46 protein-coding genes and 1 riboswitch (1 of these 47 only partly in view) are annotated in these 50,962 nt (G+C 60.6%); of the genes, 29 read left to right on the top strand and 17 right to left on the bottom strand.

The features are described 5' to 3' along the window. Nucleotides 1-149: 149 nt before the first annotated feature. From RYB09_RS04705 to pilG, 6 genes are read right to left on the bottom strand one after another with little or no spacing between them, the layout of a single operon-like run. Nucleotides 150-620, bottom strand: coding sequence for a chemotaxis protein CheW (locus RYB09_RS04705; RefSeq protein WP_002551743.1), 471 nt, complete (start codon nucleotides 618-620; stop codon nucleotides 150-152). Then, a complete protein-coding gene (locus RYB09_RS04700) occupies nucleotides 613-6,573 on the bottom strand; it encodes an Hpt domain-containing protein (RefSeq protein ID WP_316887594.1) in 5,961 nt (1,986 codons plus the stop codon). The genes RYB09_RS04705 and RYB09_RS04700 overlap by 8 nt, the downstream gene beginning before the upstream one ends. Before the next feature lie 47 nt (nucleotides 6,574-6,620). Then, nucleotides 6,621-8,663 (bottom strand): methyl-accepting chemotaxis protein, encoded by a 2,043-nt coding sequence (locus RYB09_RS04695; protein ID WP_058399850.1) that lies wholly within the window; start codon nucleotides 8,661-8,663, stop codon nucleotides 6,621-6,623. Nucleotides 8,664-8,711: 48 nt separating this feature from the next. Then, entirely contained in the window at nucleotides 8,712-9,251 is a 540-nt protein-coding gene (locus RYB09_RS04690) for a chemotaxis protein CheW (RefSeq protein WP_002551740.1), read from the bottom strand. A gap of 14 nt (nucleotides 9,252-9,265) precedes the next feature. Beyond that, nucleotides 9,266-9,631: a twitching motility response regulator PilH gene (pilH, locus tag RYB09_RS04685; protein ID WP_003316741.1), complete on the bottom strand. Its 366-nt coding sequence runs from the start codon at nucleotides 9,629-9,631 to the stop codon at nucleotides 9,266-9,268. A 46-nt stretch (nucleotides 9,632-9,677) separates the two neighbouring features. Then, nucleotides 9,678-10,088: a twitching motility response regulator PilG gene (gene pilG / locus RYB09_RS04680; RefSeq protein WP_002551738.1), complete on the bottom strand. Its 411-nt coding sequence runs from the start codon at nucleotides 10,086-10,088 to the stop codon at nucleotides 9,678-9,680. Between the two features lie 244 nt (nucleotides 10,089-10,332). Here pilG and gshB point away from each other — a divergent pair, with 244 nt between their 5' ends. The 7 genes from gshB (at nucleotide 10,333) to RYB09_RS04645 (ending at nucleotide 16,335) form a co-directional block, all read left to right on the top strand. Then, complete coding sequence (gene gshB / locus RYB09_RS04675) at nucleotides 10,333-11,292, top strand: glutathione synthase (protein ID WP_044322892.1); 960 nt, start codon at nucleotides 10,333-10,335, stop codon at nucleotides 11,290-11,292. 156 nt (nucleotides 11,293-11,448) lie between these two features. Continuing rightward, complete coding sequence (locus RYB09_RS04670) at nucleotides 11,449-12,351, top strand: energy transducer TonB (protein WP_058399849.1); 903 nt, start codon at nucleotides 11,449-11,451, stop codon at nucleotides 12,349-12,351. 75 nt (nucleotides 12,352-12,426) lie between these two features. After that, complete coding sequence (locus RYB09_RS04665; RefSeq protein ID WP_057422023.1) at nucleotides 12,427-12,999, top strand: YqgE/AlgH family protein; 573 nt, start codon at nucleotides 12,427-12,429, stop codon at nucleotides 12,997-12,999. Then, nucleotides 12,999-13,439: a Holliday junction resolvase RuvX gene (ruvX, locus tag RYB09_RS04660; RefSeq protein WP_002551734.1), complete on the top strand. Its 441-nt coding sequence runs from the start codon at nucleotides 12,999-13,001 to the stop codon at nucleotides 13,437-13,439. Before RYB09_RS04665 ends, ruvX begins: the two co-directional genes overlap by 1 nt. 98 nt (nucleotides 13,440-13,537) lie before the next feature. Further along, entirely contained in the window at nucleotides 13,538-14,050 is a 513-nt protein-coding gene (gene pyrR / locus RYB09_RS04655; RefSeq protein WP_316887593.1) for a bifunctional pyr operon transcriptional regulator/uracil phosphoribosyltransferase PyrR, read from the top strand. A gap of 12 nt (nucleotides 14,051-14,062) precedes the next feature. After that, nucleotides 14,063-15,067: an aspartate carbamoyltransferase catalytic subunit gene (locus tag RYB09_RS04650; protein ID WP_002551732.1), complete on the top strand. Its 1,005-nt coding sequence runs from the start codon at nucleotides 14,063-14,065 to the stop codon at nucleotides 15,065-15,067. After that, on the top strand, nucleotides 15,064-16,335 hold the full coding sequence (locus RYB09_RS04645; RefSeq protein WP_058399847.1) for a dihydroorotase: 1,272 nt from the start codon (nucleotides 15,064-15,066) through the stop codon (nucleotides 16,333-16,335). Before RYB09_RS04650 ends, RYB09_RS04645 begins: the two co-directional genes overlap by 4 nt. Nucleotides 16,336-16,561: 226 nt before the next feature. Here RYB09_RS04645 and RYB09_RS04640 read toward each other — a convergent pair whose 3' ends face one another. Continuing rightward, nucleotides 16,562-16,966, bottom strand: a complete 405-nt coding sequence (locus tag RYB09_RS04640) for an NINE protein (RefSeq protein WP_057459276.1) — start codon at nucleotides 16,964-16,966, stop codon at nucleotides 16,562-16,564. A gap of 250 nt (nucleotides 16,967-17,216) precedes the next feature. Between RYB09_RS04640 and RYB09_RS04635 the strand changes: the two genes are divergently transcribed. After that, complete coding sequence (locus RYB09_RS04635; protein WP_002551729.1) at nucleotides 17,217-17,894, top strand: C40 family peptidase; 678 nt, start codon at nucleotides 17,217-17,219, stop codon at nucleotides 17,892-17,894. A 95-nt stretch (nucleotides 17,895-17,989) separates the two neighbouring features. On the opposite strand, the gene RYB09_RS04630 is transcribed toward RYB09_RS04635, so the two are convergent. Continuing rightward, nucleotides 17,990-19,024, bottom strand: a complete 1,035-nt coding sequence (locus RYB09_RS04630; protein WP_002551728.1) for a type IV pilus twitching motility protein PilT — start codon at nucleotides 19,022-19,024, stop codon at nucleotides 17,990-17,992. Between the two features lie 55 nt (nucleotides 19,025-19,079). On the opposite strand from RYB09_RS04630, the gene RYB09_RS04625 reads away from it, so the two are divergent. The 8 genes from RYB09_RS04625 (at nucleotide 19,080) to RYB09_RS04590 (ending at nucleotide 25,494) form a co-directional block, all read left to right on the top strand. Further along, on the top strand, nucleotides 19,080-19,766 hold the full coding sequence (locus tag RYB09_RS04625) for a YggS family pyridoxal phosphate-dependent enzyme (protein WP_002551727.1): 687 nt from the start codon (nucleotides 19,080-19,082) through the stop codon (nucleotides 19,764-19,766). A 22-nt stretch (nucleotides 19,767-19,788) separates the two neighbouring features. Beyond that, complete coding sequence (gene proC / locus RYB09_RS04620; RefSeq protein ID WP_058399846.1) at nucleotides 19,789-20,607, top strand: pyrroline-5-carboxylate reductase; 819 nt, start codon at nucleotides 19,789-19,791, stop codon at nucleotides 20,605-20,607. 25 nt (nucleotides 20,608-20,632) lie between these two features. After that, nucleotides 20,633-21,223 (top strand): YggT family protein, encoded by a 591-nt coding sequence (locus RYB09_RS04615; RefSeq protein WP_002551725.1) that lies wholly within the window; start codon nucleotides 20,633-20,635, stop codon nucleotides 21,221-21,223. Between the two features lie 332 nt (nucleotides 21,224-21,555). Then, nucleotides 21,556-22,695: a homoserine O-succinyltransferase MetX gene (locus tag RYB09_RS04610; protein ID WP_003432070.1), complete on the top strand. Its 1,140-nt coding sequence runs from the start codon at nucleotides 21,556-21,558 to the stop codon at nucleotides 22,693-22,695. Nucleotides 22,696-22,702: 7 nt separating this feature from the next. Next, nucleotides 22,703-23,323, top strand: coding sequence for a methionine biosynthesis protein MetW (metW, locus tag RYB09_RS04605; protein WP_004666458.1), 621 nt, complete (start codon nucleotides 22,703-22,705; stop codon nucleotides 23,321-23,323). 33 nt (nucleotides 23,324-23,356) lie between these two features. Further along, entirely contained in the window at nucleotides 23,357-23,950 is a 594-nt protein-coding gene (gene rdgB, locus RYB09_RS04600) for an RdgB/HAM1 family non-canonical purine NTP pyrophosphatase (protein WP_058399845.1), read from the top strand. Continuing rightward, nucleotides 23,947-25,161, top strand: a complete 1,215-nt coding sequence (gene hemW, locus RYB09_RS04595; RefSeq protein ID WP_057402444.1) for a radical SAM family heme chaperone HemW — start codon at nucleotides 23,947-23,949, stop codon at nucleotides 25,159-25,161. The genes rdgB and hemW overlap by 4 nt, the downstream gene beginning before the upstream one ends. Nucleotides 25,162-25,170: 9 nt before the next feature. Then, entirely contained in the window at nucleotides 25,171-25,494 is a 324-nt protein-coding gene (locus RYB09_RS04590; RefSeq protein WP_002551720.1) for a DUF3392 domain-containing protein, read from the top strand. Between the two features lie 88 nt (nucleotides 25,495-25,582). On the opposite strand, the gene ilvD is transcribed toward RYB09_RS04590, so the two are convergent. Beyond that, nucleotides 25,583-27,430, bottom strand: a complete 1,848-nt coding sequence (ilvD, locus tag RYB09_RS04585; protein ID WP_058407736.1) for a dihydroxy-acid dehydratase — start codon at nucleotides 27,428-27,430, stop codon at nucleotides 25,583-25,585. 335 nt (nucleotides 27,431-27,765) lie between these two features. Here ilvD and alaC point away from each other — a divergent pair, with 335 nt between their 5' ends. From alaC to otnI, 7 genes are all read left to right on the top strand, one after another. After that, nucleotides 27,766-28,974: an alanine transaminase gene (alaC, locus tag RYB09_RS04580; RefSeq protein ID WP_316887592.1), complete on the top strand. Its 1,209-nt coding sequence runs from the start codon at nucleotides 27,766-27,768 to the stop codon at nucleotides 28,972-28,974. A 174-nt stretch (nucleotides 28,975-29,148) separates the two neighbouring features. Then, nucleotides 29,149-29,604: a YkgJ family cysteine cluster protein gene (locus RYB09_RS04575; RefSeq protein WP_058399842.1), complete on the top strand. Its 456-nt coding sequence runs from the start codon at nucleotides 29,149-29,151 to the stop codon at nucleotides 29,602-29,604. 227 nt (nucleotides 29,605-29,831) lie between these two features. Beyond that, complete coding sequence (ltnD, locus tag RYB09_RS04570; RefSeq protein WP_005778759.1) at nucleotides 29,832-30,737, top strand: L-threonate dehydrogenase; 906 nt, start codon at nucleotides 29,832-29,834, stop codon at nucleotides 30,735-30,737. A gap of 10 nt (nucleotides 30,738-30,747) precedes the next feature. Further along, nucleotides 30,748-32,037, top strand: coding sequence for a 3-oxo-tetronate kinase (gene otnK, locus RYB09_RS04565; protein WP_058399841.1), 1,290 nt, complete (start codon nucleotides 30,748-30,750; stop codon nucleotides 32,035-32,037). Continuing rightward, on the top strand, nucleotides 32,037-32,675 hold the full coding sequence (locus tag RYB09_RS04560; protein WP_058399840.1) for an aldolase: 639 nt from the start codon (nucleotides 32,037-32,039) through the stop codon (nucleotides 32,673-32,675). The genes otnK and RYB09_RS04560 overlap by 1 nt, the downstream gene beginning before the upstream one ends. A 135-nt stretch (nucleotides 32,676-32,810) precedes the next feature. Then, on the top strand, nucleotides 32,811-34,268 hold the full coding sequence (locus tag RYB09_RS04555; RefSeq protein ID WP_058407738.1) for an SLC13 family permease: 1,458 nt from the start codon (nucleotides 32,811-32,813) through the stop codon (nucleotides 34,266-34,268). 22 nt (nucleotides 34,269-34,290) lie between these two features. Next, nucleotides 34,291-35,076 carry a 2-oxo-tetronate isomerase gene (otnI, locus tag RYB09_RS04550; protein ID WP_058399838.1) on the top strand — a complete coding sequence of 262 codons (786 nt, stop codon included), beginning with the start codon at nucleotides 34,291-34,293 and terminating at the stop codon, nucleotides 35,074-35,076. Between the two features lie 159 nt (nucleotides 35,077-35,235). Here otnI and RYB09_RS04545 read toward each other — a convergent pair whose 3' ends face one another. Beyond that, entirely contained in the window at nucleotides 35,236-35,631 is a 396-nt protein-coding gene (locus RYB09_RS04545) for an acyl-CoA thioesterase (protein ID WP_004409331.1), read from the bottom strand. 220 nt (nucleotides 35,632-35,851) lie between these two features. Beyond that, a riboswitch (S-adenosyl-L-homocysteine riboswitch) is annotated at nucleotides 35,852-35,962 on the top strand. A gap of 23 nt (nucleotides 35,963-35,985) precedes the next feature. Here RYB09_RS04545 and ahcY point away from each other — a divergent pair. From ahcY to RYB09_RS04530, 3 genes are all read left to right on the top strand, one after another. Further along, a complete protein-coding gene (gene ahcY / locus RYB09_RS04540) occupies nucleotides 35,986-37,395 on the top strand; it encodes an adenosylhomocysteinase (protein WP_002551710.1) in 1,410 nt (469 codons plus the stop codon). Nucleotides 37,396-37,545: 150 nt separating this feature from the next. Further along, nucleotides 37,546-38,391 (top strand): methylenetetrahydrofolate reductase [NAD(P)H], encoded by an 846-nt coding sequence (metF, locus tag RYB09_RS04535; protein WP_057423479.1) that lies wholly within the window; start codon nucleotides 37,546-37,548, stop codon nucleotides 38,389-38,391. Nucleotides 38,392-38,701: 310 nt separating this feature from the next. Further along, nucleotides 38,702-40,579 (top strand): DEAD/DEAH box helicase, encoded by a 1,878-nt coding sequence (locus tag RYB09_RS04530; protein ID WP_316887591.1) that lies wholly within the window; start codon nucleotides 38,702-38,704, stop codon nucleotides 40,577-40,579. Between the two features lie 646 nt (nucleotides 40,580-41,225). Here RYB09_RS04530 and RYB09_RS04525 read toward each other — a convergent pair. From RYB09_RS04525 to RYB09_RS04515, 3 genes are all read right to left on the bottom strand, one after another. Beyond that, complete coding sequence (locus tag RYB09_RS04525) at nucleotides 41,226-41,804, bottom strand: YceI family protein (protein ID WP_054988389.1); 579 nt, start codon at nucleotides 41,802-41,804, stop codon at nucleotides 41,226-41,228. 27 nt (nucleotides 41,805-41,831) lie between these two features. Continuing rightward, nucleotides 41,832-42,380 (bottom strand): cytochrome b, encoded by a 549-nt coding sequence (locus RYB09_RS04520; protein ID WP_002551706.1) that lies wholly within the window; start codon nucleotides 42,378-42,380, stop codon nucleotides 41,832-41,834. Nucleotides 42,381-42,736: 356 nt separating this feature from the next. Further along, nucleotides 42,737-44,617 carry a flavin monoamine oxidase family protein gene (locus tag RYB09_RS04515; protein WP_316887590.1) on the bottom strand — a complete coding sequence of 627 codons (1,881 nt, stop codon included), beginning with the start codon at nucleotides 44,615-44,617 and terminating at the stop codon, nucleotides 42,737-42,739. Nucleotides 44,618-44,826: 209 nt separating this feature from the next. Here RYB09_RS04515 and RYB09_RS04510 point away from each other — a divergent pair, with 209 nt between their 5' ends. Both RYB09_RS04510 and RYB09_RS04505 read left to right on the top strand, forming a co-directional pair. After that, entirely contained in the window at nucleotides 44,827-46,233 is a 1,407-nt protein-coding gene (locus tag RYB09_RS04510) for an adenosylmethionine--8-amino-7-oxononanoate transaminase (protein WP_058399834.1), read from the top strand. Between the two features lie 134 nt (nucleotides 46,234-46,367). Beyond that, nucleotides 46,368-47,087, top strand: a complete 720-nt coding sequence (locus RYB09_RS04505; protein WP_004654353.1) for a 16S rRNA (uracil(1498)-N(3))-methyltransferase — start codon at nucleotides 46,368-46,370, stop codon at nucleotides 47,085-47,087. 106 nt (nucleotides 47,088-47,193) lie between these two features. On the opposite strand, the gene trhA is transcribed toward RYB09_RS04505, so the two are convergent. Continuing rightward, a complete protein-coding gene (gene trhA / locus RYB09_RS04500) occupies nucleotides 47,194-47,808 on the bottom strand; it encodes a PAQR family membrane homeostasis protein TrhA (RefSeq protein ID WP_044317446.1) in 615 nt (204 codons plus the stop codon). Between the two features lie 154 nt (nucleotides 47,809-47,962). Between trhA and RYB09_RS04495 the strand changes: the two genes are divergently transcribed. Continuing rightward, nucleotides 47,963-48,889 (top strand): LysR substrate-binding domain-containing protein, encoded by a 927-nt coding sequence (locus tag RYB09_RS04495; RefSeq protein ID WP_057402746.1) that lies wholly within the window; start codon nucleotides 47,963-47,965, stop codon nucleotides 48,887-48,889. A 9-nt stretch (nucleotides 48,890-48,898) separates the two neighbouring features. Here the strand turns inward: RYB09_RS04495 and madM are convergent, their stop codons facing one another. From madM to mdcH, 3 genes are all read right to left on the bottom strand, one after another. Beyond that, nucleotides 48,899-49,663, bottom strand: coding sequence for a malonate transporter subunit MadM (gene madM, locus RYB09_RS04490; RefSeq protein WP_058399833.1), 765 nt, complete (start codon nucleotides 49,661-49,663; stop codon nucleotides 48,899-48,901). A gap of 1 nt (nucleotide 49,664) precedes the next feature. Further along, on the bottom strand, nucleotides 49,665-50,093 hold the full coding sequence (gene madL, locus RYB09_RS04485) for a malonate transporter subunit MadL (protein ID WP_058399832.1): 429 nt from the start codon (nucleotides 50,091-50,093) through the stop codon (nucleotides 49,665-49,667). 69 nt (nucleotides 50,094-50,162) lie between these two features. Further along, nucleotides 50,163-50,962, bottom strand: partial view of a malonate decarboxylase subunit epsilon gene (gene mdcH / locus RYB09_RS04480; RefSeq protein WP_316887589.1) — the 3' portion only. 136 nt of this gene lie beyond the right edge of the window; 800 of the gene's 936 nt are visible here — the last part of the coding sequence; the start codon falls outside the window, past its right edge; the stop codon is at nucleotides 50,163-50,165.

The following is a 50,962-nucleotide window of genomic DNA, read 5'->3' as shown; positions in this document are numbered from 1 at the left end:
GTCCTATCCGGAATGTGCGGCGCGGCACAGATCTGTGACGCGGAGCGTCACGCACGGCATTCCCACGCTGGAGCGTGCGGAACGATAACCGGACTATCGTGCGACGCTCCGCGTCGCATGCCGTTCTGGACGCTCTGCGTCCTCTTTACCTATGACAGCCCTGCATCCACCAGCCATTGCTCCAGGCCTTCGAGGTCGGGAATGCGGGCTACGGTTTCGCCGATCTGTACGGCGGCCAGCTCCAGTTCGGCCAGCGGAACGTCGACGTAGCTCAACTGGCTGTCGACTTTGCACGAGCGCGGAATGCCTTGGGTGAGCAACGCTATGAACCTGACGTCGTTACGCCCGCCCAGTGCGTTGAGCACTACAATCCGGGCCCGGCCCCCCACACGGGTGCGGCCTCCGCAGGCGGCTTCGAAACTGAGCAGCGGCAATGTCAGCTCACGCCAGCTGATCGGTCCCAGATACCACTCAGGAGCGCCCGGCTCTGCGCTGCAGTCCTGGTAGTCGATCAACTCGGCGACCGCGACGTTGGGCAGCAGCAAATGCCGGTCACTCAACGGCAGCAGCAGGCCGGTCAGGCTGGTCAGGCGACTGGTCTGGAACGTACCTTCAGACATGGATCTGGCTCCAGTAAGCAATACTCTCCAGCAACACGGTTTCCTGATAAGGCTTGCTCAGGTACTCGTTGACGCCCACCGCCATGGCCCGATCCCGGTGCTTCTGGCCCGAGCGGGAAGTGATCATGATGATGGGCAGTTCCTTGAGCTGTTCGTCCTGGCGGATCTGGCTGGCTACTTCAAAGCCGTCCATGCGCGGCATTTCGATATCCAGCAGCATGATGTCAGGCGTGTGCTCCTGCAACAGGGTCATGGCGTCAATCCCGTCCTTGGCGGTCAGCACATGCATGCCGTGGCGCTCAAGCAACCGACTGGTGACTTTGCGTACCGTCACCGAATCGTCCACCACCATCACCAGCAACGGTCTGGCGTGCTCGGCTTCGTGGTAGACAGGCGCCAACCCTCTGAAAGGCAAGCCCTGCAAGGTACGAATCTGCGCCATCAAGTCGAGAATCAGCACCACACGCCCATCACCCAGAATGGTCGCACCGGAAATGCCCTGCACCCTTGAGAACTGCGCACCAAGGCTCTTGACCACAATTTCGCGTGAACCTGCCAGCGCATCGACCTGCACCGCCACCCACTGATCCTGCAAATGCACCAGCAACACCGGCAGCGGCTGCAATTGCCCGGCGAGCCTGGGTGGACTGCTGCCCAGCAACTCGCCCAGATAACGCAGCTCGTAACTGCGTCCGCCATATTGATAGCGCGGCGGGGTGGTCTGGTAATAGCCATCCAGCTCATTGGCCATGACGCGCACGATGCCATCGACGGTGTTGAGCGGCACGGCGTATTGCTCTTCGCCGCAGGTCACCATCAGCGCACGGTTGACCGACACCGAAATAGGCAGGCGAATACGGAAGCGCGTGCCCTTGCCAGGCACCGAGTCGATGACCATCGAGCCGCCCAGTTGTTTGACCTCGGCATGCACCACATCCATGCCGACGCCACGTCCGGAAATCTGGGTGATGATCTCGCTGGTGGAAAACCCCGCCTGCAGAATGAACGGCAAAACCTCATGGTCGGACAGATCGGCATCCGGATGGATCATGCCGCGCTTGATGGCCTTGCGGCGCACGGCTGCCAGGTCGACACCCGAGCCGTCATCGCTCAACTCGATCACCATATCGCCGCCTTCGTACATCAGCTCAAGGCTGATATGGCCCTGCTCCGGCTTACCGGCAGCGATGCGTTTTTCAGTGCTTTCCAAGCCATGATCAACCGCGTTGCGCAGCATGTGTTCCAGCGGCGCGACCATCCTTTCCAACACATTGCGGTCCATTTCACCGTCGGCATTACCGACCTCGAAATGGACCTTCTTGTGCAGCTCCGAGGCAACCTGGCGTACCACGCGACGCAAACGCGGCACCAGGCGCTCGAACGGCACCATGCGCGTACGCATCAGGCCTTCCTGCAACTGGGTGTTGACCCTGGCCTGTTGCGACAGCAGCGTTTCAGCGTCGCGGGCTCGAGCACCGAGGGTTTCCTTGAGGTCCATCAGGTCGGAGGCAGACTCGAAAAGCGCACGCGACAACTGTTGCAACTGCGAGTGACGGTCCATTTCCAGCGGGTCGAATTCCTCATAACCCAGCCGCTCGGCCTGAACCTGTTCACGACTGAGAATGCGGCCCTGGGTTTCCATATCCAGGCGACGCAATTGATCGCGCATCCGCTCGATAGTGGTTTCCACTTCCAGCAGCGCGACCTGTGAATCAAGAATCTGCTGTTCGATCCGCCCACGGAAAATGGACGTTTCACCGGCCAGGTTGACCAGGTCTTCCAGTTGCTCGGCGGGCACCTTGACCATTTCCGGCCCACTGCGCTCAACCTCGCCGTCAGCAGCAGGCGCGACGGCCACCACCGATTCAGGACCGGTTTCAAAAGCTTGCGCAACCACCGGCTCGCCCACCGGTTGATCGCTGGCCAGTCTGCGGATGCTTTCAATCAGCAGCGAGGCATCAGGCAGCGGCTTTTCGTTACGCACTGCGTCGAGCATGTCAGCCAGCACATCGTGACCACTTTGCAACAGGCTGATCATCAATGGCGCAGGTTGCAGGTTGCCGGCAGAAAGCCCTTCGTAAAGCGTTTCCAGCTCGTGGGCGAGGTCGCCTATCGGGGCGATTTCGACCATCCGCGCACCGCCCTTGAGGGTGTGCAGGTCGCGCAACAGGTTTTCGACTTCCAGCAGGTTGTGCGGATCGGCCTGCCAGCGGGCCAGCGCAGCGCCCGAGCTTTCGATGATATCGAAACCCTCCTCAAGGAAGACGTCACGCAGCTCGGTGTCATGTTCGGGAAGATCTTCGCTGGCCGCTGGCGGTGCCTGCACATCAGACCCTGAGCTCTCGAGCGTACGACAACGGCCCAGCGCTTCGATCAAGGCCGAGGGATCACTGAGCGCTTCCTGCCGATACAACTGCTCCAGCAGAATCGCCAGATGGTCGTGACTCTCATGCAGCAGCTCGGCCAGCGCTGGCGAATGGTTGAAGCGCCGGTCAATCAAGCCTTCGTAGAGGTTTTCCAGTTCGTGGGCAAGGTCGCCCACCTCGGCCACCTCGGCCATCCGCGCGCCGCCCTTGAGGGTGTGCAGGTCACGCTGCAGTGAGGCCAGCGGCGCGGAGTTTTCCGGATCAGCCAGCCAGCGCTGTAAGGCCTGACCGGCGCTGTCGAGGATATCGACGGCCTCTTCCAGAAATATCTCGACGATCTCGTCGTCCGGGCCGGCAGTTTCAGTGTGCTCGGCCTCACTGGCCAATTGCTCGGTGGCCGCGTTTAGTTCGGTAACGCTCAGGGTCCGGTGGCCATCGCTCTTGACCAGACCGGTCGCCGAAGGGTCCAGCGCCTGATCCAGCAACTGGTTCAAGGCACGCACGCATTCGGGACGCGGTTCGACATCCTGACCGGCAGCCACCTGATCAAGCATATTGATCAACGCTTCGTGGGCGCTCTCTGCCGCATCGAAAAAGCGTTCGCTGACCGCCAGGCTGCTTTCCTCGACCGCGCCGTAAAGGTCGAGCAAGGCTTCGCAGAGTTCATCGACCTGCGGCAGATCGGCCAGATGCGCGCCATGCCCCAGCGTGGTCAGTTCATCGAGCAACGCGCTCAGTTCCTGACGTTCGCCGGGGTGCTGACGCCAGCGCCGCAACAGGTTTTCCGCATCCAGGACGATGTCCATGCCTTCGGCCAGAAAGCCGGCAAGCAGCGTGGGATTGCGCTTGATCCGCAGGCCACTGTCCGACTCGCGCAGCACCACGGTGAGGCGCTCGTTGAGCAGCGCCAGAGCCGCTTCGATCAGCTGCGCAGCACCCGCAATGGCTGCCAGCGGGGTTGTGTCGAGTTGCTTGAGCCCGCTGTGCAACAACGGTTCTGCGCTGCGCAGCAGGGCGAGTTCGGGCGCGCCGATGTCGATAAGGTTGGCTTTGTATTCACGCACCAACTGGTCGAGCGGGCTAGCCAGCTCGGCAATCGGCAACACGCCGGCCATGTGCGCGCTACCTTTGAGCGTGTGCAGTGCACGCAGCACAGCGTCGCTGATCGAAGGCGATGCCGATTGTTCCGCATTGTCGAGGAAACGACCCAGGGTATTCAGATGCCCGAGCGCTTCCTGACGGAAAATTTCCAGCAATTGTGGATCAAGCGCTTCGCCTGGCACTGGGTCAGGGGCTGCAGGCAGTACCGGCAGCTCAAGCCCATTGGCCAGCGCATGGGCACGGGCCGCCAGCAGGTCGACATCGTTACGCTGGCGCTGTGCATCCTCGGCGAAATCGCGAATCACCGACGGCAGCAGCGTCAGCACTTCGCTCATCAATTGCTGAACTTCAAGGCCCGGCAGCACATCGCCTTCCAGCACCCGGTTGAGCAGGTTCTCCACCGACCAGGCCAGTTCGCTGAGAATCAGCGCACGCACCATCCGGCCGCTGCCCTTGAGGGTATGAAACGCCCGGCGCACTTCGGTCAGTGCAGTGCTGTCCCAATGGCCGCCGCTGCCCAGCGAGGCAAACCAGCGCGGCAGATACTCGCGCAATGCGTCGAGCACCTCGTCTGCCTCTTCCAGAAAGACTTCGCGCAACTCGTCGTCCACCGCCTCTTCGTCTGCCGAGGGCGGCAACAGGCTGGTGGGTACGTTGCGGGCAGGCGGATTGACTGCCGACACCGGGCTGGCGAGGACCTGGGCAATGGTTTGCGCAGGGCTGACCAGCGCCTTGCGATCATCCAGTTCCAGCAACTCATCCTGGGTGATGATTTCTTCCAGCAGCGGCACTTCAAGGGTGTCGACAGCGGGCGTATAGCCCAGCCGCGCCAGGCTTTGCTGGGCCATGTCGAGGACCTGATCACCCGGCGCTTCATGGTCTTCGAGCATGCGCTCCAGGTAATACTCGATGCCAGTAATTGTATCGGCCAGGCAATCGAGCTGAACCCAGCCGGGACGGGCTTCGTCCACCAGCAGGTGTTCCTGAATGTATTCGTTGCAGGCGGCCAACAGGCTGGCAGCACGGGCCAGCGGGATCATCGCCAGCGCACCGCGAACCTGCACAATCAGCGCGCAAAGCGGGTCGAGCCGCTGGCGATCCCACTCGCCGTCGATGTAATCGAGGATCACGTCCTTGGCCTGCTGCAATACCGTGCGGGCCTCGCGAATCACCAGCTGATGAATCTGCGTCAGGTCAGTGGTCGGCAGGCGGCTTTCTTCGCGGCTGGTCTGTTCGTTGCTCCCGGCCATGCCAGCCAGGGTCGATTCGACATAGAGCAAGGCGCCTGCAACATCCATCAGCGCGCCGTCGCTGGGCTCGCGCTGCCCCTGCGCCAGCCCCAGAACGACAGAAAGCTGATCGATGATCACCTTGCGCGGCTGACCGAAGCCAAGCACCGCCAGGGTATCGGCGATCTGCCGCAACGGCGGCAGCAGCGCGTTGAGCTCACTGACATGCTGGCGGTCACCGCGCACGAACACGTCAAGCCGTTCCTTGACCCGGACCAGCCCTTCGCACAAGGCTACGATTACCGAGCGCATGGCGTCGCGGTCCGGCCCGGCCATACGTGCGCGCTCTTCGTTGACCACATCGTTGCCGGGCAAGGCATCGGCCAGCGCGTACTGGTCTTTGAGATCGAGCATCTTCGGTGCCAGGCTGTCGGACTTGGCGATGTAGAACAGCAGGCTTTTCAGCAGCTCTTCGGGAGCCGGCTGATTGATGCCGGTCACGCCCTGCTCGGCCAGCCGTTTGAGTTCCTTGTCGGCATCTTTCAGCAGGCTGCGCAGGGCCGGGCTGTTGGTGAAGTTGCCGTTGAGCATGGTTTCGACCAGCGCCGAGGCGATTCGCCAGAGCGGCCCGAGCGGCGCGTCCTCACATAACTGCTCCAGCCGGGCAAACACCTTGGCCATGTAACCGAGCTGGGTCTGAACCCCCTGCTCGCGCATCAGGCCCGCCAGCGCCGCCTGCAAGGTCTGACGCAGCTTGCGCAGCAGGTTGGGCAATTCCGGGGTATTGCGCCGCGCCAGTTCCTGGTCATCGAGCGCAGGAACGACGACCAGTTGCGGGGCGAACAGGCTGGTTTCCGAGAGCAGACTTTCGCCCCGCGCACTGCGCAGGTCATTGAGCAGCGGCAACACCACCAGCGGCAGGTCGCGGCGCGCGGAGTGGATACGCTCCAGATAAACCGGCAACTGACTCATGGCCTGAATCAGCAGTTGCTCGGACTCCACCGGATGGCTGACACGGTTCTGCTGGACCGCCAGCGCCAGTTGCTCGATTTCCTCGGCCAGCAACGCCGCGCCGTAAAACTCGATCATCTGCAGACTGCCGTGAACCTGATGCACCAGGTTCAGACACTCGGCCATCGCCGCGCTGTTGGCCGGGTCTTCGATGAAGGCATCCAGCTCGTTGCGGGCCTGGCGCAGCGTTTCGGCGATTTCGCCCTTAAGCCATTCAAGGGCCACGTAATCGTGACGATCAGCCATGACGAGCACCGCCTGTTACCCAATCAAGGTTGTTCATTGGTTGTACATCATCCGGCTTTCTTCGATGACGGCAGGGCAAAACCCGATACCGAACGACGCATTTCGCTGGCCATTTTTGCCAGATTGCCGATGCTTTCGGCGGTGGCCGAGGTGCCCGAGGTGGTCTGCGAGGTGGTCTGCTGAATGACAGTCATGATCTGTGAAATCTGACCGGCCGACTCGGCCTGCTGGTGAGCGGCATCGGTGATACTTTCGATCAGTTCGGCCAGCACTCGGGAAACCCCTTCGATTTCCCCCAACGCGACCCCGGCGTCCTGCGCCAGTCGTGCGCCGCGTACCACTTCGCTGGTGGTCTGCTCCATGGAGATAACCGCCTCGTTGGTGTCGTTCTGAATAGCCCGCACCAGCGTTTCGATCTGCTTGGTGGCAGACGACGAGCGCTCGGCCAGCCGCTGTACTTCGTCAGCCACCACGGCAAAGCCACGTCCGGCGTCACCGGCCATAGAAGCCTGAATGGCCGCGTTGAGGGCCAGAATATTGGTCTGATCGGCAATGTCGTCGATCAGGCTGACAATATCGCCGATTTCCTGAGAAGACTCACCCAAGCGCTTAATACGCTTGGAAGTGTCCTGAATCTGTTCGCGAATGTTATCCATGCCGTGAATAGTGTTGTGCACGACCTCGTTGCCCTTGTTGGCAATCGCCACGGAGCGCTCTGCCACCGCCGAGGACTCCGATGCATTGGTCGACACCTGATCGATGGACGCTGCCATGTCGTTGATTGCCGTCGAAGCCGCGCTGATCTGCAGCGCCTGATGCTCGGAGGCGGCAGACAACTGCATGGCCGTGGCCTGAGTTTCGGTAACGGCAGCAGCAACCTGTTCGGCCGTCAGGTTGATGGTCACCACCAGCTCGCGCAACTGGTCGATGGAGTAATTGATGGAATCGGCAATCGCGCCGGTGAAATCTTCGGTCACCGAGGCCGTCACCGTCAGATCACCGTCAGCGAGGTTTTCGATCTCGTCCAGCAGACGCATGATCGCCGTCTGGTTACGCTCGCTCTTCTGCGCGGTTTCGCGCAACTGGCGGTTGGTTTCGCGGACCATGACCAGACCGATAAGGATGATCGACATCAGCGCCAGCAAACCCAGCACATAACCACCGACGGTATTCACAGTACGGCGCTTGGCCATGTTTTCCAGGCTGTTGGTGAGTACCGAGGTTTCATCCAGCAGGGTCTGTGAGGTGTTGAAAATGTTGCCGGACGCCTCACGCACCTGATACAGCTCGGGCGAGGTTTCAAGAATCTCGTCCACCGAGCCGGACACGAACTCGAACAGCTCGGCAATTTCCGCCAGCCGTGCACGGGCATCGCGGTCTTCGACCTGGGAGATTCGCAGCGTGGCGTTGCCCTCCAGCATGCCGTTGAGCACACGACCAAACTGGCTGGCATCGCGGCCAAACGCATCGGCGGCCTGCACCGCTGTTTCGTCACCGGCCAGCACGGTATTGACCGAGCCGAGGATCCGCTCTGCGAGCAGCGCCTGACGCTGCGCAACCACCACCTGCGCAGCCGGCGCACGGCTTTGCAGAAGGCTTTCCACGACTTTTTCGTATTCGGCCTGCAATTGCGGGATGGTTTCGGCCAGTGTCGCAGCCACCTGATGCAGCGACAGAACGGTCTGTTCGCTGGCCAGAATCACATCGGTACTTTTGCGCAGCCCTTCCCAGTCGCGCTGAACAGTGCGCAATTCGTCGCGTATCAGATCAGGTGCCGCAGGCAGGCCGGTGGCCGGGTCGCCTTTTCTCAGGTAGCCCCAGCGCAGGTCGAAATCGTTGCGCGCATCGGCAAGCAGCTTGAACGCCTGGGTTTTACCGGCGGCCGCTTCGGTGGCGTTTTTTGCGATGCGCTGGGATAACACGCGCAGCTCACCGGCATGCCCGATGTACTGTTTGTCGTAGTTCGATTGGGTGTTGAGGTAGGCGAAGTTGGCGAACAGCAACATGATGAAAACGATGAGCGCGACAAACAGCAGAATAATCTGCGTCCGGCTGCGCGCGCCTTCCCTTGATCTGCCTGTATTACTCATTAATCAGGCCCCCGCCTGGATCAATTGTGAAACAAAACAAACCAGAGCCTAAGATGCCAGGTCCATGAAATCTGCAGACTGTACCAGCGCCCACGGACTGAATATCTGCCACGCCTGCTCGCGAATGAACTGCCCGCGCAAGAACGGCGCGATACCTTGATCGATGTCTTGTGATGTCTGGGGTATGAGGCTCAACTGACTGAAACGTTGCATGCCGAACACCTCATCGACCAGCAGACCAGCGAACACGTCGTTGTGCTCGACAACCAGCACCCGGCGCTGTTTGCGCGCGGGGGTCAGTTCATGACCGAAAAACCCGCATAAATCCATGAGCGGCAACAGCCGGCCGCGCAGATTGGCGATACCCGCCACCCAGAACTTCACGCCCGGCATCACCGCATGATGAGGCTCGTGAAGGATTTCGGCGATTTCGCCGATAGGCGCTACGAAACGCTGCTCACCCATCCGGAAACCGATGCCGACCCAATCCTGCTGATGAGCTTCCTGCAGCGGCAGGCCCGCCGCCAGCGAACGACAGCGTCGATCCATATCAAGAAGCAGTTCAAAGGCGGTACGTGGCTCGGCCATGGCGATTCCGGCAATCAGCCGGCCAGCACCGCATTCAGGGTTTTCATCAGGGTTTCTTCATCCACCGGTTTGGTCAGGTAATCCCGCGCGCCCTGGCGTTTGCCCCAGACCTTGTCGGTCTCCTGATCCTTGGTGGTGATCATGATCACCGGGATCATGCTGGTGTCGGCATCCTTGGTCAGCTGACGCGTAGCCTGAAAGCCGTTGAGCCCGGGCATGACGATGTCCATCAGCACTGCGTCGGGTTTTTCCTGACGGGCCAGAGCCACGCCATCAGCGCCATTTTCGGCCTTGAGCACTTCATGACCGTGCTTTTCCAGCATGCCGGTGAGTTTGTACATTTCAGTCGGCGAATCATCGACGATCAATATTCGAGCCATGGGTGTTCCCCGTCAGATTACGAGCGCGCCACATCGGGCGCGGGCGTCATGATATGTGTTGTTCTGCTGCAACGAAGCCCGGCACATGAGCCTTGATCGCGCTGAGCAGTTCTTCCTTGCTGAAAGGCTTTGTCAAAAACTGATCGGAACCGACAATCCGCCCCTTGGCCTTGTCGAACAGTCCGTCCTTGGAGGACAGCATGATGACTGGCGTGGACTTGAATGCGCGGTTGTTCTTGATCAGCGCGCACGTCTGATAACCATCCAGACGCGGCATCATGATATCTACGAATATGATTCGTGGGTGGTTATCGGCAATCTTGGCCAGCGCGTCGAAACCGTCTATCGCAGTGATGACTTCACAACCTGCGTTTTTAAGCAGCGTTTCGGCGGTGCGGCGAATGGTCTTCGAGTCATCGATGACCATGACTTTCAAGGCGGAGGCGTGTTGTTCCATAGCTGCTCTTCCATCGCCGCAGCGAATTTTTGCGCATTCTGCGAGGCACTGGGAGCCTGACGGTATCGCTTCATTGATCCACAAGGATCGAAAACCGGATGCCGAGCCTTTTTAGCATACTCTCCAGACTCAATCCATAAAGCGCACCGTGGCGGGCCTGCCCCTTGACCGGGAGCAAACGGAACGCCACCCTGATGCCAATTTTACGGTCGTTACGACCCTTACCGATCAGAGGATATTACCCATGAGCGTTCGCCTAGGGATTGTCATGGACCCCATTGAGCGCATTTCCTATAAAAAGGACAGCTCGCTGGCCATGCTCCTTGCCGCACAGGAACGCGGCTGGTCGCTGTTCTATATGGAACAGAAAGACCTGTATCAGGACGCTGGCCAGGCCCGCGCGCGCATGAAGCCGCTCAAGGTGTTTGCCGATCCGGCCAAATGGTTCGAGTTCGAAGCCGAAGTGGACGCAGGTCTCGATGACCTGGACGTGATCCTGATGCGCAAGGACCCGCCGTTCGACATGGAATTCGTCTACGCCACCTACCTGCTGGAGCAGGCCGAGCGCGCAGGCGTGCTGGTCGTCAACAAGCCGCAGAGTCTGCGTGACTGCAACGAGAAGCTGTTCGCCACGCTGTTCCCCCAATGCACGCCGCCGACCCTGGTCAGCCGCCGCGCCGACATCATTCGCGAATTTGCCGAAAAACATGGCGACGTCATCCTCAAGCCGCTGGACGGCATGGGCGGCGCGTCGATCTTCCGCCATCGGGCGGGCGATCCGAACCTGTCGGTGATCCTCGAAACCCTGACCGCTCACGGCACACAGCAAATCATGGCGCAGGGCTACCTGCCCGCCATCAAGGACGGCGACAAGCGCATCCTGATGGTCGATGGCGAACCAGTCCCGTATTGCCTGGCGCGCATCCCTGCCGCAGGTGAAACACGTGGCAACCTGGCCGCAGGCGGGCGTGGCGAAGCCCGTCCGCTGAGCGACAAGGACCGCTGGATCGCCGAGCAGATCGGCCCCACCCTGCGCGAAAAAGGCCTGTTGTTCGTCGGCCTCGACGTGATCGGTGAGCACCTGACCGAAATCAATGTCACCAGCCCGACCTGCATCCGCGAAATCGACAACGCCTTCGGCACCAATATTGGTGGGCTGCTGATGGACGCGATCGAGAAGAAGTTGCAGGCGCGCAAGGGCTGATCAACGACTGACGCCGCTGGCCACGGTTCAAACCGTGCGCCGCGGCGTCCCTTCGTCTGATCCGCAACAGAGCTTCGCCGTACATTGCGTTATCATGCGCCACCTGTAACACGACACGGATTTTGACATGCAGGCTGACGAGATGCTGAACCGCCAATGACATCCATGGCCAGAAACGACCTCCCCCTCGAGCTCGCCAATGTGGGTGTGCGTCCTGCCGATCGCCTGGGCTTTACCATGATGATCGCGGCGCTGATCCACCTCGCGGTGATCCTTGGCGTGGGTTTCACCTATGTAAAGCCGGAGCAGATCTCGCAGACCCTGGAAATCACCCTCGCCACGTTCAAAAGCGAAGAAAAGCCTAAACAGGCGGATTTTCTGGCACAGGACGATCAACAGGGCAGCGGCACTCTGGACAAGGCCGAAACGCTCAAGACCACCGAGCTGGCGCCGTATCAGGACACCAAGGTCAACAAGGTCACCCCGCCTCCGGCCAGCAAGCCGGTGGTCAAGCAGGAAGCGCCCAAGACCGCGGTCGCGACCACTGCGCCCAGCCAGCAGAAAACCGTCGCCAAACGCGATGAGGTCAAGCCCGAGCCAACCACCAAGGCCGCACCGACCTTTGACAGCGCGGAGCTGAGCAACGAAATTGCCAGCCTGGAAGCCGAACTGTCGACCGAGCAGCAGCTTTACGCCAAGCGCCCGAAGATCCACCGCCTCAATGCGGCCTCGACCATGCGCGACAAAGGTGCCTGGTACAAGGACGACTGGCGCAAGAAGGTCGAGCGGGTCGGAAACCTGAACTATCCTGAGGAAGCACGGCGCAAGCAGATCTATGGCAATTTGCGACTTCTTGTGTCAATAAATCGGGACGGCTCGCTGTATGAAGTGCTGGTGCTTGAATCATCAGGGCAACCTTTGCTGGATCAGGCTGCACAACGAATCGTGCGTCTGGCAGCACCTTTTGCGCCGTTCACCGGCGATCTGGCAGACATCGACCGGCTGGAGATCATCCGCACCTGGAAATTTGCACGCGGCGACAAGCTGTCAAGCAATTGAATTTTTTGCCAACTGACACCCGGCACGTACAAGTGTCAGTTGTCAGGCACGCAAGGCAACGCCAAACTAGGACTCATGAAAAAAGTCTCCCCGAGTTATCTAAAGCACCAGTTCCTGATCGCCATGCCCCACATGCACGACGAGAACTTTGCTCAGACCTTGACCTACGTTGTCGAGCACAACGCCAATGGCGCAATGGGGCTGGTGATCAACCGCCCGCAAAGCCTGACCCTGGCAGATGTACTCGAGCAACTGCGACCGGAGCTTCCTGCGCCCAAACGCTGCCAGGAAATCGCCATACATTCGGGCGGCCCGGTGCAAACCGATCGCGGCTTTGTCCTGCATCCCAGTGGCCAGACGTTTCAGGCCACAGTCAATCTTCCCGGCGGGATTTCGCTGTCGACCTCGCAGGACGTGCTGTTTTCAATCGCCGATGGCTACGGGCCGGATCAAAATGTGATCACCCTCGGCTACGCGGGGTGGGACGCCGGCCAACTGGATGCGGAAATGGCTGACAACGCCTGGCTGACCTGCTCGTTTGACCCGGCCATCCTGTTCGATGTCGACAGCGAGCTGCGCCTCGATGCAGCAGCCAGACGCCTGGGCATCAATCTCAACCTCATATCGACCCAGGCAGGGCACGCTTGATGGCCGCTTTACGGCTGCTGCTGGGGATTGATTACGGCACCAAACAGATCGGCGTTGCGGTCGGTCAGGCCATTACCGGTCAGGCACGTGAACTCTGTACGCTCAAGGCGCAGAATGGCGTGCCGGACTGGGACAAGGTTCAGGCGCTGATCAACGAGTGGAAACCTGATGCGATCGTGGTGGGTCTGCCGTTGAACATGGACGGTACGCCCAGCGACATGAGCGCGCGCGCGGAAAAGTTTTCGCGCAAGCTCAACGGACGCTTTGGTGTAACCGTCTACACCCATGATGAACGCTTGACGACCTTCGAAGCCAAAGGCGAGCGCATGGCTCGCGGCGGCCAGAAAGGCAGCTATCGCGACAACCCGGTGGATGCCATTGCCGCTGCGCTGCTTCTGCAAGGCTGGCTGGACGAGCACCCCGAGCTGTTGAATGTGTGACTTTTTCTGCCTTTATCGCTTCGAGATACCCGGATTCCACGTTATCGCTTGAGCATCGCGCCACGGACCGACGCTGCCCGAGCCTCTAAGGAGCAACCATGAGCCTGCCCGATCCCGCCGAACTGATTCGTCAGATGGCCACTGACCTGAACGCTCACCTGAGCAAGCGCGGCATCAGCGACCCTCGTTTCATTGGTATCCGCACTGGCGGTGTATGGGTTGCCCAGGCGCTGCTCAAGGCACTGAACAACCCCGCTCCGCTCGGCACCCTGGACGTTTCGTTCTATCGCGATGACTTCAGCCAGAACGGCCTGCACCCTCAAGTGCGACCTTCGGACCTGCCGTTCGAAATAGAAGGGCAGCATCTGGTGCTGATTGACGACGTGCTGATGAGTGGTCGTACTGTCCGCGCCGCCCTCAATGAGCTGTTCGACTACGGCCGCCCGGCTAGCGTCACGCTGATCTGCCTGCTGGACCTGGACGCCGGCGAACTGCCGATCCGCCCGAATGTGGTTGGCGCGACTCTGTCGCTGGCACCCGATGAACGCATCAAGCTGTCCGGCCCCGAGCCGCTGGCGCTCGAGCTTCAAGACCTCTCCACCGCCCTTTAAGAGTCCATTGCGATGACGCCTCTCGACGCCAAGCGCCCGCTGCAGCTCAACCACCAGGGCCAGCTGCGCCATTTTCTGTCTCTGGACGGCTTGCCCCGCGAGCTGCTTACCGAAATTCTCGACACCGCCGACTCGTTCCTTGAAGTCGGCGCGCGGGCGGTGAAGAAGGTCCCGCTGTTGCGCGGCAAGACGGTGTGCAACGTGTTCTTCGAGAACTCCACCCGTACCCGTACCACCTTTGAACTGGCCGCGCAGCGACTGTCTGCCGACGTGATCACGCTGAACGTCTCGACCTCGTCCACCAGCAAGGGCGAAACGCTGTTCGATACCTTGCGCAACCTTGAGGCGATGGCCGCCGACATGTTCGTCGTGCGTCACGCAGACTCGGGTGCTGCGCACTTCATCGCCGAACACGTATGCCCGGACGTCGCGATCATCAACGGCGGCGATGGCCGTCACGCACACCCGACCCAGGGCATGCTCGACATGCTAACGATTCGTCGGCACAAGGGCGGCTTTGAAAACCTGTCGGTGGCTATCGTTGGCGACATCCTGCATTCACGGGTAGCGCGCTCCAACATGCTCGCGCTCAAGGCGCTCGGCTGCCCGGACATCCGCGTGATAGGGCCGAAAACCCTGCTGCCGGTCGGCGTCGAACAATATGGGGTGAAGGTCTACACCGACCTCAACGAAGGCTTGAAGGACGTGGACGTGGTGATCATGCTGCGCCTGCAACGCGAACGCATGACCGGTGGGCTACTGCCCAGCGAAGGCGAGTTCTACCGCCTGTTCGGCCTGACCACCGCGCGCCTTGCGGCCGCGAAGCCGGATGCGATTGTCATGCACCCCGGCCCGATCAACCGCGGCGTGGAGATCGAATCGGCAGTGGCCGACGGCGCGCATTCGGTGATTCTCAATCAAGTGACCTACGGCATCGCAATCCGCATGGCAGTGCTGTCCATGGCCATGAGCGGGCAAAACGCACAACGCCAATTCGAACAGGAGAACGCCCAGTGAAGCTCAGCATCCTCGGCGCTCGCGTCATCGACCCGGTCAGCGGGATGGATCAGATTACCGACCTGCACGTTGAAGCAGGCAAGCTCACCGCTATCGGTGCCGCTCCGGAGGGTTTCGAGCCCACCCAGACCATCGATGCTACCGGATTGGTCGCAGCGCCCGGTCTGGTCGACCTCAACGTGTCCCTGCGCGAACCGGGCTACAGCCGCAAAGGCAGCATCGCCAGCGAAACCCGCGCGGCGGTGGCAGGCGGCGTGACCAGCCTGTGCTGCCCGCCGCAGACCAAACCGGTGCTCGACACCTCGGCGGTGGCCGAACTGATTCTGGACCGCGCCCGTGAAGCCGGTTTCAGCAAGGTGTTTCCTGTCGGCGCACTGAGCAAGGGCCTGGAAGGCGAACAACTGGCGGAGCTGATCGCCCTGCGCGACGCAGGCTGCGTGGCATTCGGCAACGGTCTGAGCAGCTTCAGCAACACCCGTACGCTGTGCCGGGCGCTGGAATATGCGGCCACCTTCGACCTGACGGTGATTTTCAATTCGCAGGATCGTGATCTGGCCGAAGGCGGTCTGGCGCACGATGGCGCGACGGCGGCGTTTCTGGGCTTGGCGGGCATTCCCGAGACGGCCGAGACAGTGGCGCTGGCTCGCGACCTGTTGCTGGTCGAGCAAAGCGGTGTGCGCGCGCACTTCAGCCAGTTGACCAGTGCGCGTGGTGCGGCGCTGATTGCCCAGGCGCAGGCACGTGGTCTGCCAGTGACAGCGGATGTAGCGTTGTATCAGTTGATTCTGACTGACGAGGCGCTGATCGACTTCTCCAGCCTCTATCACGTCCAGCCGCCGCTGCGCACTCGCGCCGACCGCGATGGTCTGCGTGAAGCAGTGAAGAGCGGTGTCATTCAGGCGATTTCAAGCCATCACCAGCCGCATGAGCGTGACGCCAAGCTGGCACCGTTTGGCGCTACGGAACCGGGCATCAGCAGCGTGGAGTTGCTGTTGCCGCTGGCCATGACGTTAGTGGATGACGGCCTGCTCGACCTGCCGACCCTGATCGCTCGCCTGAGCAGCGGCCCGGCCGCCGCCTTGCGCCTGCCGGCCGGCAAGCTAAGTGCCGGTGCGCCAGCGGATATCGTGCTGTTCGACCCTGCCGCCTCGACGGTTGCAGGCGAGACCTGGCTGTCAAAAGGCGAAAACTGCCCCTTCATCGGCCACTGCCTGCCCGGCTCGATACGCTACACGCTGGTGGATGGACGGATCAGCTACAGCCGTTGAGCTTAAGGCCTCAGACTCTCGTTACCACGCTCCGCGTGGTGATGCCCTGCTGGACGCTCTGCGTCCGATCACGAATCTGTGGTGCCGCGCAGATTTGTGACGCGGAGCGTCACGAAGGGCATTCCCACGCTGGAGCGTGAGGAACGAGAGGTGTCTGGACTGGAGCGTGAGCAACGATAGGTGGCCGGGCCGGACCACGCTCTGCGTCAGCCCCTCGCCCCAAGCCTTACCCGCGTCGGGCGTTCTTCATCGAGATCTGGTCATTCAGGGTCCAGAAGTCATACAGAATCCCCAATAGAAACAACCCGCCCGTGCACAGGTAGATAATGCCGGTGATCCACTTGCCCTGGTACATGCGGTGTACGCCAAACAGGCCCAGGAAGGTCAGCAGGATCCACGCCAGGCTGTAATCGGTGGAACCCGAGGTAAAGCGCAGGTCGGCTTCGCGGTCCATCGACGGGATCAGAAACAGGTCGATCAGCCAGCCAATACCAAACAGACCGAAGGTGAAGAACCAGATGGTCCCGGTCACCGGCTTGCCGTAGTAAAAGCGATGCGCCCCCAGGAACCCGAAAATCCACATCAGGTAGCCCATGACCTTGCTGTGCGTGTCCGAACGATAGGCGTTCATTTTTACCCTCTTTGCGCTGATAGAAAAAAATACATAACAAATTTGTGACTTGGTTTCCCTCTTCCGACGTATGGCACATGAGGCGGGTTTATGCCGCCAAGCCCTTGTCGTCAAAGGGATTAGCAAGAAAAAAGAAAGAGTCTGTCGCATAAAACGCAACGATACCAGTGTGATGCGCTCGACAAATGGGGTCAGATTTTCCGAAAAAGCTGTTATAAAGTTGCGCGCTGACCACTACGAGCCCTGCCGAATGCGTCCTTTTTTCAAGACATGGCTAACCATTTGCCTTTTTATGCCACTGGCCGCCCACGCCACCAATCGTGAGCAACAACTTCCTGCGAGCTTCACGGGCTACACCGCCAAAAGTCATTCTTCACCGGCACTCGCGACTCGCAATGCACCCCAGGAAGCCACACCAGTATCCGTTCACCCCAAAAATGCCCGCGCTTCAAAGCCGGTTTCACGCAAGAACGCCAGCAAGGCCACCTTGCAGGCGTCGGCTGCTGTCCCTGCCAAACAGGGCAATGCCGTCGTGAAACGTGCCTTGCAGGCTGTCGGTACGCCTTACCGCTGGGGTGGCACCACACCCGGCAAGGGTCTGGACTGCAGCGGGCTGGTCAAATATGCCTACACGGATGTGCGTGAGGTCGACCTGCCACGCACCTCCAATGCCATGGCCCAAGGTCATGGACAGACGGTGGATCGCAAGGATCTGAAACCGGGTGACTTGCTGTTCTTCAACATCAAGAGCCGCAACATCAACCACGTCGCCATTTACCTGGGTGACAACAAGTTCGTGCATGCGCCGCGTCGTGGCAAGGCCGTAACTGTCGATACGCTGAACAAGCCGTACTGGAACAGTCACTACAAGATCGCCAAGCGCGTTCTGCCAAAACAGCCCGGCCAGATGCGCGTGGTTCAGCGCTGATCCTGGCGTGAATCTGCGGTCCGCAAGCCGCATCTGAAAAAAGGGGTCTTGAACGCGTTCAAGACCCCTTTTTCGTTCCTGCAGCATCCCTGCGATCAGAAGTTATCTGGCACCTTGGCCCGCTCACGAGCGCTTTCGCGGGTGATCAGGCCTTTCTTCACCAGATCAGCCAGGCACATATCCAGCGTCTGCATACCCAACGAACCGCCGGTCTGGATCGACGAATACATCTGCGCCACCTTGTCCTCGCGAATCAGGTTACGGATCGCGGGCGTGCCCATCATGATTTCATGCGCGGCCACCCGTCCGCCGCCGACCTTCTTGAGCAGCGCCTGTGAAACCACTGCGTGCAGCGATTCGGAGAGCATCGAGCGAATCATCGATTTTTCCTGAGCCGGGAACACGTCCACAATCCGGTCAATGGTCTTGGCCGCCGACGTGGTGTGCAGCGTGCCGAACACCAGGTGGCCGGTTTCAGCGGCGGTCAGCGCCAGGCGAATGGTCTCCAGGTCGCGCATCTCGCCGACCAGAATCACATCCGGGTCTTCGCGCAGGGCCGAGCGCAGCGCTTCCGAGAAGCCCAGTGTGTCGCGGTGCACCTCGCGCTGGTTGACCAGGCACTTCTTCGACTCGTGAACGAATTCGATCGGGTCCTCGATGGTCAGGATGTGGTGATGTTTATTGCAATTGAGGTAGTCGATCATCGCCGCCAGCGTCGTCGACTTGCCTGAGCCGGTCGGCCCGGTGACCAGAATCAGGCCGCGCGCCACATCCGTAATTTTCCGAAACACACTGCCCATCCCCAAGTCTTCCATGCTCAGGATTTTCGAGGGAATGGTACGAAACACCGCGCCTGCGCCGCGATTCTGGTTGAATGCGTTGACCCGAAAACGCGCAACGCCCGGCACTTCAAAGGAAAAGTCGGTTTCCAGACGCTCCTCGAAATCCTGCCGTTGCTTGTCGTTCATGATGTCGTAGATCAGCGCCTTGACCTCCTTGGCGTCCAGCGGGGGCAGGTTGATACGCCGCACATCGCCGTCGACGCGGATCATCGGTGGCAGACCTGCAGAGAGGTGCAAATCCGACGCGCCCTGTTTGGCACTGAAGGCCAGCAGCTCGGTAATATCCATACAGCTCCTCAATCACATAGAATGCCGCAGACTTTAGCCCTGCTGGCGCAAATCAATGTCCACGATAGCAGCGAACATTTCAACGCTCGAACAACGAATTCGCGACGCAGCCCTCGCCGCCAACCGCGAACCGGCGTCCGTCGGCCTGCTGGCGGTGAGCAAAACCAAGCCCGCCGGCGACTTGCGTGAAGCTTACACCGCAGGCTTGCGCAACTTTGGCGAAAATTATTTACAGGAAGCACTGGGCAAACAGCTCGAACTGAGCGACCTGCCCTTGTGCTGGCACTTCATCGGCCCCATTCAATCGAACAAGACACGCGCTATCGCCGAGAACTTCGCCTGGGTACATTCCGTGGACCGCCTGAAAATCGCCCAACGCCTGTCCGAGCAACGCCCCGAGGCGCTTGAGCCACTGAACATCTGCATTCAGGTAAACGTCAGTGGCGAAGCCAGCAAGTCGGGCTGCACGCCTCAGGACCTGCCGGAGCTGGCCGCCGCCATCATCGCCCTGCCGCGACTGAAGCTGCGCGGCCTCATGGCGATCCCTGAGCCTACAGACGACCCTGCGGCTCAGCATGCCTCGTTCGCCGCTGTGCGCACGTTGCAGGAGCAATTGAACCTGGCGCTCGACACACTTTCCATGGGCATGAGCCACGACCTGGAAGCCGCCATTGCACAAGGCGCAACCTGGGTGCGTATCGGCACAGCTCTCTTTGGCGCCCGCGACTATGGCCAGCCATAAACTTCCCCACAAGGACCCCTTCATGAGCAAGACTCGTATTGCCTTCGTCGGTGCCGGAAACATGGCTTCCAGCCTGATCGGCGGCCTGCGCGCCCAAGGCGTGGACGCGGCACTGATCTGTGCCAGCGCGCCGGGTGCCGAAACCCGCGAACGCATCGCCAACGATCATGGCATCCAGGTATTTGCCGACAACGCCGAGGCGATCAAGGGCGCAGATGTCGTGGTGCTGGCGGTCAAGCCGCAGATGATGAAAAACGTCTGCCAGGCGTTGAAGTCCAGCCTTGAAGCCAATCAGCTGATTGTGTCGGTTGCGGCCGGCATTACCTGCGCTAGCCTGACTCAATGGCTTGGCGATCAGCCGGTGGTGCGCTGCATGCCCAATACCCCGTCGCTGCTGCGTCAGGGGGCCAGCGGGCTGTATGCCACCGACAAGGTCACTGCCGAACAACGCGGGCAGGCCGAGCAACTGCTGTCTGCCGTCGGTGTAGCGGTCTGGGTCGAGCAGGAAAAACACATGGACGCTGTAACAGCGGTGTCTGGCAGTGGCCCTGCGTACTTCTTTTTGATGATGGAAGCGATGACCGCGGCAGGTGTAAAACTGGGCCTGCCGGAAGACATCGCGAAAAAGCTGACTCTGCAAACCGCACTGGGCTCGGCACTGATCGCGACCGGCAGTGATGTGGGTGCGGGCGAGCTGCGTCGTCGTGTCGCCTCGCCGGGCGGGACCACCGAGGCGGCCATCAAGGCATTTCAGGCAGGCGGCTTCGAAGCACTGGTGGAAACGGCACTGACTGCCGCAGATCATCGTGCAGCCGAGCTGGCTGAGCAACTGGGCAAATAATTTTCGGGTTTTCTGGAGCAGATCGATGATCGGATTGAACACCGCTGCAATTTACGTCCTGCAAACGCTTGGCAGTCTTTACCTGCTGATCGTGCTGTTGCGCTTTGTGCTGCAACTGGTGCGGGCCAATTTCTACAACCCGCTGTGCCAGTTCATCGTGCGCGCCACCCAGCCGCTGCTCAAACCGCTGCGGCGCATCATCCCCAGCCTGGGCGGGCTGGACATGTCTTCGCTGGTACTGGCGATCATCGTGCAGATGGTGCTGATGGCCCTGACCCTGCTGCTGATGTTCGGCACCACGGGCGATCCGCTGCACCTGCTGCTCTGGTCGATCATCGGCGTAACCGCACTGTTCCTGAAGATATTCTTCTTTGCCCTGATCATCAGCGTGATTCTGTCGTGGGTCGCCCCGGGTAGCAGCAACCCCGGCGCAGAACTGGTCAACCAGATCTGTGAACCCGCCCTGGCACCGTTCCGCAAGATCGTTCCGAACCTGGGCGGGCTGGATATCTCGCCGATCCTCGCATTCCTGGTGCTCAAGTTGCTGGACATGCTGGTCATCAACAACCTCGCCGCCATGAGCAACATGCCGGATGTGCTGCGTTTGCTGATGTAAGCACTCTTGTTCCACGCTGGAGCGTGACGTCCGAAAGAACGCCTATCGTGCCCATGCTCCGCGTGGGCATGCCGTTCTGGACGCTCCGCGTCCTATCCGGAGCATGCGGTGCGGCGCAGATCTGTGACGCGGAGCGTCACCCAAGGCATTCCCACGCTGGAGCGTGCGGAACGATCACCTCAACTATCGTGCGACGCTCCGCGTCGCATGCCGTTCTGGACGCTCTGCGTCCTGTCCCGAGGTGCAGCTGATTTGCTCCCGGCAACATCCCTTATTGCCGCTGCACCCCGCGGTCTTTAGACTTACGCCTCATTTATGCGAGAGCAGGGTCGATGCCCACGGTATTCCCTCACGATTCTGTCGGACTGGTCACACCACAGACGGCGCATTTCAGCGAGCCTCTGGCGCTGGCGTGCGGTCGTTCGTTGCCAGCCTATGACCTGATTTACGAAACCTACGGTCAGCTCAATGCCGCCCGCAGCAATGCCGTGCTGATCTGCCACGCGCTGTCCGGGCACCACCATGCCGCGGGCTTCCACAGCGCCGATGACCGCAAACCGGGCTGGTGGGACAGCTGTATCGGTCCCGGCAAGCCTATCGACACCAACAAGTTCTTCGTCGTCAGCCTTAACAATCTGGGCGGCTGCAATGGCTCGACCGGCCCGAGCAGTATCGACCCGGACACCGGCAAGCCGTTCGGTGCCAATTTCCCGGTGGTGACCGTAGAAGACTGGGTCAACAGCCAGGCCCGGCTGGCGGATCTGCTGGGTATCGACACCTGGGCTGCGGTGATTGGCGGCAGTCTGGGTGGCATGCAGGCGCTACAATGGACCATCAGCTACCCGGATCGCGTGCGCCATTGCCTGGCGATCGCCTCTGCCCCCAAGCTGTCGGCACAGAACATCGCGTTCAACGAGGTGGCGCGTCAGGCCATTCTCACCGACCCGGAATTCCACGGTGGCTCGTTCCAGGAGCGCGGTGTGATCCCCAAACGCGGCCTGATGCTGGCGCGGATGGTCGGGCACATCACCTACCTGTCGGATGACTCGATGGGCGAGAAATTCGGCCGTGGTCTGAAGAGCGAAAAACTCAACTACGACTTCCACAGCGTCGAGTTTCAGGTCGAGAGCTACCTGCGTTATCAGGGTGAAGAATTTTCGGGGCGTTTCGACGCCAATACCTACCTGTTGATGACCAAAGCGCTGGACTACTTCGACCCTGCCGCCAACTTCAACGACGATCTGGCCAAGACCTTCGCCAATGCCACCGCCAAATTCTGCGTGATGTCGTTTACTACCGACTGGCGCTTCTCGCCGGCCCGCTCGCGGGAACTGGTTGACGCACTGATGGCCGCGCGCAAGGACGTCTGCTATCTGGAAATCGACGCACCTCAAGGCCACGACGCCTTTCTGATCCCGATTCCGCGCTACTTGCAGGCTTTCGGTAATTACATGAACCGAATTTCGTTGTGAGGACGTCATGAGAGCCGATCTGGAAATCATCCAGGAGTGGATTCCCGCAGGCAGCCGCGTGCTCGACCTGGGTTGTGGCGACGGCGAATTGCTGACCTGGCTGCGTGACCACAAGCAGGTCACCGGCTACGGGCTGGAAAACGACGCTGCCAACATTGCCGAGTGTGTCGCCAAGGGCATCAACGTCATCGAGCAGGACCTCGACAAGGGGCTGGGCAACTTTGCCAGCAACAGCTTCGACGTCGTGGTCATGACCCAGGCCCTGCAAGCGGTGCATTACCCGGACCGAATCCTCGACGAGATGCTGCGCGTCGGGCGTCAGTGCATCATCACCTTTCCGAACTTCGGTCACTGGCGCTGCCGCTGGTACCTGGCGAGCAAGGGCCGCATGCCGGTGTCCGAATTCCTGCCGTATACCTGGTACAACACGCCGAACATTCACTTCTGCACCTTCGGCGACTTCGAAGAACTGTGTCGTGAACGCGATGCAAAGGTGCTCGACAGGCTGGCCGTCGATCAACAGCATCGTCACGGCTGGGCCAGCAAACTCTGGCCCAACCTGCTGGGTGAAATCGGCATCTACCGGGTCACCAGCCCAGGGCTGACGGACCACAAGATTGCCGTTTAACCGACCGTTTTCAAGCACCACGACAGGCCAACCATGAACCTCACACAACTCGTACTGGCCAGCCACAATGGCGGCAAACTCAAGGAACTCCAGGCCATGCTCGGCGGCAGCGTAACGCTGCGCTCGGTCAGCGAGTTCAGTCTGGTGGAGCCGGAAGAAACCGGCCTGTCCTTCGTCGAGAATGCAATCCTCAAGGCACGTAACGCCGCGCGCCTGTCCGGCCTGCCTGCGCTGGCCGACGACTCGGGGTTGGCGGTGGATTTCCTCGGCGGTGCGCCGGGTATCTATTCCGCACGCTATGCCGAGGGCAAGGGCGATGCCGCCAACAACGCCAAGCTGCTGGAGGCGCTCAAAGACGTGCCGGACGAGCAGCGTGGCGCACAATTTGTCTGCGTATTGGCGCTGGTACGCCACGCCGACGACCCACTGCCGATCCTCTGTGAAGGGCTGTGGCATGGGCGCATCCTGCACGCTGCCAGCGGTGAACACGGCTTCGGCTATGACCCGCTGTTCTGGGTGCCGGAGCGCAATTGCTCGAGTGCCGAACTCGGCCCGAGCGAGAAAAACCAGCTCAGCCATCGCGCTCGCGCCATGGTCCTGTTGCGGCAACGCCTGGGTCTGCAATGACCCACGATTCGCCTGCGCAGCCGCTGTTTCTCGGCGAGAGCGGTTTCTCGTCAGAAAGCCCACGCCCTGCGCTGCCGCACCTGCCACCGCTGTCGCTGTACATCCATATTCCGTGGTGCGTGCGCAAATGCCCGTACTGCGACTTCAACTCGCACACCGCAAGCCCGGTGCTGCCGGAACAGGAATACGTCGACGCCCTGCTCGCCGACCTGGACCTTGACCTGCCGCACGTCTACGGCCGCGAACTGCAATCGATCTTCTTTGGCGGCGGTACGCCAAGCCTGTTCAGCGCAGACGCACTGGGACGCCTGCTGCAAGGCGTCGAACAACGCATCCGCTTTGCCAGCGACATCGAGATCACACTGGAAGCCAACCCGGGCACCTTCGAGCAGGTCAAATTCAGCGCCTATCGCGGTCTGGGCATCAATCGACTGTCGATCGGCATTCAGAGCTTTCAGGAGTCCAAACTCAAGGCGCTGGGCCGCATCCACAATGGCGACGAAGCGATTCGTGCCGCCGACATGGCGCGTCAGGCCGGTTTCGACAACTTCAACCTGGACCTGATGCACGGTCTGCCGGACCAGTCCCAGGACGAAGCGCTGGACGATCTGCGCCAGGCCATCGCCCTAGCCCCGACCCACCTGTCCTGGTATCAACTGACCCTGGAGCCCAACACGGTGTTCTGGAATCAGCCACCGGTGCTGCCCGAAGACGACATTCTTTGGGATATTCAGGAAACCGGACAGCAGTTGCTGGCCACTCATGGTTACGCGCAGTACGAAGTGTCGGCTTATGCGCAGCCCGGAAAACCGGCGCGGCATAACCTCAACTATTGGGCGTTCGGAGATTTCATCGGTATCGGCGCAGGCGCACATGGCAAGTTGAGCCATCCGGACGGACGCATCATGCGCACCTGGAAGACCCGGCTGCCCAAGGATTACCTGAACCCGGACAAGCCGTTTCAGGCCGGGGCAAAGCTGTTGCCGCTCGATGAATTGCCGTTTGAATTCTTGATGAATGCATTGCGACTGACAAATGGTGTGGACGCTGCGTTATTTCGCGAAAGAACCGGTCTAAGCCTCGATTCGCTGGCCGAGGCGCGTCGACAGGCTGAACAAAAGGGGTTGCTGCACCAGGACCCGACACGCCTGATCGCCACGCCGCAAGGCCAGCTGTTCCTCAACGACCTGCTGCAATACTTTCTGATCTAAGGACCCTGCATGGATTTCGTACTCGATCTGCTCGCCACCGTTTCGCGCTGGAGTCGCAGCAATCTTTCAGAAATCGCACTCGCGCTGGTGGGCTGCCTGCTGGTGCTGTTCGGCTCGGACATCAAAGGCTGGCTGGAACAGCGAATCAGCGGCATTACCGGTGCCCTGCGCATCCCGCTGATCGCCCTGCTCTGCGCAGTGGGCAGCGGCGCGGCGCTGATCTACGCCACGCCGTGGGTAGTGCGCGGCCTCAGCCAGTTCAACAACTACAGCCTGGCGCCGGTGCTGCTGGTGGTGCTGGTGCTGATCGGGGTGATTGCGGACAGGAAGTGAGCGCTCCCTTTCACTGCCCACAGTGTGAAACCAGCTGTAAACAAAAGCCCGGCATCTCTGCCGGGCTTTTTAGTGTTGCCAATGCAGATCAAGGCACCAGTTTGTCCAGCAACGCCTTGTCACGCACCGCGCCCTTGTCAGCGCTGGTCGCCAGCAGGGCGTAGGCCTTGAGGGCGGTGGTCACTTTGCGTGGACGCGACTCGACAGGTTTCCAGCCTTTCTTGTCCTGTTCGGTACGGCGCTCGGCCATTTCCGCATCGTCGATCAACAGGTTGATCGAGCGATTGGGGATGTCGATCAGCACTTTGTCGCCATCGCGCACCAGACCGATTGCACCGCCTGCCGCCGCTTCCGGTGAAGCGTGACCGATGGACAGGCCAGAAGTACCGCCCGAGAAGCGGCCGTCAGTCAGCAACGCGCAATCCTTGCCCAGCCCCTTGGACTTCAGGTAGGACGTCGGGTAGAGCATTTCCTGCATGCCCGGGCCGCCTTTCGGGCCTTCGTAGCGGATGATGACAATGTCGCCCGCTTTGACTTCGTCAGCGAGAATCCCGCGCACCGCGCTGTCCTGGCTTTCGAAGATCTTCGCGTTGCCTTCGAAGACGTGGATCGACTCGTCGACACCAGCGGTTTTCACCACGCAGCCATCCAGCGCGATGTTGCCGTACAGCACGGCCAGGCCACCTTCTTGCGAATAGGCGTGCTGGACGCTGCGGATGCAGCCGTTTTCACGGTCAGCATCCAGGCTTTCCCAACGGGTCGACTGGCTGAACGCGGTCTGCGTCGGGATGCCTGCCGGGCCCGCCTTGAAGAAAGTGTGCACGGCTTCGTCGTCAGTCTGGGTGATGTCCCATTTGGCGATGCCTTCGGCCAGGGTCTTGCTGTGCACGGTCGGCAGGTCGGTGTGCAGCAGGCCGCCACGGGCCAGCTCGCCAAGGATGCTGAAGATCCCGCCCGCGCGGTGCACGTCTTCCATGTGGTACTTCTGGATGTTCGGCGCAACCTTGCACAGTTGCGGCACCTTGCGCGACAGACGGTCGATGTGGCGCAGGTCGAAGTCGATCTCGGCTTCCTGAGCAGCGGCCAGCAGGTGCAGGATGGTGTTGGTCGAACCGCCCATGGCGATGTCCAGCGTCATGGCGTTTTCGAACGCCTTGAAGTTGGCGATGTTGCGCGGCAACACCGAGTCGTCGTTTTCCTTGTAGTACTGACGGCACAGGTCAACGATGGTGCGGCCAGCCTGCAGGAACAGTTGCTCGCGGTCGCTGTGGGTGGCGAGTGCGGAACCGTTGCCCGGCAGGGCCAGACCCAGTGCTTCGGTCAGGCAGTTCATCGAGTTGGCGGTGAACATGCCGGAACACGACCCGCAGGTCGGACAGGCGCTGCGCTCGTACTCGGCGACTTTTTCGTCACTGGCGGTCGAGTCAGCAGCGATGACCATCGCATCGACCAGATCCAGGCCGTGGCTGGCCAGTTTGGTCTTGCCTGCTTCCATTGGCCCGCCGGAGACGAAGATCACCGGAATGTTCAGGCGCAACGACGCCATCAGCATGCCCGGGGTGATCTTGTCGCAGTTGGAAATGCACACGATGGCGTCGGCGCAATGCGCATTGACCATGTACTCGACGGAGTCGGCAATGATCTCGCGGCTCGGCAGCGAATAGAGCATGCCGTCGTGGCCCATGGCTATGCCATCGTCGACCGCAATGGTGTTGAATTCCTTGGCCACGCCACCGGCGCGCTCGACTTCACGCGCGACCAGCTGGCCCATGTCCTTGAGGTGGACGTGGCCGGGTACGAACTGGGTGAAGGAGTTGGCGATGGCGATGATCGGTTTTTTGAAGTCTTCGTCCTTCATGCCCGTGGCGCGCCACAGGGCACGGGCGCCGGCCATGTTGCGGCCGTGGGTGGACGTTTTCGAGCGGTAATCAGGCATTGAAACACTCCGGCAAAAATAAGGCTGATCAGGAAGGGAGTGAGCTTCTATTGACGTCGCGAACGAGCGGCAGTGACCGCAGGCAGCGAAGAAACCGAACACCACGGGATCACCGTGTATTCGGCCTGAGCTCATAAACCCGCCGGGGATGACTGGCGATGAATAGCGCCGATTCTACACCGCCGACTCCGTTTGGTGGGTGAACAATATTTGTACAGCTCGCGCTGTAATCCTTGTGGACAAAACGCTGTCAGCGCGTCTATCTTCCTCGGCAGGCCGCCTCATGTGGCCACGTCGCTCGGACGGTTCCGGGCGCTTACGTACGCGAGATACTCATGGCAGACCAAGGTTCGCCGCGCCGCTTTGCGCGCATCGATCGACTCCCCCCTTACGTGTTCAACATCACCGCCGAGCTGAAAATGGCTGCTCGTCGTCGTGGTGAAGACATTATCGACCTGAGCATGGGCAACCCCGACGGGGCCACACCGCCGCACATTGTCGAAAAACTGATCACCGTCGCCCAGCGCGAAGACACCCACGGCTACTCCACCTCGCGCGGCATTCCACGCCTGCGTCGGGCGATTTCCAACTGGTACAAGAAGCGCTACGAGATCGACATCGACCCTGAAAGCGAAGCGATCGTGACCATTGGTTCCAAGGAAGGCCTGGCCCACCTGATGCTCGCCACGCTGGATCAGGGCGACACGGTGCTGGTGCCCAACCCCAGTTACCCGATCCACATCTACGGTGCCGTGATTGCCGGCGCCCAGGTGCGATCGGTGCCGCTGGTGCCAGGCGTGGACTTCTTCGACGAGCTGGAAAAAGCCATTCGCGGCTCGATTCCCAAGCCGAAGATGATGATTCTGGGCTTTCCGTCCAACCCGACTGCGCAATGTGTGGAGCTGGATTTCTTCGAGCGCGTGGTGGCCCTGGCCAAACAGTACGACGTGCTGGTGGTGCATGACCTGGCGTACGCCGACATCGTCTACGATGGCTGGAAAGCCCCGTCGATCATGCAGGTGCCGGGCGCCAAGGACATTGCAGTCGAGTTCTTCACCCTGTCCAAGAGCTACAACATGGCGGGCTGGCGGATTGGCTTCATGGTCGGCAACCCCGAACTGGTGAATGCACTGGCGCGGATCAAGAGTTACCACGACTACGGTACCTTCACGCCACTGCAGGTGGCGGCGATTGCCGCGCTGGAAGGCGATCAGCAGTGCGTGCTCGACATTGCCGAGCAGTATCGCCAGCGCCGCAACGTGCTGGTCAAAGGCTTGCACGAACTGGGCTGGATGGTCGAAAACCCCAAGGCGTCGATGTACGTCTGGGCAAAGATTCCCGAAGCCTACGCGCATCTGGGCTCGCTGGAGTTCGCCAAGAAGCTGCTGGCCGAAGCCAAGGTGTGTGTCTCGCCGGGCATCGGTTTCGGTGAGTACGGCGACGATCATGTGCGCTTCGCCCTGATCGAGAACCAGGACCGTATCCGCCAGGCCGTGCGCGGCATCCGCAGCATGTTCAGGGCTGACGACAAGCTCAAGTCCTGAGTTCGCCCTTTACGCCATGCCTGCTGACCGAATGCGCTCGGCAGGCATGCGCATCACCACCGATTACGCCCCGCCCTGACTGACCGACAGTCGCCTCGGCAATTTTTACTTACTGCAAATGGCCGCGGACCGGTATGATCGCGCGCCCCGATACACCCGGAATTCTGAAATAAAATGAAACCCACCTTGATCGCCGCCGCAGAACTCGATCGCATCGACACCTGGGCCAAATACTCCAGCCACATGTGCGGGGGCTGCGTATCCAGTTGCTGCACGTTGCCGGTAGAAGTGAAGATCAAGGACCTGATCCGCATCGGCATCGTCGATGAGTTCGAACGCGGCGACCCGGCCAAGAACATCGCCAAGCGTCTGCAGAAAGAAGGCATCGTCGAGCGTTACAACCAGAAGTCGGAAATCTTCACGTTGCAGCGCATGAGCAACAACGACTGCCTGTATCTGGACCGTAAAAGCCGCCTGTGCACCATCTATGACAAGCGCCCGGACACCTGCCGCAACCACCCGAAAGTCGGACCGCGCCCCGGTTATTGCGCCTACAAGCCCAAAGAAGTTGCGCGTCAGGAAAGCGGCTCACTGAGAAACGCCACCAGCGCGCCAGTGCCGAAGTTCTGACCCCTTGGAGGGCTGCGCAACGCGCAGAATATCGGCTCACATCAATCAAGCCCCGGTCAGGGGCTTTTTTGTGGGCGATGGAAAAAGCCTATCGATGTTAATTTTTGTGAAAAATAAAAATACTTCACATTATTTACTCATTGATTCACTATCCGATTCACAGATCAGAACAATAACGCTCGAATGCCAGCGACACAGGCATCGGCACTGACTTTGAGGATTACTGCATGACCAGCAAAAACGTTGGCGTTATCGGCCTGGGTGCGATGGGTCTGGGCATTGCCCGTTCACTGCTGCGTAGCGGCTTCACTGTGCATGCCTGCGATGTGCGCAGTAGCGTGACCGAAGCGTTTGCTCAGGAAGGCGGCGTTGCCTGCCAATCCCCGGCCAGCATGGCCGCTGCCTGCGATGTGATCATTACCGTCGTGGTCAATGCCGAGCAGACCGAAACCGTTCTGTTTGGTGAAAACGGCGCGGTCGCGGCGCTGCGTCCGGGCAGTCTGGTCATCGGTTGCGCCACCGTTGCGCCAACCTTCGCCGTCGAACTTGGCGAGCGTCTGGCCGCACAGAACCTGCTGTACCTCGACGCACCGATCTCCGGCGGCGCCGCCAAGGCTGCCGCTGGCCAGATGACCATGATGACTTCCGGCCCCGCCGAGTCTTACGCCAAGGCCGAAGCCATCCTCAATGGCATGGCCGGCAAGGTATACCGCCTGGGCGACGTCCACGGGCTGGGCTCGAAAGTCAAAATCATCAACCAGTTGCTGGCCGGCGTACACATTGCAGCCAGCGCCGAAGCCATGGCCCTCGGTCTGCGTGAAGGTGTCGATGCTGACGCGCTGTACGAAGTGATCACCAACAGTGCCGGTAACTCGTGGATGTTCGAGAACCGCGTGCCGCACATCCTCAACGCCGATTACACGCCGCTGTCGGCTGTGGATATCTTCGTCAAGGACCTCGGCCTGGTGCTGGATACCGCGCGCAGCAGCAAATTCCCGCTGCCGCTGTCGGCCACCGCACACCAGATGTTCATGCAGGCCTCCAGCGCCGGTTTCGGCCGCGAGGATGACTCGGCAGTGATCAAGATTTTCCCGGGCATCGAATTGCCGAAAGCCAAGCCAGAAAAAGCCTGAGGAGCGACTGATGAGCCTGAACAACGCTCGCCCGCTGCTGGGCTGCATTGCCGATGACTTCACCGGCGCCACCGACCTTGCCAACATGCTGGTGCGCGGCGGCATGCGCACCGTGCAGAGCATCGGCATCCCCAGCGCCGAAATGGCTGCCGGTCTGGACGCCGACGCGATTGTCATCGCCCTGAAATCGCGCACCACGCCAAGCGCCGACGCGGTGGCTGAATCCCTCGCCGCGCTGGAATGGCTGCGCGAGCGCGGTTGCGAGCAGATCTTCTTCAAATATTGCTCGACCTTCGATTCGACCGCCGCTGGCAATATCGGTCAGGTGAGTGAAGCACTGCTGAAACAACTGGACAGCGACTTCACCCTGGCCTGCCCGGCCTTCCCGGAAAACGGCCGCACGATTTTCCGCGGCCACCTGTTCGTACAGGACCAGTTGCTCAGCGAATCGGGCATGCAGAACCACCCACTGACGCCGATGACCGATGCCAATCTGGTGCGCGTGCTGCAAGCGCAGACCACCGGCAAAGTCGGCTTGCTGCGCTATGACACAGTCGCCAACGGTGTGGATAGCGTGCGCAGCAAGATTGCCGAACTGCGCGCCGAGGGCGTGAGCATGGCGATTGCCGACGCCCTGTCGGACGCGGACCTGTACACACTGGGCGCAGCCTGCGCTGACCTGCCACTGCTGACCGGCGGCTCGGGGCTGGCATTGGGCTTGCCGGGCAATTTCCGCAAAGCGGGCAAGCTGCGTGACATTGATGCAGCCAAACAGATCGCTATCAGCGGCGGCGAAGTGGTGTTGGCGGGCAGCGCTTCGGTTGCCACCAATGGCCAGGTCGCGGCCTGGCTGGAAGACAATCGCCCTGCGCTGCGCATAAACCCGCTGGATCTGGCGGCAGGCAAGCCGGTGGTCGAGCAGGCGCTGGCCTTTGCCAGAGACGCCGGGCAAACCGTGTTGATCTACGCCACCAGCACTCCGGATGAAGTCAAAGCCGTGCAGAAAGAGCTGGGTGTTGAACGCTCCGGTGCCATGGTCGAGGCCGCGTTGGGCGAGATCGCCAAGGGGCTGCTGAACGCTGGTGTGCGCCGTTTTGTAGTCGCCGGTGGCGAAACCTCCGGTGCGGTGGTTCAGGCGTTGGGCGTGCAACTGTTGCAGATCGGCGCACAGATCGACCCGGGCGTTCCGGCCACGGTCAGCAGCGGCGCACAACCGCTGGCACTGGCGCTCAAGTCCGGTAATTTCGGCGCTCGCGACTTCTTCGCCAAAGCCCTCAAGCAACTGGCGGGGGCAGCCTGATGATTGATGAAAACGCCCTGCGTCAGGAAATCTGCGACGTCGGCAGGCTGTTGTATGGCCGCGGCTACACGGTGGGCAGCGCCGGCAACATCAGCGCGCGGCTCGACGATGGCTGGCTGATCACCCCGACCGACGCCTGCCTGGGCCGCATGGACCCGGCGGATATCGCCAAGGTCAATCTGGCCGGTGAATGGGTATCGGGTAGCAAGCCGTCCAAGACCCTGGCCCTGCACCGCGAAGTCTACGACCGCAACCCTGAAGTCGGCGGCGTGGTGCACACCCACTCGACGCATCTGGTCGCCTTGACCCTGGCCGGGGTGTGGCAGGAGGACGACATTCTGCCGCCGCTGACGCCGTATCAGGTCATGAAGGTCGGGCATATCCCGCTGATCCCTTACCAGCGTCCGGGCTCGCCGAAAGTCGCCGAGCGCGTGGCGGAACTGGCCAACAGTGTGCGCGGCGTGATGCTCGAGCGGCTCGGCCCGGTGGTCTGGGAAAGCTCGGTGGCCAAGGCTTGCTACGCCCTGGAGGAACTGGAAGAGACTGCCCGTCTGTGGCTGATGAGCAACCCCAAACCTGCACCGCTGGACCCGGCGGCGCTTGAAGAGCTGCGTCAGGTGTTCGGCGCCAGGTGGTAACGAGCACACGGTGATCGGGGAGCGCATTGCGCCTCCCGGTCGAAAAACAATAACAACAGGAATCGAGAGCATGACTCACCCCTACCCCGCTGTTTCGTTGTCAGTCTTTACCACCATTGACCGGAGTGCACGGGCATGACGCCGCTCATGTTGATGGTCGTGGCCGGTGCGGGCATCGCACTGCTGTTGTTTCTGGTGCTCAAATACAAATTCCAGCCCTTCGTCGCCCTGATGCTGGTCAGCATTATCGTGGCGCTGGTCGCCGGTGTTAAACCGGCAGACTTGGTTGCCACCATCGAAGGCGGCATGGGCAAGACGCTCGGCCATATCGCGATCATCATCGCGCTGGGCGCGATGATCGGGCGCATCATCGAGCTGTCCGGCGGGGCCGAAGCACTGGCCAAGACCCTGATCAACCGCTTCGGCAACAAGCGCACGCCTCTGGCGCTGACCATTGCGGGTTTCATGGTCGGTATTCCGGTGTTCTTTGAGGTCGGCGTGATCATCCTCATGCCGCTGGCTTACGGTGTGGCGCGTGCGGCACGCAAGCCGCTGCTGATTTTCGCGCTGCCGATGTGCGCCGCCTTGCTCGCCGTGCATGCGTTTCTGCCGCCACACCCTGGTGCGGTCGCCGCTGCCAGTCAGTTGGGCGCGGACCTTGGACGGGTGCTGATGCTGGGCATTCCGATCGTTGCGGTGCTGTGCATGATCGGCTACTTCGTCGCGGGCCGCATGACCCGCAAGACCTACCCGATGACCGACGATATCCGCGCCGAAGTCTACGGCCCGCACGTTACCAACGAAGACCTGGAAGCCTGGGCCCGCAACGATTATTCCGCTGTGCGTGAAGCCACTGAAACCAGAACCCTGGGCGCAGAAGAGACCGCCAGCAGCCTGGCGAGCAAACTGCCGCCAGCGCCTGCACCGGGTTTCGGGCTGATCATCGCGCTCATTCTGTTGCCGATCGTGCTGATTCTGATGGGCACCCTGGCGACGACCATGTTGCCTGCAACGTCGACGCTGCGTGCAGTGCTGACCGTTCTCGGTGCGCCGCTTGTGGCATTGCTGATCGATACCCTGCTGTGCGCATGGCTGTTGGGCTCGCGTCGTGGCTGGAGCCGCACTCAGGTGTCCGATGTGATCGGCTCGGCCTTGCCGGGTGTGGCGATGGTGATCCTGATTGCCGGTGCCGGTGGCGTGTTTGGCAAGGTGCTGGTCGACACCGGCATTGGTGCGGTGGTCTCCGAGGCGCTGCGTAACACCGGTCTGCCGGTACTCGCGCTGGGCTTCCTGCTGACCCTGCTGCTGCGCGCTGTTCAGGGTTCGACCACCGTTGCACTGGTGACCACTGCAGGCATTCTCAGCCCGCTGATCGCCACGCTGGACCTGAGCGCCAACCACCTGGCTCTATTGTGCCTGGCGATGGGCGGTGGCGGTCTGGCCATGTCGCACATCAATGATGCCGGTTACTGGATGTTCACCAAGCTGGCAGGCCTCAACGTCGCCGACGGCTTGCGCACCTGGACCGTACTGGTCACGCTGCTCGGCACACTGGGCTTCGTGATCACCCTGCTGCTTTGGCCATTCGTCTGACCCTTTGAAGACTGGAGTTAACATGCCTCGTTTTGCCGCCAACCTCAGCATGCTGTACCCGCAGCATGATTTTCTTGAGCGCTTTGCCGCAGCCGCCGCCGATGGTTTCGGCGCGGTCGAGTACCTGTTCCCCTACGCCTACAGCACTCAGGAACTCAAGCAGCGCCTGAGCGACAACGGTCTGGTGCAGGCGCTGTTCAACGCTCCGCCGGGCGACTGGGAGGCAGGCGAGCGAGGCATTGCCACGCTGCCGGGCCGTGAAGCGGAATTTCGCAGCGGTATCGAGCAGGCCTTGGAATATGCGCAGGTGCTGGGCAATGACCGAGTGCATGTCATGGCTGGCTTGCTGGCCGATGAAAGCTTGCGTGAGCGTCATCAGGCGGTCTATCTGGAGAATCTGGCGTTCGCGGCTCAGCAAGCCAAGCGCGCAGGTGTCACGATTCTGATCGAGCCGATCAACACCCGCGACATGCCGGGCTTCTTCCTCAACCGTCAGGATCAGGCACAGGAAATCTGCAGACTGGTGGGCGCTGATAATCTGAAGGTGCAGTTCGACTGCTACCACTGCCAGATCGTCGAAGGCGACCTGACCAGCAAGCTGCGCCGGGACTTTGCGGGCATTGGCCATATCCAGATTGCAGGCGTCCCGGATCGTAACGAGCCGAACCTGGGCGAGCTGAACTACGAACACCTGTTCAACGTGATCGACGAGTTGGGCTACAGCGGCTGGATCGGCTGCGAATACCGCCCGAAAGGCGACACCAGCGTGGGTCTGGCGTGGTTGCGCAAGCTACAAGCCAAGGGCTGAAACACGCGGGATAGACGACGCGGAGCGTCGTGAACGGCATTCCCACGCGGAGCGTGAGGAACGATCATTCTGTAACTGTCGTGCCCGGGAAAACACTATCGTGCGACGCTCCGCGTCGCATGCCGTTCTGGACGCTCCGCGTCCGATCTTGAAGAGGTATCAGTCCTCTACGTCGAACTGGTCCTTTATATAGCGGATTTCAGTCCGGCCGTGCGGCGCTGGCTGGCCGTCTTCATCGAGGTTGACGAAGACGATCTTGTCGACAGTCAAAATGCTTTTGCGGGTGATCTTGTTGCGCACCTGGCATTTGAGGGTGATCGAGGTGCGGCCGAATTCCGTGGCGGTGATGCCCAGCTCGATGATGTCGCCCTGACGCGAGGCGCTGACAAAGTTGATTTCCGAGATGTACTTGGTCACCACGCGCTGGTTACCCAACTGGACAATCGCGTAGATCGCCGCTTCTTCATCGATCCAGCGCAGCAGGCTACCACCGAACAATGTGCCGTTAGGGTTGAGGTCTTCGGGCTTGACCCACTTGCGGGTGTGGAAATTCATGTTCACTCCTGAGCGTCTGGCCGGTAGAGATGCGCATGATGGCAGAGCCGGCGGCCCACGCCCATGTCTGCGTCATAGCAACTGTGCATCGACCCGATTACAGGCAGATGGCAATTGCATGGCCTTTAAACCGACAGAAAGCCTTGGGAAGAATCGCGAGCGCAGCTATACTGCCCAACGTTTCAAAACGGTCATCCACGCTTGATACCGTTCCCGCCACCTGTCCGAGGGGCGCTGCAGCAGGTTTTCCCTGTCAGGCTCGGATGGGGCGTTGTTTGCCAGGACGATCCTCGACCGGCAAACCTTAAACGCACAACGGCGCCCATTCGCATTTTTATGGAATGGAGACTCTCAATGAGTGCTGTAATCACGCCCGCAGAATTTAATGACTACAAGGTTGCCGACATTTCCCTGGCCGCCTGGGGTCGTCGCGAAACCATCATTGCCGAATCCGAAATGCCTGCCCTGATGGGTCTGCGTCGCAAATACGCTGGTGATCAGCCGCTGAAAGGCGCGAAGATTCTGGGCTGCATCCACATGACCATTCAGACCGCCGTGCTGATCGAAACCCTGGTTGCCCTGGGTGCCGAAGTTCGCTGGTCGTCGTGCAACATTTTCTCCACTCAGGACCAGGCTGCTGCGGCCATCGCTGCTGCCGGCATTCCTGTGTTCGCCTGGAAGGGCGAAACCGAAGAAGAATACGAGTGGTGCATCGAGCAGACCATCCTCAAGGATGGCCAGCCATGGGACGCCAACATGATTCTCGACGACGGCGGCGACCTGACCGAGATCATCCACAAGAAATACCCGGCGATGCTGGACAAGATCCACGGCGTCACCGAAGAAACCACCACTGGCGTTCACCGCCTGCTGGACATGCTGGCCAAGGGCGAGCTGAAAATTCCGGCCATCAACGTCAACGACTCGGTGACCAAGAGCAAGAACGACAACAAGTACGGCTGCCGTCACAGCCTGAACGACGCCATCAAGCGCGGCACCGACCACTTGCTGTCCGGCAAGCAGGCACTGGTGATCGGCTACGGTGACGTGGGCAAGGGCTCGGCCCAGTCGCTGCGTCAGGAAGGCATGATCGTCAAAGTGACCGAAGTCGATCCGATCTGCGCCATGCAGGCCTGCATGGACGGTTTCGAGCTGGTCTCGCCGTTCATCGACGGTGAAAACGACGGTACCGAAGCAAGCATCGACAAGGCTCTGCTGGGCAAGATCGACCTGATCGTGACCACCACCGGTAACGTCAACGTTTGTGATTCGAACATGCTCAAAGCGCTGAAAAAACGCGCTGTGGTGTGCAACATCGGTCACTTCGACAACGAAATCGACACCGCTTTCATGCGCAAGAACTGGGCATGGGAAGAAGTGAAGCCACAGGTTCACAAGATCCATCGTACCGGCCCAGGCTCGTTCGACGCACAGAACGACGACTACCTGATCCTGCTGGCCGAAGGCCGTCTGGTAAACCTGGGTAACGCCACTGGCCACCCAAGCCGCATCATGGATGGCTCGTTCGCCAACCAGGTTCTGGCGCAGATCTTCCTCTTCGAGCAGAAGTACGCCGACCTGGCACCGGCCAAGAAAGCCGAGCGTCTGACCGTTGAAGTGCTGCCGAAGAAACTCGACGAAGAAGTGGCCCTGGAAATGGTCCGCGGCTTCGGCGGCGTTGTGACCAAGCTGACCAAGACCCAGGCCGATTACATCGGCGTGACTGTCGAAGGTCCGTTCAAGCCGCACGCGTATCGCTACTGATTGAGCAGGCTCGGTCCGCTTCTTACGCAGAAGCGGATCGAGCGTGATCAGCCATCACCGGCAGCACTCGCTGCCCCGGTGATGCTCAGTATCTGAAGGCCGTTCCGGCCTTTTCGCGAACAAGTTCGCTCCTAAGACGAGATCGGCTCCATGTCTCAAGAACGCCGCTTCAGCTTCGAGTTCTTTCCTACCAAGACCGACGCTGGACATGAAAAGCTGCTGACCGTTGCTCGTCAGTTGGCTACGTACAACCCCGATTTTTTCTCCTGCACTTACGGTGCCGGTGGTTCTACCCGCGACCGCACGCTCAATACCGTGCTGCAGCTGGAGAACGAAGTAAAAGTGCCTGCCGCACCGCATTTGTCGTGCGTTGGCGACAGCAAGGAAGATTTGCGCAACCTGCTGGCTCAGTACAAGGATGCGGGTATCAAACGCATCGTGGCCCTGCGCGGCGACCTGCCTTCCGGCATGGGTATGGCCAGCGGTGAGCTGCGTCACGCCAATGACCTGGTGAAATTCATCCGTGAAGAAACCGGCAGCCACTTTCACATAGAAGTCGCCGCCTACCCGGAAATGCACCCTCAGGCGCGCAATTTCGAAGACGACCTCAAGCACTTCGTCAACAAGGCCAACGCCGGCGCCGACAGTGCGATCACGCAGTACTTCTTCAACGCCGACAGCTATTTCAACTTCGTCGAGCGGGTCGAGAAGATGGGCGTCAGCATTCCGATCGTGCCGGGCATCATGCCGATCACCAACTACAGCAAGCTCGCACGCTTTTCGGATGCGTGCGGTGCGGAAATCCCGCGCTGGATCCGCAAACAGCTGGAAGCCTATGGCGATGACGTGCAAAGCATTCAGGCGTTTGGCGAAGAAGTCATCACGCAGATGTGTGAACGACTGCTGCAAGGCGGCGCCCCTGGCCTGCACTTCTACACCCTGAACCAGGCAGAACCGAGCCTGGCGGTGTGGAATAACCTGCAATTGCCACGCTGATACCGCTGTAAAGCCGCGATCTGTCGGGCTATTCCCGGGAGATCGCGGCTTGATACACCGTTGGGCAGCAGGAAAGCGGCGTATTGCGTTCGCTCTGTTATACTCCAGCCTTCCCGCCAGGCTTACGCCCGGAGGCCCGGTCTTGAAATCGTCACTCGTTCACGCCAACAGCGCAATTTTCATCAAGCGCAGACGTCACGAGATGCACTGAAGACCCGGCAGGACCGGACGGGATCGCGTTGTCTTTACACGCCATTCGCGCCAGGCAAGACATCCCTTGAGCTTAAGCTCCAACAGAACAGGATTACTCATGTCCTTTGCTTCCCTCGGTCTCTCCGAGGCTTTAGTCCGCGCCATCGAGGCAGCGGGCTATACCCAGCCTACCCCCGTGCAACAGCGGGCCATTCCCGCCGTGTTGCAAGGTCGTGACCTGATGGTTGCGGCACAGACCGGTACTGGTAAAACCGGCGGTTTCGCCCTCCCTATTCTGGAGCGGCTGTTTCCCAATGGTGTTCCGGACAAATCCCAGCGTCACGGCCCGCGCCAACCGCGCGTTCTGGTCCTGACCCCCACCCGCGAACTGGCCGCACAAGTGCACGAGAGCTTCAAGCTCTATGCCCGCGACCTGAAGTTCGTCAGCGCCTGCATTTTCGGCGGCGTCGGCATGAACCCGCAGGTTCAGGCCATGTCCCGTGGTGTGGACGTACTGGTAGCCTGCCCCGGCCGCCTGCTCGACCTGGCCGGTCAAGGCAGTGTCGATTTGTCCCACGTTGAAATTCTGGTGCTCGATGAAGCAGACCGGATGCTCGACATGGGCTTCGTCCATGACGTCAAGAAGGTCCTCGCGCGGCTGCCGGCCAAGCGTCAGAACCTGCTGTTCTCGGCGACCTTCTCCAATGACATCACGTCGTTGGCTGGCAAGCTGCTGCACAACCCCGAGCGCATCGAAGTCACGCCGCCAAACACCACGGTCGAGCGTATCGAGCAACGGGTTTTCCGCCTTGCCGCCAACCACAAGCGTTCGCTGCTCGCGCATTTGATCACTGTCGGTGCCTGGGAACAGGTGCTGGTCTTCACCCGCACCAAGCACGGTGCCAACCGTCTGGCCGAGTACCTGGACAAGCACGGCCTTGCGGCTGTCGCGATCCACGGCAACAAGAGCCAGAACGCCCGTACCAAGGCACTGGCCGACTTCAAGGCAGGTGATGTACGCATCATGGTCGCGACCGATATCGCCGCACGCGGCCTGGATATCGACCAACTGCCGCATGTCGTCAACTTCGAGCTGCCAAACGTCGATGAAGACTACGTTCACCGTATCGGCCGTACCGGCCGGGCCGGTCGTTCGGGTGAAGCCATTTCCCTGGTTGCGCCGGACGAAGAGAAGCTGCTCAAAAGCATTGAGCGCATGACTAAACAGAAGATCGCTGATGGCGACCTGATGGGCTTCGACATCACCGCAGTCGAGGCTGAAAAACCGGAAGTGCGTGAGCGTCCGGATGTTCGCAACTCCCGTGGTGCACGTCCTGCAGGCGACAAGAACAACGGCGGTCGTCGCGACAAGGGCAAGGACAAAGGCAAGGAAAAACCTGCCGCTGCATCCGCCACTGGCGAACGCCCTGCAAGGCAGCCACGCGAAAAAAAACCTCGTGAGGGCACGCCTCGCAGCGAACAGCGTGCATCGCAGCCATCCATACCGCGTCCGGCGCCCGATCGTGCGCCGGACGAGTTCCGTGACGATGAAGTAGACAACTTCGGCAATCGTGCTGACTACGTCAGTCCTTATCAGGGAAAAGGCCAGAATCGTGGTCGTCGTCCTGCAGCAGCACCCGGTGCAGCTCCGGCTGCTGGCGGCGCAGCTCGCCCAGCCAATTCGGGTCGACCTGCGGGCGGCGCTCGTAACGGTTCCGGTACTGGCGCGCCAAAGCGCAACGGTTCGGGTTCATCGGCTCCGCGTTCGCGTGATGGTCAGCCACGTGGCCGTCGCCCGGCACGTGAAGATCAGCCCTTGCCGCGTGAAGGTCAGGAGCCAGCCGTGCGTGCCCCGCGCGACGGTCAGCCTCAGCCGAAGATCGTGCATAAGGAATCCAAGATCGACCGTTTCCCGTCTGCCGAGCAGCTGGACCAGTTGCCGAGCCGCCCACGCGGTGAAAAACCGGCCCTGCTGACCCGCAACCGCGACAGCTGATAGCCACGCAACACCCAAAACGCCCCGACTTGCTCGGGGCGTTTTTGTTTGTGGCCCTGGAGGATGTTGATCATCGCTCCCACGCTCCGCGTGGTAGCGCAGTTCTGGACGCTCTGCGCCCTCTTTATGGCGCTCCGCGTCACACAAGGGCTCTGCGATGTCAGTTAAATATATTCCAGACTCAAGCCCCCTTTTCGCCCCTCGGCGACCTACTTTGATGGGGCCAAAGTAGGCAAACCCCCTCGCTCCTGTTTCCGGCCCGACTTCGTCGGGTTCCTTCGCCCTGTCACTGATCCGGGGGCCCGCCGCAACGGGCCATCCATGGCCCGGTGCGGCTTGCTCGGCGTCCTGCCGAGCATCCCCCGGATCAGCGTCAGGACTCAGCCGTCACTAAGGTCGCAATCTGAGTCGTCAGTGCCATTGTGATAAAAAAGCGCTTTATTCATCTCCACGCTCTGCGTGGTAGCGCAGTCCTGGACGCTCCGCGTCCGATCTTGAGACGGCAGCGCGGCTCAGACCTGTGACGCAGAGCGTCACGAACTGCATGCCAATGCGGAGGATTGGCACGATAGTTATCTCAGGAAGTTTCAGCGCACCAACAAAAACGCCGACCCAAGGGTCGGCGTTTTGTCGATCAGGCGTGCAATTACTTCTTCTGTACGCCTTCGAAGGTGATGTCCAGATCCAGCGTCTGCGACGTCGGGCCAGGGCCTTTGATGCCGAAGTCGTTCAGGTTCAGCGTCGAAGTGCCGTTGAAGCCAGCACGGTAGCCGCCCCACGGATCCTTGCCTTCGCCGTTGAAGGTTGCCTTGATCACGATTGGCTTGGTCACGCCGTGCAGGGTCAGGTCGCCAGTCACGTCAGCAGTTTTCTCACCGGTCGATTTGACGCTGGTGGAAACGAACTTGGCTTCCGGGTATTTGGCAACGTCCAGGAAGTCCTTGCTGGCGATGTGCTTGTCGCGCTCGGCATGGTTGGTGAACAGGCTGGCGGTTTTCAGCTCGACATTGATTTTGCTGGCTTCAGGCTTGGCAGCATCAAAGCTGAACGTGCCGTCCCAGTCCTTGAAAGTACCGTGAATGAAGCTGTAGCCCAGGTGGCTGATCTTGAAGTCAACGAATGCGTGCTGACCTTCCTTGTCGATAACGTAGTCGGCAGCCATGGCCTGGCCAGCAGACAACAGTGCAGTACCCAGAGCCAGAGCGGCGAGAGACTTCTTCAACATGCTTTTATTCCCGTTTTGGTTGAACAATCAATTACGACCCAGCATACGCTTGAGGGTCACATCGCGATCGATGAAGTGGTGTTTCAATGCAGCAAGACCATGGAGCCCCGCGAATATCACGATGACCCAGGCCAGATACAGGTGAATCCAGCCCGCCGTTTCTGCCTGATCAGGAAGGCCCGAAACCAGCGCGGGCACATCGAACAGGCCGAATACCGGAATCCCCACGCCGTCAGCGGTGGAGATGAGGTAACCGGCAAACATCACGGCAAACAGTGCTACATACAAAAACAGGTGACCGAATGCGGCACCGATGCGCGTCAACTTACTGTAGCTGGTCAACGGCGGCGGTGGCGGGCTGAGCAGACGCCAGACCACGCGGATCAACATGATCGCAAACAGGGTGATACCAATACTCTTGTGCAGATCAGGGCCTGCCTTGCGCCACGTATCGTAGTAATCCAGCCCGACCATCCACAGCCCCAGCGCGAACATACCAAACACGACAGCAGCCACACCCCAGTGCAGCACCATGCTGACCAGACCGTAGCGAGAGGATGAATTACGTAGCTGCATTACCAGTACCTTGTCAGAAGTGTTACCAGACTAGCTTTTTATCTATCGAATGAAAGCGCAAAATTTCGCTCGGACATATCGAACAATACGATAGGTCTGTTGGACGTTTCGTACGCCGGTTCTGCTGGTTACACCAACACCTGACAGGCTTTACAGCATCTCAGGCTGTCCTCGCTGCGGCAGCATCTCGATAATTTGCCGTCAGTAATACTTTGCAATGACCATCGGCCGTTCGATACCGATGAACGGCATGATCCGCTCAGATATCCCCAGCCCACACAGACAGAACGAATTCAGCGGGCAAAAAAAAAGGACGCGGTATACACCGCGTCCTCTTTCGCTCAGCTATTACCCGGTCAGTTGTTAACGTCTGCGGGCGCTGTTTCAGCAGGGGTTTTGGCAGGAGCCGGTTTGCTCTGAGCCTTTTTCGCTGCCTCTTTTTTCGCAGCTTCCTTTTTTGCTGCTTCTTTCTTCGCCGCTTCTTTTTTGGCGGCTTCCTTGCTCTGCGGCTTTTTCGCAGGTTCAGCCTTGGTCGCCGGTTTCTTCGCAGGCTCGGCTTTAACCGGCGGCTTGGCAGGCTGAACCACCGGTGCAACCACGGGCGCCGGAGCAACAGCCGGTGCAGGCGCTGGAGCAGGCTCTACAGCCTTCTCTACCGGAGCAGGTGCCGGGGCCGGGGCCGGTTCTTCAGCACCACCAAACATGCGCGAAAAGAAGCCTGGCTTGTCGGCCTGCGGCTTGGCAGCTTCAGCCGGTTTGTCGGACGAACCGCCGAACATGTTGCTGAAGAAATTGCCTTCGGACTTCTGCGAAGCCGGGGCCGGCGCTTTCGGCGGTGCAACCTTGACCGGTTCGAACGACTTGCCAGCGGCCAGATCCTGGACCTGACCGGCCGCACGCTGACCGCTGCGCAAGGCACCTTCCAGAGTGCCGGGGTACAAGGTGTCGGTGTGCTCGCCAGCAAAGGCTACGCGCAGAATCGGCCGCTCCCACAGACGCCAGTATTTACTGATCTGGCCGGGACCGAATGCCAGGTAGGAACCACCGGTGGACGGGTCGACGCTGTAACGGCGGATTTCATAGCCGGTGTAGGCGCCGCGTGCTTCAGGGTAGAACGCATGCAGACGGATCAGCACCTGATCGACCATCTGCTTGTCGCCGAAGGCTTGCATGATGCGTGCGTTGTCGCCGGACAGGTTGATCACCACGTTGGCGCCGCCCTTGAGCGCGGGCTCTACCCACAGCATGCCCAGACCGGTGTTGCTGAACACTTCACCGGACATGCGTGCCTTGCTGTCCCAGACCGGGGTCTTGAACTTGAGCATGATCTGGTCGCGCCAGCCGTAGTTGGTGCTCTTGATCGCGCCCATGTGCTGAGCGTCCAGCGCAGGCGTCATCTGGATCTTGCCCAGCGAACGCAACGGCACGGCCATGACCACGTAATCCGCCGTGTAGCTGGTCGCGCCAGCCTTGACGGTGACCTTGTCCTTCTCTTGGACGACTGCCGTCACCGGCGAGTTGGTCTTGACGGTCTTGAGTTGCTTGACGAACGCCTGGGTCAGCACCGCACTGCCTCCGGGCAGGCGCGCAGCACGCAAGTCACGCTCGTCGACCGAGCGATAAACCCGCGATTGCTGGGCGAGGTACAGCAACGACAGGCGCGAAGGCTCGTCGTAGCGGGTACGGATCTGCTGATTGATCAACTGACGCGCCGTAGCAGGCAGGTTCAGACGGTCCAGCCAGTTGGCGACGTTGATCTGGTCCAGCGCAAACAGCGTGCTGTTGGACGCCGGGTTTTCCGGGTCGTCAACCGAACGCGCGAGGTTATCCAGCGTGTCGTTGTAGCGCTTGATGGCTTCGGCGGTCGCCGGCTGCTTGACGGCCAGGTCAGCCTGGGTGAAGTACACACCGTCGATCAGGTAGCTGGGCGTGCGTACGAATTCAGGCGCGGGCACGGTAGTCAGCTTGAAGCTGTCCAGGTAGCGGTTCAGCACAGGCTGAGCCTTGGTGTTGCCGATCCACTCGCTGGTCGCCAGACCGGAGCGTCCACCCAGACTCGGCTTGGCTTCCAGCACCGTCACCTGCCAGCCTTTGGCCTGCAGTTCATAGGCGGCAGTCAAACCTGCCAGACCACCACCGACGACAATGGCGGTTCGTTGTTTTTCATCGGCGAGCGTCGAAACGCTGACCAACCCTGCCACTATCAGCGCACAGGCGCGCAGCCAACCAGAAAGCATTCGGCGAACTCCAGAAAACATAGGGAAGATTGGGCAAGTCAGCCCGGCACATCGACTTGCTGCGCAGGATACGCGAGCCATCAAATAGCCGCCAGCAATGTCCATCAGCCGTTAAAACTGCATCAAAGGTTGTTCCGCAGCCGGGCATTGCATAGGCTTGCGCGATTGTTCGTCCTCGCATCAGGCGAGTCGCTACCCGGAGATTGAAAATGGGCCTCAATGACCAGTGGATGCAACGTGACCTGAAGGTCCTGTGGCACCCCTGCACCCAGATGAAAGACCACGAAAATCTGCCGTTGATACCGATCAGGCGCGGTGAAGGCGTATGGCTTGAAGACTTCGAAGGCAAGCGTTATCTGGACGCTGTCAGTTCCTGGTGGGTCAACGTTTTCGGGCACGCCAACCCGCGCATCAACCAGCGCATCAAGGATCAGGTCGACCAGCTGGAGCACGTGATTCTTGCCGGCTTCAGTCATCAGCCGGTCATCGAGCTGTCCGAACGGCTGGTCAAACTGACGCCCGAGGGCCTGAACCGCTGCTTCTACGCCGACAATGGCTCATCGTGCATTGAAGTCGCGCTGAAGATGAGTTTTCACTACTGGCTCAATCGCGGCCAGCCAGACAAGAAACGCTTCGTCACCCTGACCAACAGCTACCACGGCGAGACCATGGCGGCGATGTCGGTGGGCGACGTGCCGTTGTTTACCGAAACCTACAAGGCGCTGCTGCTCGACACCATCAAGGTACCGAGCCCCGACTGCTATCACCGCCCGGACGGCATGAGCTGGGAAGAGCATTCGCGCAACATGTTCGCCGCCATGGAACAGACCCTCGCCGAACACCACGCCAGCGTTGCAGCAGTAATCGTCGAACCGCTGATTCAGGGCGCAGGCGGCATGCGCATGTATCACCCCGTCTACCTCAAGCTGCTGCGCGAAGCCTGCGACCGCTACGGCGTGCACCTGATCCACGATGAAATCGCCGTGGGTTTCGGCCGCACCGGCACCATGTTCGCCTGTGAACAAGCGGGTATCCGCCCGGATTTCCTCTGCCTGTCAAAGGCCCTGACCGGTGGTTACCTGCCGCTGGCGGCCTGCCTGACCACCGATGATGTGTACGACGCGTTCTACGACGACTACCCGACCCTGCGTGCGTTCCTGCACTCGCACAGCTACACCGGCAACCCGCTGGCCTGTGCGGCGGCGCTGGCGACACTGGATATCTTCGAGCAGGACAACGTCATCGAGAACAACAAGGCCCTGGCGCAGCGTATGGCGACAGCCACGGCGCATCTGGTGGACCATCCACATGTGGCGGAAGTGCGTCAGACCGGCATGGCCATCGCTATCGAAATGGTTCAGGACAAAGCCACCAAGACCGCCTACCCGTGGCAGGAACGGCGTGGCATGAAGGTCTTTCAGCATGCGCTGGAACGTGGCGCATTGCTGCGGCCACTGGGCAGTGTGGTGTATTTTCTGCCGCCGTATGTGATCACCCCGGAGCAGATCGACTTTCTGGCCGAGGTGGCTACCGAGGGCATTGATATCGCTACGCGCAGCAGTGTCAGTGTTGCCGTGCGCGAGAACTTTCATCCGGACTTCAGGGATCCGGGTTAGGGGCTAAAACCAAATGCAGCCGGACTGGCGCCTTCGCGAGCAAGCTCGCTCCCACTGGCTGGGGCTTGTCCGAGCGACCTTAGCTGGCTCGCGAATGCACCCTCACAGAACGAACACCGGAACCGAGACACACCATGAGACTGTCCCGCTTTTTTACTGAAGCGCCGCTGAGCCTGGGCGAGCACGAACTGCCTGAGGCCCAGGCGCATTACATCAGCCGCGTGCTGCGCATGACCGAAGGTGACGCGCTTCAACTGTTCGACGGATCGGGCCAGGAGTTTCGCGGCACCTTGCTGGAAGTCGGCAAGAAGCGCGTGCATGTGCAACTGACCGAAAGCTTTGCCGGGCAGGTCGAGTCAGGCCTGCGCATCCACTTGGGCCAGGGCTTGTCGCGTGGCGAACGCATGGACTGGGCTATTCAAAAGGCCACCGAGCTGGGCGTCAGCGAAATTACCCCGATTGTCAGCGAACGCTGCGAGGTGCGCCTGAAGGACGAACGCGCCGAGAAGCGCCAGGCGCACTGGCAACAGATCGCAATCAGCGCCTGCGAGCAGTGCGGTCGATCGGTGGTGCCGGTGATTCATGCCCCGATGCCGCTGGCCGAGTGGATCAAGCACACCGAGGCCGACCTGAAACTGGTCCTGCACCCGGTGGCTGAACCTCTGACCAGCCATGACAAGCCTGCCAGCCTGGCCTTTCTGATTGGTCCGGAAGGCGGTCTGAACGATGCGGAAGTCGATCAGGCGCAAGATGCCGGCTTCCACGCCGCGCGCCTCGGCCCGCGCGTCCTGCGCACTGAAACCGCCCCAGTGGTCGCGCTCAGCGTGGCGCAGCAGTTGTGGGGCGATTTCTGATCATTTGATGCGTCCTCAAAGGCGCTGCACGCTCAGAGTCAGACACCGGCTCGCTCCCACAAGGATTTGCATATACCCAGCCATTGAGGCCTGAACCTGGCCACTTTCACAGCACATAAAAACAAATCGCCACGAAGTGCATCAAACTGCCGCCGATCACGAACAGGTGCCAGATGCCGTGAAAGTGGCGGATCTGGTCGTAGGCGAAGAATAGAATGCCGACGGTGTACAGCACGCCGCCGCCGGCCAGCCAGATGAAGCCCGCCAGGCCGAGCGCAGCAATCAGCGGTTTGACCGCCACGAGGACGATCCAGCCCATCACGGCGTAGATCACGATGGACATGATTCGCGCTTCAGAGCGGGGTTTTATCTCCTGCAGAATGCCGATCAGCGCCAGCCCCCAGACGATACCGAACAGGGTCCAGCCCCACGCGCCGCGCAATGTCACAAGACAGAACGGCGTGTAGCTGCCCGCAATCATAAGGTAGATCGAAAAGTGATCGACCTTCTGCATGATCGATTTCGAACGGCCCTTGACGCTGTGGTAGATCGTCGAAACGCTGTACAGCGTGACCAGGCAGGCACCATAGATCGCAATACTGACCACTTTCCAGACATCGCCGTGCAGACTCGCCATCACCAATAGCCAGATTGCGCCGACACCTGCCAGCACTGCGCCCACCAGGTGGGACCAGGCGTTGAATTTTTCTCCGTAATACATCCGCTCAATACCCTCTTGTGGCAAAACACTGGGAGCAGAGGCTCGCGGTTATTGAAACAAACCGCAACACCCTGTTTCAGTGACGGATATTTTAAGCAGCTATCGGCGCACGACTTGTGCACAATCAGCGCACATCAATAACCAGCGCCACGACATGCAGATCGATGACGAACTGACGCTCAAAAAACTGGAAATATTCCTGGCCTTCATGCGCACCGGCAATCTGGCGCGGGCGGCGGAGGAGTTGCAGACCAGCAACGTCAGCGTGCACCGCGCCATTCACTCGTTGGAAAGCGCCCTGCGTTGCCCGCTGTTCAAACACGAAGGCCGCAACCTTACGCCGCTGGAAAGCGCGTATGTGCTGGAAGAGCGTGCGCAGAAGCTGGTGCAGGATGTGCTCGCCACCGTAGAGCTGACCCGTCAGGCGGCAGGCTTTTCGGCGGCACGCTTCCGCCTTGGGGCTTTGTATTCACTGACCGTCAAGACCGTGCCGCAGCTGATCATGGGCCTGAAAATCCGCCGCAGCGAGCTGAATATCGACCTGATTCTGGGCTCGAACATGGACCTGCTGTACAAGCTCAAGAACATGGAAGTCGACGCCATGCTGGTGTCGCTGGATGAAAGCACCCATGACCCGGACTGCGAGCACCTGGCGCTGTTTTCCGACGATATCTTCCTGGCTGTGCCCACCGACTCGCCGTTTGCCGAGCACAGCGAGGTGGATCTCAGCGACCTGCGTGAAGCGACATTCATCACCCTCACCCAAGGCTTTGCCACTCATCGCGATGGTATACGGGTGTTTCAGCAGGCCGGGTTCGAGCCCAAAGTGGCGATGCAGGTCAATGACATCTTCACCCTGCTGAGCATGGTCAGTTCCGGCGTCGGCTATGCGCTGCTGCCGGGGCGCATAGCCGCGGTGTATGAAAACCGCGTGCGGCTGATTCCATTGCAGAGCCGCTACCGGATGCAGCAACACATCGGCATGGTCTTTCTCAAGTCCAAACAGCGCGATCCCAACCTGCTCGCGCTATTGGCCGAGTGCCGGATGTATGCGAATCGCCTGCTGGAGCAGGCGACCTGATCGAAGGGACTAACCGACAATGGCGCGCACGATGAAATACAGCACCGACGGCCCGAGCAGGCAGCCCAGACCGGTGTGGAACGTAGCGGTCAGCGCGCCGTAAGGCACCAGACGCCGGTCGGTTGCGGCCAGCCCTGCGGTAACGCCGCTGACCGTACCGGCCAGACCACCGAAGACCATCGCCGAACGCGGGTTGTCCAGGCCCATCCAGCGCGCTGCCATGGGCGTACCGACCATCACCAGAATCGCCTTGATCAGGCCGGTGGCAATCGACAGGGCAATCACATCAGAGGTCGCACCCAACGCAGCACCGGTCACCGGACCGACAATGTAAGTTACGGCGCCCGCGCCAATGGTGGTCATGCTGATTGCATCGCGGTAGCCAAACACCCAGGCAATGCTCGCGCCCACGATAAACGGCAGAATGGTGCCCAACAGCAAGGCAATTGCTCCGATCAGCCCGGCCTTGCGTGCCTCGGTTGCCTGCACTTCAAAGGCAGTCGCCACGATGGCGAAGTCACGCAACATCGCCCCGCCCATCAGGCCGATGCCTGAGAACAGCGCCATGTCGGCAAGCCCCTTCTGGCCTCCGGTCAACGTGCCGCCGACCCAGGCCAGAATCAGCCCGATGACAATCGCGATGGCCGAGCCATGCACCCGGCCGAAGGTCAGGCGCTTTGAAAGCACCACCGAGACCCACATGATGATACCGACGAAGGCAAATGCGGTGATCAGGCCGTTGTGTTCAAGTCCTTTCTCGATGAGGTCCCACATATCAGCGACCTCCAGCCGGGGTGATTTCAGGCTTGATCACAGGCGTCAGCAGCGGCTCTTCCTTGGGTAAAGGCTCGCCACGATTGGTGCGACTGATCACTGCGATGGTGCAGGCGCAGAGCACCACTGAACCGACAGCGGCCAATACCGCGACCGGCCCGCCCTTGAGTGCGGTCACAACGTTTTGTTGCGCGGCCATCGCCACCACCACCGGTATGTACAACGCGCCCCAGAAGCCCACGCCCATTTCGCAGTCCTTGGTCATGCCGCCGTGTTTCTGCATCCACAGACGTGCGCAGATCAACAGGATCATGGCGATCCCGACCCCGCCCACATTGGATTTCACGCCCAGCAGAACGCCGAGCATGTCACCGAGAATCACGCCCGCGAGCGTGCAGATAGCCAGTAGTGCAACACCATAGATAATCATTGTTGTTATTCCTCTGTTTGCATTGCTGAAGTTGTTGTTTTTGTCCTTCGTAGCAGCTGCACGGCGGCTCTATGGAGTGCGGCGACCCTCCTCGTGCGACAGCGCGATCAGGCTGTCCAGACGCGCAGCCTGAAAGGCCAGCGCCGTTCCTTGCTGGAAGACTTTGCGCGCCAGCCCGGTCAACACGGCACCGGGCGGCAATTCGATGTGCAGGCGCACGCCTCGCTCACAGGCGGTTTCCACGGTGCTGCGCCAATCGATGACCCGGCACATGTTGAAGGCCAGGTCGTCACGCAGTTTTTCGGCACTCAGCAGCGGACGCGCCGTGCTGCCGCTGAGATAACGTATCTTCGGTGCCTGCAACGCAACCCTTGAAAAGGCTTCTGCCAGTTGCTGCGCGGGAGCTTCCAGCAAGGCGCAATGCGAGGGCACACTGACCGCAAGACGCTTGACCGCCGCGGCCCCCGACGCCTTGGCCAAATGACCGACCTGCTGCATCGCCTCGGCGCTGCCCGAGATCACCATCTGGTTGTCGGCGTTGATATTGGCGAGAAACACTGGCATTTCCGGGCTGTGTACTTGCGTGATCAGAGCCTCGACCTGTGTCTGGTCCAGACCGATCACCGCAGTCATGCCATAACCTTCGGGCCAGGCGTTCTGCATCAACTCGCCGCGCAACGCGACCAGGCGCACGGCATCGTCAAAGGCCAGCGCCCCGGAGATCACCGCTGCCGGATATGCGCCGATGGACAGTCCTGCAACGTAGTCCGGCACACAGTCACGCGCCTGCAACAGACGGGCGCAGGCAACACCGGCGATCAACAGGCAAAGCTGGACGGCGCGGGTCGCTTGCAGCGCCTGAGTGCTGT

This window comes from Pseudomonas syringae group sp. J254-4 (assembly GCF_032586855.1).
Classification (GTDB): domain Bacteria; phylum Pseudomonadota; class Gammaproteobacteria; order Pseudomonadales; family Pseudomonadaceae; genus Aquipseudomonas; species Aquipseudomonas amygdali.
Note: the sequence above shows the minus strand (reverse complement) of the source record. Positions and strands in the feature narration are given on the sequence as shown.

Coding starts and splice junctions, on each gene's coding strand:
- madM (WP_058399833.1), bottom strand. CDS start 49,663: ATGTGGGACCTCATCGAGAAAGGACTTGAACACAACGGCCTGATCACC.
- rdgB (WP_058399845.1), top strand. CDS start 23,357: ATGAACCTCACACAACTCGTACTGGCCAGCCACAATGGCGGCAAACTC.
- trhA (WP_044317446.1), bottom strand. CDS start 47,808: ATGTATTACGGAGAAAAATTCAACGCCTGGTCCCACCTGGTGGGCGCA.
- RYB09_RS04515 (WP_316887590.1), bottom strand. CDS start 44,617: ATGCTTTCTGGTTGGCTGCGCGCCTGTGCGCTGATAGTGGCAGGGTTG.
- RYB09_RS04625 (WP_002551727.1), top strand. CDS start 19,080: ATGTCCACGATAGCAGCGAACATTTCAACGCTCGAACAACGAATTCGC.
- RYB09_RS04705 (WP_002551743.1), bottom strand. CDS start 620: ATGTCTGAAGGTACGTTCCAGACCAGTCGCCTGACCAGCCTGACCGGC.
- RYB09_RS04640 (WP_057459276.1), bottom strand. CDS start 16,966: ATGAACGCCTATCGTTCGGACACGCACAGCAAGGTCATGGGCTACCTG.
- ltnD (WP_005778759.1), top strand. CDS start 29,832: ATGACCAGCAAAAACGTTGGCGTTATCGGCCTGGGTGCGATGGGTCTG.
- RYB09_RS04575 (WP_058399842.1), top strand. CDS start 29,149: ATGAAACCCACCTTGATCGCCGCCGCAGAACTCGATCGCATCGACACC.
- metF (WP_057423479.1), top strand. CDS start 37,546: ATGTCTCAAGAACGCCGCTTCAGCTTCGAGTTCTTTCCTACCAAGACC.
- RYB09_RS04690 (WP_002551740.1), bottom strand. CDS start 9,251: ATGGCCGAGCCACGTACCGCCTTTGAACTGCTTCTTGATATGGATCGA.
- RYB09_RS04590 (WP_002551720.1), top strand. CDS start 25,171: ATGGATTTCGTACTCGATCTGCTCGCCACCGTTTCGCGCTGGAGTCGC.
- otnK (WP_058399841.1), top strand. CDS start 30,748: ATGAGCCTGAACAACGCTCGCCCGCTGCTGGGCTGCATTGCCGATGAC.
- RYB09_RS04670 (WP_058399849.1), top strand. CDS start 11,449: ATGACATCCATGGCCAGAAACGACCTCCCCCTCGAGCTCGCCAATGTG.
- RYB09_RS04560 (WP_058399840.1), top strand. CDS start 32,037: ATGATTGATGAAAACGCCCTGCGTCAGGAAATCTGCGACGTCGGCAGG.
- metW (WP_004666458.1), top strand. CDS start 22,703: ATGAGAGCCGATCTGGAAATCATCCAGGAGTGGATTCCCGCAGGCAGC.
- RYB09_RS04615 (WP_002551725.1), top strand. CDS start 20,633: ATGATCGGATTGAACACCGCTGCAATTTACGTCCTGCAAACGCTTGGC.
- RYB09_RS04510 (WP_058399834.1), top strand. CDS start 44,827: ATGGGCCTCAATGACCAGTGGATGCAACGTGACCTGAAGGTCCTGTGG.
- proC (WP_058399846.1), top strand. CDS start 19,789: ATGAGCAAGACTCGTATTGCCTTCGTCGGTGCCGGAAACATGGCTTCC.
- RYB09_RS04530 (WP_316887591.1), top strand. CDS start 38,702: ATGTCCTTTGCTTCCCTCGGTCTCTCCGAGGCTTTAGTCCGCGCCATC.
- pilH (WP_003316741.1), bottom strand. CDS start 9,631: ATGGCTCGAATATTGATCGTCGATGATTCGCCGACTGAAATGTACAAA.
- RYB09_RS04505 (WP_004654353.1), top strand. CDS start 46,368: ATGAGACTGTCCCGCTTTTTTACTGAAGCGCCGCTGAGCCTGGGCGAG.
- RYB09_RS04545 (WP_004409331.1), bottom strand. CDS start 35,631: ATGAATTTCCACACCCGCAAGTGGGTCAAGCCCGAAGACCTCAACCCT.
- RYB09_RS04700 (WP_316887594.1), bottom strand. CDS start 6,573: ATGGCTGATCGTCACGATTACGTGGCCCTTGAATGGCTTAAGGGCGAA.
- RYB09_RS04555 (WP_058407738.1), top strand. CDS start 32,811: ATGACGCCGCTCATGTTGATGGTCGTGGCCGGTGCGGGCATCGCACTG.
- ilvD (WP_058407736.1), bottom strand. CDS start 27,430: ATGCCTGATTACCGCTCGAAAACGTCCACCCACGGCCGCAACATGGCC.
- ahcY (WP_002551710.1), top strand. CDS start 35,986: ATGAGTGCTGTAATCACGCCCGCAGAATTTAATGACTACAAGGTTGCC.
- RYB09_RS04635 (WP_002551729.1), top strand. CDS start 17,217: ATGCGTCCTTTTTTCAAGACATGGCTAACCATTTGCCTTTTTATGCCA.
- RYB09_RS04525 (WP_054988389.1), bottom strand. CDS start 41,804: ATGTTGAAGAAGTCTCTCGCCGCTCTGGCTCTGGGTACTGCACTGTTG.
- RYB09_RS04520 (WP_002551706.1), bottom strand. CDS start 42,380: ATGCAGCTACGTAATTCATCCTCTCGCTACGGTCTGGTCAGCATGGTG.
- pyrR (WP_316887593.1), top strand. CDS start 13,538: ATGAGCCTGCCCGATCCCGCCGAACTGATTCGTCAGATGGCCACTGAC.
- RYB09_RS04630 (WP_002551728.1), bottom strand. CDS start 19,024: ATGGATATTACCGAGCTGCTGGCCTTCAGTGCCAAACAGGGCGCGTCG.
- RYB09_RS04495 (WP_057402746.1), top strand. CDS start 47,963: ATGCAGATCGATGACGAACTGACGCTCAAAAAACTGGAAATATTCCTG.
- pilG (WP_002551738.1), bottom strand. CDS start 10,088: ATGGAACAACACGCCTCCGCCTTGAAAGTCATGGTCATCGATGACTCG.
- otnI (WP_058399838.1), top strand. CDS start 34,291: ATGCCTCGTTTTGCCGCCAACCTCAGCATGCTGTACCCGCAGCATGAT.
- hemW (WP_057402444.1), top strand. CDS start 23,947: ATGACCCACGATTCGCCTGCGCAGCCGCTGTTTCTCGGCGAGAGCGGT.
- ruvX (WP_002551734.1), top strand. CDS start 12,999: ATGGCCGCTTTACGGCTGCTGCTGGGGATTGATTACGGCACCAAACAG.
- gshB (WP_044322892.1), top strand. CDS start 10,333: ATGAGCGTTCGCCTAGGGATTGTCATGGACCCCATTGAGCGCATTTCC.
- RYB09_RS04665 (WP_057422023.1), top strand. CDS start 12,427: ATGAAAAAAGTCTCCCCGAGTTATCTAAAGCACCAGTTCCTGATCGCC.
- RYB09_RS04610 (WP_003432070.1), top strand. CDS start 21,556: ATGCCCACGGTATTCCCTCACGATTCTGTCGGACTGGTCACACCACAG.
- RYB09_RS04650 (WP_002551732.1), top strand. CDS start 14,063: ATGACGCCTCTCGACGCCAAGCGCCCGCTGCAGCTCAACCACCAGGGC.
- madL (WP_058399832.1), bottom strand. CDS start 50,093: ATGATTATCTATGGTGTTGCACTACTGGCTATCTGCACGCTCGCGGGC.
- RYB09_RS04695 (WP_058399850.1), bottom strand. CDS start 8,663: ATGAGTAATACAGGCAGATCAAGGGAAGGCGCGCGCAGCCGGACGCAG.
- alaC (WP_316887592.1), top strand. CDS start 27,766: ATGGCAGACCAAGGTTCGCCGCGCCGCTTTGCGCGCATCGATCGACTC.